Genomic DNA, 57671 nt, shown 5'->3' on the forward strand with positions numbered 1-57671 from the left:
CATTCAAAAAACTGGCCCTCTGGTATAATGAAGTGGAAGATTCCGGATTAAAAGTATTTCGAACGGTGGCCAGATCCATTGAAACCCATCATCAAAGTATCCTTAATTATTTTAATAATCGAAGCACCAATGCAGCGGCAGAATCTTTTAACGCTAAAATTAAGGCCTTCAGAGCCGCTGCAAGAGGGGTAAGAGATATTAACTTTTTCCTATTCAGACTCGCTAATATTTATGCCTGATCCCCCAATTTTTCAACCTGATCCATAATTATCCGGAAAGACAACAAAAGACGGAATTATTGTACCAAAGAAAAAGCAGCTACGAATTTTAAACGTAACTGCTTGACTTTTTGTGGTGTGGGCCGGGATCGAACCGGCGACACAAGGATTTTCAGTCCTTTGCTCTACCGACTGAGCTACCGCACCATCCTTTCCGCCTTTAGCGGGCTGCAAATATAGAGTATATGCAGTATATTGTCAAAAATATGTGGAAAAACTTATAAAAAGCTTCGGTTCCTTTCTGCCGGGGGACCAGCGAAAGACCCTTGGACTACATGCCGTATTCACTTAAAAATTTGATCCGCATAATTTTCAGCTGCTCCCAGTTAAAATCAAAATCTGCCAGTTCTTCCTGGGCCAGCTGCAGGGAGGAGGTTTCGCAGCTTTTGAAATATTCGATGATCTCGTCCTGCTCGTCTTCATCCAGCATTTCGTCGATGGCATAGCCAAGGTTCAGCTTGGTACCACTGGCGGCAATGGTCTCCATCTCCTCCAGCATTTCATTCATTTGCCAGCCTTTATTTTTGGCGATGGTTTCCAGCGGTATTTTTTTATCGGTCTGCTGAATGATGTACACCTTATTCCCGCTTTTGTTCACCACGCTCTTCATTACAAAATCGTCCGGCTTCTGGATATTGTTGTCTTCCACATAACGTGCCACCAGCTCTACAAAAGGTTTACCATAGCGAATGGCCTTTCCTTTGCTCACGCCCTGGCATTTTTCCAGTTCTGCTATAGTTGTGGGGTACAGGGTTGCCATATCCAGCAATGAGTTCTCAAGAAAAATAACAAAAGGTGGCAGACTTTTCCGTTTGGCTTCTTTCTGACGCAATTCCTTCAGCATTTCAAAGAGCTGCTGATCGGTAGCAGCGCCGTCCCCGTCTTCTGTGCCCGGGGCCTCGTCATCATCCCAGGCTTCTTCAAATTTATTGTTGAGCACAATAGAGAGGGACCTTGGTTTCTTTAAAAAGGAATTACCTGCGGGAGTGATCTTCAGTACGCCGTACTCCTCTATATCCTTTTTCAGCAGCCCTTCCAGCAACATTTGGCGGATCAGGGAATTCCAGAACAGCGTATCCTGGCCTTTCCCGATGCCGAAAGAAGACAAACCTTCATGCCGGAACATTTTTACCTGGGGTGTCAGCTTCCCAATGAGGATATTGACGGTATAGTCGGTAGCAAAGCGTTCATCCAGTTCTTTAATAGTTTTCAGCACCTGTACTGCCTGGCCTTTTGCTTCGATTCGTTCTTTCGGGTGCTTGCAATTATCGCATTGTCCGCAGTTCTCCACTTCGTATTGTTCTCCAAAGTAGCTCAGGATCACCTTCCGGCGGCAAACACCGCTTTCCGCATAAGCAACGGTCTCATTGATAAGCTGTGCTCCAACTTCCCGTTCGCTGAGCGGTTTATCCCGCATTAAATGTTCCAGCTTGCTCACGTCTTTATGCGAGTAGTACAGCAGGCATTTCCCTTCCAGCCCGTCGCGCCCGGCGCGCCCGGTTTCCTGGTAATAGTTTTCGATGGATTTGGAAATATTATAATGAATGACAAAACGGATATCGGGCTTGTCGATCCCCATTCCAAAGGCAATGGTGGCCACGATCACCTGTACATCTTCATTCAGAAACTGGTCCTGCCGTTCTGCACGCAGCTTACTGTCAAGACCTGCATGATAGGCCACGGCCTTGATGCCATTGGCCATCAGGATCTCTGCCAGTTCTTCGGTGGTCTTTCGGTTCAGCGTATAAATGATCCCGCTTTTATTCTTCATGCTTTTGATAAAGCGGACGATACTTTCGTTGGTTTGCTTTTTATTGATCTTGGGTGCGATCTCATAATAGAGATTATCGCGATTAAAAGAAGAAATAAAAATATTGGCTTCTTTAAGCCCCAGGTTCTTGATGATGTCGCTCTGCACTTTTGGTGTAGCGGTTGCCGTAAGGGCGATCACCGCCGCATCCGGGTTGATCTGGTTCATCATTTCGCGAAGCCGCCGGTATTCCGGCCGGAAGTCGTGCCCCCATTCAGAGATACAATGCGCTTCGTCTACCGCAAAAAAAGAAATATCCAGATCGCTGAAAAAAGCCAGGTTCTCCTGTTTGGTAAGGGTTTCCGGTGCTACGTACAGGAGCTTTGTTTTACCAGACAGGAGGTCATCGTGTACCTCCTTGATCTCTTTCTTATTGAGTGTTGAATTTAAAAAGTGTGCAATTTCATCATTGCTGTTATAGCCCCGTACCAGGTCCACCTGGTTCTTCATCAGCGCAATCAGCGGAGAAACGATGATCGCCACACCCTCCATGATTACGGCCGGTAACTGGTAGCAGAGGCTTTTTCCACCTCCGGTAGGCATAATGACAAACGTATCTTTTCCTGCTAAAAGTGATCGGATAATGGCCTCTTGTTTCCCTTTAAATTTTTGAAAGCCAAAGTTCTTTAATAATTCTCCGTGTAGATCTGTCTTTGTTTCTGTCTTCCTGGTGCGGCTGACCGCGGGTTCCTTCTTCCTGGTGGCCTTCTTTTCGCTTTTCACTGCCATTTCTGTAATATAAAGATTTAATAGTCGTTCAATATCCTTAAAAGATACGCCGGATATTCAGAATAAAAAAATTTTCGGGTAGCGAATTTAGCTAAGGATTCCCTGCTTTTAAAATATTAATGGTTAAAGTTTTTTGTGCCCATATAAATAATACATTTGTGTTTTCTTAACGAGGCCGATATATAAATGAGTGACAATATTTTACAGCGCGCCAGAAAGACATTCCAATTAGAGGCCGATGCGCTTAATGAAGTACAGCAGTTATTGAATGAGGATTTTATGCAAGCCGTTTTGCTGATCCATAACTGTTTGGGACGCGTAGTTTTTAGCGGGATCGGCAAAAGTGCGCTGGTGGCGCAGAAAATTGTGGCTACCTTCAACTCTACCGGAACACCCTCTATTTTCATGCACGCAGCCGATGCCTTGCACGGCGATCTGGGAATGGTGCAGGAATCGGATGTAGTGATCATTCTTAGTAAAAGCGGATACAGCCCCGAAATAAAAGCGTTGGTGCCGCTGGTAAAGAACTTTGGGAACAAGCTGATCGCGATTGTGGGAAATACAAACTCCTACCTGGCTCAGCAGGCGGATCTTATATTAAATACAACGGTGCACCAGGAAGCCTGCCCCAATAACCTGGCGCCCACATCGAGCACAACGGCGCAAATGGTAATGGGCGATGCACTGGCCACCTGCCTGATGGATCTGAAGGGGTTTAAAGATGATGACTTTGCAAAATTTCACCCCGGGGGTACATTGGGAAAGAAATTGTACCTGAGCGTTGCAGATGTTTTTCCAGGCAATGACCGGCCCCTGGTTTATGAAAATCAGTCGCTGAAAGAAGTGATCGTTGAGATCACACAAAAAAGATTAGGCGTTACCGCTGTTGTAAATGAACAAAAAGAGCTGGAAGGAATTATTACAGATGGGGATCTCCGGCGGATGCTGGAAAAGAATACGGATATTGAGGGCACCGTGGCCCGTGATATCATGACGCGCAACCCCAAAACAATTGAACCGGGTGAACTGGCAGTTTCTGCCCTTGATATCATGCGGAAAAACTCCATAACCCAACTGGCGGTTGCGGAAGGAAAGAATTATTTAGGAATCATTCACATTCATGACCTGTTAAAGGAGGGGTTGATTTAAAAAAAGTAAGTATGAGTAACCGTTATGTGGTAATAATGGCGGGCGGCATCGGAAGCCGGTTCTGGCCCAAGAGCCGGACCAATTATCCGAAACAGTTCTTAGACATTCTGAATACAGGCAACACGCTGATCCAGTCTACATTTGTCCGGTATAACAAACTTGTTCCGGTAGAAAATATTTTTGTGGTCACTTCAGAAGAGTACCGGGAGATTGTAATGGAACAGCTTCCCGATCTGCCTGTAGCAAATATCGTAACCGAACCCTTCCGGAAGAATACGGCTCCCTGTATTGCATACATTGCCTTTAAAATTCAGAAAAAGGACCCCGAAGCGATCATGATCGCTGCTCCGGCGGATAATCTGATCCTGGAAGATGAAGCATTTAATGATACCGTGGAGAATGCCCTGCAATTTGTAGAGTCTGTGAACGCGCTGGTAACTCTGGGGATCAAGCCCCGGAATCCCAATACCGGGTATGGGTATATTCAGCATGACACCATTGAAGCCGCGCCGGGGATCTTTAAGGTAAAGACATTTACGGAAAAACCCAACCTGGAGCTGGCGAAAGTGTTTGTAAAAAGCGGGGATTTTTTATGGAATTCGGGGATTTTTACCTGGAAGATAAAGAATATCCTTATGGCCTTTGAAAAATACCTCCCGGAGATCCACGAAGTGTTTGCTGCATATCAGGACCAGTTCAACACGCCGGAAGAAGCTGCGGTGATCGAGGAGATTTATGCCCAATGCTCCAACATATCCATCGATTTCGGCATCATGGAAAAGGCGTCGAATGTATATGTGATCCCTGCCTCCTTTACCTGGAGCGACCTGGGCACCTGGAAGAGCGCGTATGATAATATGAGCAAGGATTATTTTGATAACGCTGTTGTGGGGCAGGATGTAATGGTGTATGATACGCACAATTGTATGGTGCATGTGCCGGAAGGAAAGCTGGTGGTATTACAGGGGCTTGAGAATTTTATTGTAGTGGATACCAATGATGTGCTGCTGATCTGTAAAAAAGACCAGGAGCAGGAGATTAAGAATTACGTTGCGGATGTAAAGAGGAATAAGGACGAAAAATATCTTTAAATATGCTTGCACAATATCCGGTTCATTCCATTCTTTTTTTAGACATCGAAACCGTGCCCCAGTATGCCTCTTTTAACGAGGTGCCGGATGCCTGGAAACATTTGTGGGAGCGGAAGGCCGGTACCCTGCTGCGCAACAGGGAAGAAGAAACCCCGGAAAGCATTTATGAACGTGCCGGCATTTATGCGGAGTTTGGAAAGATCGTTTGCATCAGTTGCGGCATTATCCAGGGAGGCCCCGGCCAGCGGAAGATAGTATTGAAGTCTTTTTACGGCAGTGATGAAAAGCAACTGCTCCTGGCATTTGCGGAGATGCTGCAAAAATTTTCTGCAAATGAGCAGAAATACCTGTGCGCGCACAATGGAAAGGAATTTGACTTTCCGTATTTGTGCAGAAGAATGCTGATCAACGGAGTACCCATTCCTCTGCTTTTGAATACCGCAGGCAAAAAGCCCTGGGAAGTGAACCATCTGGACACGATGGAACTTTGGAAATTTGGAGATTTTAAAAGCTATACCACACTGAACCTGCTGGCCCATGCGCTGGGGGTACCTACTCCAAAGGATGACATCGACGGGAGTATGGTTGCAGATGTTTTTTATAAAGAGCAACAGATCGAACGCATTGTTACCTATTGTCAGAAAGATGTGGTGACCGTTGCACAAATCTTCCTGAAAATGAATGGGGAGCCATTGATCGGCGAACAAAATATTGAATACAAATAGTTCTGTATGAATATCGAAGATCTCCGGGAATATTGTTTGCAGCTCCCGTTTGTGGAAGAGGGGTTTCCCTTTGGCCCGGACACCCTGGTGTTTAAAGTAAACGGAAAAATATTCCTGCTGGCGGGCCTCAATAATGACCCGCTGCAGTTCAATGTAAAGTGTAACCCCGAGAAAGCGGAAGAGCTGCGGGAGCAGTACAATTCCGTTCTGCCCGGGTATCATATGAACAAAAAGCACTGGAACACCGTTGTTGTGGACGGCTCTGTACCCAACCGGTTATTGAAAGAGTGGATCACGGATTCGTATAACCTGGTAGCAAAGACCAGGAAATAAGTTTACGGGGAACAACGGGCAGATCCCTTGGGCCATACCTGGTTTAAAAATACATTCCTGCGCCGAATATCGTTTGAAAAAAGCGCGTGAAACGTTATCTCCGAATCAGGCAAAAATTGTGAAGGAAATGGCTGCAGACAGCGGATCGCTTTTAAAAAGTTATCGAATCCTCAAATAAGCAAGATCAGTATTCATAGAAATGTAAGCATTCTATGTAAACAGCGTATCATCAAGCGCATAGGTCTTGCAAAGGGGGTTCGGGAAATCATAAAAAAGAAGAATGCACTAAAACACCATCTGTTGCTCTTTTTTGCTCCCGTAAAAACTAAGGATCTCTTCAAGAAGAGCCCGGTCATTGCTTAAACGCGGTACTTTATGCTGGCCACCCAGTTTCCCCTTGTGGTGCAGCCAGTCTATAAAAAGGCCTTTTGGCAATGCGTGTACCACGGGCATTTTTAAGGCAATATCTTTATGACGTTTGGCTTCGTAATCACTGTTGATGGCTTTCAGCGCGGCATCAAGGTGTTGTACAAACACTGCTAAACTTTCCGGTATTTTCTCAAACTCGATCAGCCATTCGTGTCCCCCGTTTGCTTCATCAGAAAAATAAACAGGAGCCGCGGTATAGTCATTGACCACCGCACCGGTTTGCTGGCAGGCCAGCTGTATGGCCTTGTCGGTATTATCAATGATCACTTCCTCTCCAAAGGCATTGATAAAATGCCGGACCCTTCCGGATACGACGATCCTAAAAGGGTTTTTCGAGATGAACCGGATCGTATCGCCCAGCAGGTAGCGCCACAGTCCCCCGTTGGTACTGATCACGGGGGCGTAATTCGTATACAGTTCCACATCCTTTAGCCCGATCGTTTGAGGCTGCGCGCTGCCATATTCGCTTACCGGCATGAATTCCATAAAAATACCGTGGTCTGTGAACAACAGCATGCCTTCTTCTCCCGGGACCTGCTGGGCCGCAAAAAAACCTTCGCTGGCGTTATAAGTTTCCAGGTAATGAATGTCCTTGCCTACGATCTTTTTAAACTGGTCCCGGTAGGGAGTAAAGGAAACGCCGCCATGCATATACAATTCAAGTCCCGGCCAAACATCCGCGATCAATGATTTTCCGGTGATCTCCAGGATCCGTTTAAATAATACCAGGGTCCAGGTAGGAACCCCGCTTACCGAAGTGACGTTTTCCCGGATGGCCTGCGCCGCTATCTTTTCCAGCTTCGTTTCCCAGTCGTCCATCAAAGCAATGCTGAGCTCCGGGGTCCGGAGCCAGTGGCCCCAGAACGGGCTGTTCTGCAGCAGAACCGCGCTCAGGTCGCCAAACTGCACTTCTTCATTCAGTGCATTGATGTTATGGCTGCCGCCCAGCACCAACCCTTTTCCCGTAAGCATGGTGCTGTCCGGTTTAAACTGGTAATACATGGTCAGCACATCCTTGGCTGCTTTATAATGACAGTCTACCAGGCTTTCTTCACTGATCGGGATAAATTTGCTCTTGTCCCCACTGGTACCGCTGCTTTTTGCGAACCAAAAAATAGGAGAGTTCCAGAGTACGTTCTGCTCCCCGTTCATGCAGCGCTCGATATAGGGTTTCAGGTCGTTGTATTCATGAATGGGGATGGCCTTTTTAAAGTCGCGGATATGGTACAGGCTGCTGAAATGATATTTTCTTCCAAACTCCGTGTATTGTGCGGAGGTAACCAGGTTCTGCAATACTTCCCGCTGCGCGTCCAGCGGGTGGCTGCGCCAGCCATCTATGCGCCATTGACGCATGCGGGCAAGAGATGATATCGCCGGACTTAACAGAGGCATTTGGAATCTGCAATATAATCACAAACGAATAAAATTAAATGGTTTTGTTGTTTATGCAGGGCGGAGGCGTAAATATCCGGAAGAAGATCGTTTGGGTATTTTTCCGGATCAAATTACCGGGTATTCACCGTTCCAGGCCGAAGGCGCCCATACATTTGAACCGGATTTCAGCGAGCCGATCTGCAACCGGGAGCTATAATGGATCCGGGTGCCGGATTGCTTGTAAAACAAAAGCGCAGCAAAAAGAATTGATATCCGGGTATATTTTTTTCAAATGAAGCAAACAGCCCTTAAATTTACTTCAATGAAAAAACGATTACTCCTTTGCGGGCTGGCTTTTTCGCTGAGCCTGGGGGCCATGGCCCAGGATCCGCTCATTCAATATGTGAACCCACTCGTTGGCACCCGTAAGATGGGACATACTTTTCCTGGGGCCACCGTTCCTTTTGGGGCCGTGCAGCTTAGTCCGGACACGGATACGCTGCCCTATGCGGTAAACGGACAGTACAATGCGGACGTTTATAAGTATTGTGCCGGCTACCAGTACGACGATCCCACGATCGTGGGGTTCAGCCATACGCATTTCAGCGGCACCGGTCATTCCGACCTGGGTGATCTCCTGATCATGCCCACAACAGGCACCCTGCAACTGAACCCCGGCGCGGCTGCCCAACCGGAAACCGGGTACCGCAGCCGCTTCCATCATGCAACCGAAACCGCCGAACCTGATTATTATAAGGTGAAGCTGGAAGATGATCAGATCCTGGCAGAGCTCACCACCACTACCCGCGTGGGCGTGCATCAATATACCTTTCCCCAATCGGACAGCGCGCATATCATCCTGGACCTGATGCATGGGATCTATAATTATGAAGACAAAAATGTATGGACCTTTGTGCGGGTGGAGAATGATACGCTGATCACCGGATTCAAGCAGACCAACGGATGGGCGCGTACCCGCACCGTTTATTTTGCGATGATCTTTTCAAAGCCCTTCCGTTCTTACGGGTTTGCAAACTTTAAGACCTATCCGTACAAAGGGTTTTACAAACGGTTCGACCAGACAAAGAACTTTCCGGAAATAGCGGGGGAGCAGATCCGGGCGCATTTTGATTTTAGCACAAATGCCGGTGAAAAGATCGGGATCCGGTTGGCGCTTTCGCCGGTGAGCACAAAAAATGCACTGGAGAACCTCCGGGAAGAAACCGCCGGGCTGGATTTTGAGACCATAAAAAAACAAGGGCAGGCACAGTGGAATAAAGAGCTGGGCCGCATTAAAATAGAGGCGCTGCACCGGGATGATCTTATCAATTTTTATACGGCCCTGTACCATGCGTTTTTAAGCCCAACGGTATATATGGACGGGAACGGGGAGTACAGGGGCCTGGATCAGAATGTTCATAAGGCAGACGGGTTTACAAATTATACCACGTTCTCCCTTTGGGACACATACCGGGCACTGCATCCCTTCTTTAACCTGGTGCAACCCAAACGGAACAGCGATATGATCCGGAGCATGCTGGCGCATCAGCGGCAAAGTGTGCATGGGATGCTGCCGGTGTGGAGCCATTATGCCAATGAGAACTGGTGTATGAGCGGCTATCACAGTGTGCCGGTGATTGCGGATGCCATTGTAAAAGGTGTGGGAGGGTTTGATGTAAATAAGGCGTTGGATGCCTGCATCCGGACCGCCGGTGTGCGCTATTATGACGGATTGGACGCGTACCTGCAAAAGGGCTATGTTCCGGATGATGTGCGCCCCAATTCGGTTTCTACCACCATGGAATATGCTTTTGACGACTGGAGCCTGGCGCAGGCGGCAAAAACGCTGGGCCGGATGGATGTGTACGAAACATTTATGAAGCGGTCGCAGAACTGGAAGCATGTGTATGATGCATCAACCGGATACATGCGACCGCGCCTGAGCGACGGAACATTTCGTAAGGAATTTGATGTGCTTTCCACGCACGGGCAGGGTTTTATTGAGGGCAATGCCTGGAACTTCAGTTTATTTGTGCCCCAGGATCCGGAGGGAATGATTGCGGCGATGGGTGGTGAGAAACGATTTGTTCCGCACCTGGATTCCCTGTTTACCATGCACCTGCCGGACAAGTTCTTCGAGGAAACGGAAGACATCACCCGGGAGGGCATCATCGGTAATTATGTGCACGGCAACGAGCCTTCGCATCATGTGGCCTACCTGTATAATTTTACCAGGCAGCCCTGGAAAACACAGGAGCGGGTACGCATGATCCTGAAAAAGCAGTACCAGCCGGCGGTTGACGGATTGGGTGGAAATGATGACTGCGGACAAATGAGCGCCTGGTATCTTTTTAGCGCCCTTGGCTTTTATCCTTTTGCACCGGGCGCAGAAGCGTATGAGCTGGGAAGCCCGGCGATAAAAAAGGCGGTCTTGACATTAGAGAACGGAAAAACGTTTACGATCGATGTAAAAAACCAAAGCGATCGGAATGTATATGTTTCAAAAGTGTTGTTGAACGGAAAGCCGCTTAAAGGACATTCCCTGAAGCACAGCGATATCTTAAAGGGCGGTATCCTGCAGTTTGTAATGGCTGCCCGGCCGGCAAAATAACCCATTTACCTCCGGACAGGCTTCCGTTGAAAAAAATAGTTTAAAGACCGGTGTTGTAAGTCCGCTCGATGAGCGCGGCCCGCACTAAAACCCAATGCGCACCGGTACGCCCGGTTGCCCGAAGACGGGGAAAGAACGTGGCGCATCTTTAATGTAAACGATCTGTCAGCGGTCATCAAACCGGCAATACGGTTACTTCTATTCCTCCCGCCCGCAGCTCATCCACTGTATGCGGGGAAATATTGCTGTCGGTGATGATCTGTTCAATATCGTCCAATCCGCAGATCTTGCCAAAGCCCCGTTTCCCGAATTTGCTGGAGTCTGCCAGCACAATTGTTTTGCGGGAGGCGGCGATCATTTTTCGGTTCAGCTGCGCTTCCATCATATTGGTGGTGGTGAGCCCAAATTCCAGGTCGATACCGTCCACACCCAGGAACAGTTTGCTGCAGGAGAAATCTTCAAGGATCTTTTCCGCATAGATGCCGGTAACGGATGAAGAGGTCTTCCGCATGATGCCGCCCAGTTGGATCACCTCAATGCCCGGGTGATGCGCAATTTCCATAGCCACATTCAGTGCCGCAGTAATAACGGTTACGTTTCCTTTCGGCTGGATGTTTTTTGCAAAGTAAAAGACCGTTGTTCCGGAAGCGATCAGAATGCAGTCATTGGGTTCAATAAGGCTGGCTGCATATTGGCCTATTTTTTCTTTTTCTGTCGATTGTATCCTGACTTTTTCAATAACCGGGCGATCTCCGATATAAGGGTTGCTCAGTGTAGCCCCTCCATGTGTCCGGAAAAGCTGGTTTTTATCTTCTAAAAACTGCAAATCCTTTCGAATTGTTACGGACGAAACATCTAACTCCTGGCAAAGATCCAGCACCTGTACCATCCCTTTTTTTTTCAGGGAATCCATGATATGCTGATGGCGCTCAACTAAACTGCTCATATAACCAAAATTAGCGATTCTCCTGTATTTCCAAAGGAAATAAAAAGAAAGTTATGGTTTGTGTATAAGATATTTTAAATTTTTTCATTTTACATGAAAAAAGATTATTATTGCTTTCGAAATCTTTTGTTTGCTTTTAAATCGAAGGTTTTTGACAACAAAGAGAAGGGAGAGCAAAAAATGAAAAGCGGAATCATTGACAGGGATCAATTGGTAAAAAGAGTTACGGATGCCGGCGGGCAGTGGGATGTACTGGTGATCGGAGGCGGGGCTTCTGGTTTAGGCATCGCGCTGGAAGCGGTTACGCGGGGATACAAAACCCTGCTGCTGGAGCAATATGATTTTGCAAAAGGAACTTCCAGCCGTAGCACCAAACTGGTACACGGCGGGGTACGTTACCTGGCCCAGGGAGATATTGCCCTGGTGCGGGAAGCGAGCATTGAGCGGGGGCTGCTGCAGAAGAATGCGCCCCACCTGGTAAAAAATCAAACATTTATCGTACCCGTTTATTCCTTCTGGGACCGGATCAAATACACCATCGGATTAAAGGCATACGACTGGATCGCAGGCCGTTTATCGCTTGGCTCTTCCGTTTTTATTTCAAGAAAAAAAACGTTGGCGGCCATCCCGGATGTAAGATCAAAAGGACTGGTTGGCGGCGTGCTGTATCATGACGGCCAGTTTGACGATTCGAGGCTGGCGTTGAACCTGGCGCAAACCATTATTGAGCAGGGAGGCGTGGCCGTAAATTATATGAAAGTGACCGCACTGGAAAAAGGCCCGGAGCAACAGCCCGCAGGGGTAATCGTGGAAGACACAGAACGGGGAGCCTCCTACAAGGTAAAAGCAAAAACGGTGATCAATGCCACGGGTGTGTTTGTAGATGATATTCTCCGGATGGACAATCCCGTTGCTGCAAAAAGTGTGGTGGCCAGCCAGGGGATCCATCTTGTTTTGGATAAGTCGTTCTTTTCTTCTGCGCATGCGCTGATGATCCCCAAAACCAACGACGGACGGGTATTGTTTGCCGTGCCCTGGCACAATGAAGTGGTTGTGGGCACCACCGATACGTTGGTGGGTGCACCATCAGTGGAGCCACGCCCGCTGGAAAAAGAAATAGAATTTATACTGGAAACGGCAGGCGCCTACCTGTTAAAAAAGCCGGCGCGCAAGGATGTACTGAGTGTCTTTGCCGGGCTGCGTCCGCTTGCAGCACCCAAAGAGGGCGCGCAGAAAACAAAAGAGATATCCCGCAGTCATAAGATCATGATCTCACCCAATGGCCTGTTTACCATTATTGGTGGAAAGTGGACCACCTACCGGAAGATGGGAGAGGACATGATGAACAGTGTGGAGAAGAAACAGGGATGGCCGGCAAAGGCCACGCAAACGCCGGACCTGCGGATCCACGGGTTTGCTATGGGAATGGATTGGAGCGATCCCTTTTATTTCTACGGCAGCGATGCGGCGGATATAAAAGCAAAGAGTAACGGGCACTGGATCAGTGAACGGCTGAAGATCAACAAGGCCCAGGTAGAGTGGGCGGTTACGCATGAAATGGCCCGCACGGTGGAAGATGTACTGGCGCGGAGGACCCGGGCACTGCTGCTGGATGCCCGGGAAAGCATCAGGATCAGTACCGAGGTGGCCACCATCATGGCCGGGATACTAAACCAGGATGAGCAATGGGTAAAAGATGAGGTAAAGCGATTTGACGGACTTGCACAACAATATATTTTACAGTAGCGGATAACCAATAAAAAAAGGCTATATGAATCGATGCTGCGATGCTGTAACCTGGGTGCTACATTATGTTTTCGTTAACAAAGGTATAGAGTGTCAGCCACCTGCGTGCCGCGCTCTATATTTGGGCCCCCGATGCGTTTTTTTAAGAACGCAGACCCTCAGGATAAAAAAAGAGAAGACCCTGTTTAAAAAAGCAGGGAGGGGAGATTTTGCAGATGGCCAGGTTTGGGCATCGGCACCATTGTTAAGCGGCGGGTCTACGGATATAGCTGATTCGTACTGCCGACCATTGGCTGCATTTATTTACATATCAGGGATTGCTGCATCTGTTTGCGCCGGACGCAACAGGACAGCGGATGCTATGATCAGCAGGGCTGATACAGGTATGTAATACCTATTGGGCAACAAGCCGGGTTTATCCCGAAAGAAAAATAAAAACTTAATACTTACAGGTATGATCGTTCAATCAACAATCCATCGGGCCCTGCGTTCAAAACCGCTGCTGCTGGGTTTGGCGCTGCTGCTGGCGCCGGTGCTCATGTTTGCACAAGGCAAAACAGTAAGAGGCATCGTTACATCAAAAGAAACCAGCGAGCCCATTGCCAATGCCACGGTATTGATCAGGGGAACCTCCAGGGGAACCACTACTAATGCCCAGGGGCACTATTCTATTTCGGTCAGCAGCAGTGAAACACTGGTCTTTTCAGCGGTGGGCTATAAAGAACTGCCGCGGAAAGTAGACCAGCAAACCGTTATTAATGCTCAGCTTGAAGGCGAAGAGAAACAGGAAGAAGAGGTGGTAGTAACGGCTTTGGGAATTAAAAAGCAGGACAAATCTTTGGGCTATGCTCTTACAAAAGTAGACAGCACCCAGCTTACGGATGCGGTAGCGTCTAACTGGACGGATGCGCTTTCCGGTAAGGTAGCCGGCCTGCATCTGATCCGTTCCGGATCTGGTCCGGCCGCTTCCAGTAAGATCATTCTTCGCGGAGAAAACAATCTTACCGGCGAGAATGAGGCCCTGATCGTAGTAGATGGCGTCGTGATCAATAACAGTAGCGGTAAACGGTCGGCTAACGGAAGCGACCTGGTATATGCCACCAACTCCGACAACCTGCCGGCGGATTACGGGAGCTCGATGAATGATATCAACCCGCAGGATATTGAAAGCGTATCCGTCCTGAAGGGCCCCGCCGCCGCCGCCCTGTATGGCCAGAGGGCAGCAAACGGAGCGATCATAATCACGACCAAGTCCGCGAACCAGAAAAAGAATGGACATTTTAACATCCGTTATACGATTAACGGAAGCCTGGAGCAGATAAACAGGTATCCCGACCTGCAGTATGAATATGGACTTGGTCTGGATGGGCAACTTGATTATGAGTATGGAAAAACAGTGAACAGCTCTTCCAGCTCTGCATACGGACCAAGGCTTGACGGGCAGCTGTTTTACCAGTATGACCCCATTACTCAAACACGCTCGCAAATAGCAACGCCCTGGGTGGCGTATAAGAATATCAACGACTTCTGGGATATCGGAAGAGACCTGCGGAACAACATCAGTGTCGATGGTAAAATAGGAACAACGGCTCTTCGTGTCAATCTGGGTACAGAAAACAACAAATGGATCATACCCAATACCGGATTCGAGCGCAGAAGTGCGGGATTCACCACCAATACGAATATTACCAAAAAATTAAAATTATCGACCAAGCTAAACTATGGCTTCAAAAGCAGTGATAACCTGCCTTCTGCCGGATACGGAAACCAGTCATTAATGTACTGGTATATTTTCTGGCAACCCAATGCAGATTATAACTGGCTGCGGAATTACTGGATGGGTGCGCCGGGTAGCATCTACAGCTCTGATAGCATGTACAGAAGGATCCGCTATCCCTACTCTTCTTATCCCGAAAATCCGTTTGCTGTGGTAAATGAGTTTTTAAACAAAACAAGACGGAATAGCGTAACCGGGAATGTAACCCTGAACTATCAGCTTACAAATGAGCTGAACCTTATGCTGCGCGGCAACCTCGACTGGATGAATGATAAGCGTGAGCAGGACCGGCCTTATGACGCTGGTTCGCGTTTGCCCAAAGGTTCTGTCAGGAAGCAGAACATCTATGGCCGCGAAATGAGCTATGATTTTCTTGCCCGTTATAACAAGAACCTGTCGGACGACCTGAAGCTTGGTGTTTCCATTGGAGGAAGCCAGCTGAAGAACGACTACAAAAAAAGCGACGTAAGAGCTGACGGATTAAGATTCCCAGACTCGTTGAATGGTTCTCCCTATCCCGGCATGTATAATCTGGACAGCAGTTTGTATGGATTGATATACATACCCGATACCAGCCAGTACCAGATCAACAGCATTTATGGCATTGTGAACATAAGTTATAAGGATTATTTATTTGCCGAGCTAACCGGAAGGCAGGACTGGAACAGCGTTTTAGCTACTGCTGACAGAACAGACAATGTAGGATTTTTTTATCCGTCGTTAAATACAAGCTTTGTCCTGTCTGACTTTACAAAGTTGCCGTCCTTTATCAGTTACGCCAAGTTGAGAGCATCGGTTGCACGGGTAGGTAGCGGCAGTACTATTCCGTACAGAACGGCATATACATATCCGCTGGCCAGCGCCGGTATTTATCCGGACAGCGCTCTTGTAAATCCGACCCTGCTGCCCAATAATAATTTGAAGCCGCTTCTTACCACCACTTTTGAGCTGGGCGCGGAAGCTCAGTTTTTCAGAAGGCGGTTAGGAATAGACGTGGCGGTGTATTTTGGGAATACCAAGGATCAGATCCTTACAAGAACCGTAGATGCCTCTTCGGGGTATACTTCGGCAACGATCAATGCCGGAACCGTAAGAAACAACGGAGTGGAGGTACAGCTGGACGGGAAGCCGATTGTGAACAGCAATGGATTTAACTGGAGCGTTTCCGGAACGTTCTCATACAATAAAAACAAGATCGTAGAGATGCCCGACAGCTCCGTATTGCTGAAAGCGGGCCAGATTGCCAGCGGCCAGATCGTGGCATCTATCGGGGGCAGTATGGGTGACCTGTACGGGATTGGATACAAGCGTGCTCCGGACGGCCAGGTCATTTATGATGAAACCACCGGGTTCCCTAAGCTTTCAGATGGAATCATTTACCTGGGCAATACGATACCCAAGTATAAATTCAGCCTTGGAAATACCTTCCGCTTCAGGCAGTTTAGCCTAAAAATGCTGTTTGATGCGCAGATGGGCGCCGTGGCGTACTCCCTTTCCCAGTACAAGATGGCGGAGCAGGGCAAACTTAAAGTAACATTGCCGGGAAGGTACAACGGCATTGTCGGCAACGGTGTGTTGGAAGTTAAAAATGATCAGGGCGAAGTAACCGGTTACAGGAAAAACGATGCGGTGGCATATGATATTGACCAGTACTACCGGTACTCCATTGGCACGGAAAACGCGGAGGGCAGCACCTTTAGTACGGACTTCTTAAAATTCCGGGAAGCGACCTTAAGCTATGCCTTTAAACCCAGGATGCTGAAAAAACTGGGTTTAACCGCAGCCAGCATCGGTATCTTCGGGCGCGACCTGTTCATATGGTCGCACTGGCCCATCTTCGATCCGGAGTTTGGCACGCTGGCGGGATCCGATATTGTAAGAGGGTTTGAAGTGGCGCAGTTCCCTTCCACCCGGACGATGGGCTTTAATTTATCCGTTGGATTTTAATAAATGAAGCAGCGGATTCTTTGTAAAAGAATAAAAAACACAAGATGAAAAAGCAATTATTGATAGCATGTATGGTTCTGGTGCTCATGCCAGCGCTCTTTTCATGCACAAAGGGGTTTAAGGAGATGAACGTGGATCCCATCAACGTGGTCAACACTTCTTCGGACAAACTGCTGGCGCCGGCCCTGGTAAGCTCTATCTGGCCAGGGATGAGCCGGAACAGAAGCTTCAACAATGAACTGATGCAGGTTACTGTTAGCCAGAGCGATGGTGATAATTCGACCTTCCGGTACGCATTCAGAACCAGCATGTCCGACTATTTGTGGAATGCATGGTATGTGCAGCTCACCAATTTCAAACAGGTAGACAGCCTGGCCCGTACTGCTGCAACCCCCAACGCATCTTACCAGGGTATTGGGAAGATCGGCAGAGCGTGGCTGTTTTCCAATCTCACGGACATTTATGGAGACATCCCGTATTTCCATGCGCTGGAAGGAGACCAGGGAAATGTAACACCGGCTTTCGACCGGCAAAAAGATATTTATCTTGACCTGTTTGACCAGCTGGAAAAAGCCAATGACCTGCTGGCGAAGGGCGACGCCATTATAGAATCCAGCGACCCGGTCTACAAAGGGGATATTTCAAAATGGCGGAAGTTTGGAAATTCCCTGTATTTGAGATTATTGCTTCGTATATCAGGAAAAGCGGAAGTGGCGCAGCTGTGCCAGGATAAGATAAGACAGATCATTGAAGACCCCGCGGCATATCCAATCATGACCGGAAATGCAGATTGCGCGCGCTTACTCTGGAGCGGGGGCACCAGCTCCACGGACCCTTACACATCGCCCTATGTCAATGGCATCCGCACACAGGATTTTCGTTCTCCTTCTATTTGCAGTTTCTTTTTAGATCCGCTTATACAATGGAGCGATCCCCGTGTCGTTTCGTCAACCCCTTATGGCTATGGATCCATCGGGCGGCTCGGTATTGCCCAGGCTTCCGGAGGCGGATGGTTTGGTGTGCGAAGCGGGTACCTGCCGGGGCAGGCAGATCCCAAAGGATGTTATTTTCAAAGCTATGACAACTCCAGCTCGGGAGGTACAAAAAGTCTGCAGCAAAGCTCTTTGACGGGTATTATTATGCAATATGCAGAAGTTCAGTTCATTCTTGCGGAGGCTGCGGCCAAGGGCTGGATCTCCGGAAATACGAAAGACTATTTTTATCAGGGGATGGCATCTGCTATTAACTACTGGGTACCGGATTTTCCGGAGGATACTGCGTCCGCTGATTTCGATGCGCATCTTGATCTTCTTTCTGATGGTGGATTTATGTGGGATGATAATGCTTCCCTGGATGATAAAATGGAAATGATCCATATACAGAAGTATTATGCGCTGTTTCTGACGGATCTGCAACAGTGGTTTGAATACCGGCGCACCGGTCATCCGGTTTTGCCAAAAGGAGGCGGATTGTCAAATGGTGGTGTAATGCCGGCACGGCTGGTGTACCCGGTGTATGTACAGGCAGCCAACCCGGTAAATTATAAAGCTGCGGTAGCTGCGCAGGGTCCTGATGAAATTAATACCAATGTATGGTGGCAGAAGCCTTAACGGTATCAACGGTAAAAATTTAAAAATATACAAATGAAAAATATATTGACTGTTTTTTTGGTAATCGGTACCATCGCTGCCATCAGCGGCTGTACCAAGGACCAATATGGCAATTACCCCGGCGGTGTACCTTACGATGTGGTATCCATACTGGATATAAGACCTCTGTACAAAGGCCAGGATGTTACCCTTACGATGGAAAATATGTATGGTGGTAAAAGAGTGCAGGCCGTAGTAGTATCTGAACATGCCGCGGGAAATCTTCCTCAAGGGTTGCTGATTGTACAGGATAAACGCCGTCAGACGGCCCTGAGAGGCATTTCTATCGATCTGGGTGCGGCGGCAGCGAACTACCATCAGGGAGACTCGGTTGAGATCAACGTGGAGGGAGGTACGCTCACCCGCCAGAACGGGGTCCTGACCCTCAAAGGGATTACAGAAGCAAAAATCACCAGGAAGGGGACCGGACACCTGGAGATAAACAGTGTGAATGCCGGCCAGCTGGCCACCAAAATTGATCAGTATGAAAGTACGTTATGCATGGTCACCAAAGTAAGCTTTAACCCGGTGCCGCAACCGGGAGACGTGATCAGCGGCGCTAAAACGATCAATGACGGGTTTGGAAATTTTACGTTATATACGGACCCGGGTGTAAGCTATGCCAACAGCGCTCCTATTGGAATGGCTGCTTATATCGGTATTCCTTTCCGTACAACCGACGACACTTCCTTTCAGTTCAGAACAAGAAAAGAGGAAGACATCATTTCGATGGGAAATGCTTCTTTAGCACAGGATCTTGTTATTACAGGGTGGCAGGGTGATCCGGAAGGCGGAGACGGAGATTATGAGTATGTGCAGTTACTGGCAACCAAGGACATCGATTTCTCGGTTACTCCGTACAGCATTGTATTTGCCAACAGTGCCGGTACATCCACCCCATCCGTACTGGACTCGGGCTGGGCAACCGGAGACCGGCGTACCATCAAATGGGACATTACATCGGGCAGTGTACAAAAAGGAAAATTCTTCTACTTCGGCGGAACAAAAAAAATGATCAATGGTTCCAAATCGACCCTATTGTCTGATGCCAACTGGTATGCTAAAAAATACGCCACCAGTGGCACAAACCCCGGGGATGGCGGATTGGCCAGGGTTTCCAATTTTGGAACCTCCGGGCCCTTTGCCAATAGTGGTAACGCGTCAGCCGTTGCTATATTTAAAGGAACATCCGTTACCGAGAAGTCTGTTCCGGTAGACCTGTTTTTTATCGGCTCCGGAGGAAATAATACGGTGTATGATGCCGAAAAAGGCCAGGGTTTCCGTATTTGCAATAACGACTGGTATGCGATGGTTTCTATTGATCCTGCTACCCTGCAGCCCCTGAGCCAGCCGTTTTTTAAGGCCGGCAGCAATACGCTTTTTGTAGGATATCACAGTCCTTCCGATAAGGGTTTTTATTATATGATGGGGGGCGTGTATAATCTTACTCTGGGAAGGTGGACAAAAGCGCGGGCAGACCATCTGGTGGATCTGACAAAGGAGTCAACACTGGCCGAAATAGAAAGCGGGCTCGGAGGGCCCAATGACGAGTTTATTACAAAACTTGAAGAATAGCAACCGGAACGGGGCCTGAGTGGTGCAGCGTTAAGGGTCGCACAGAGGAACGCATCCTGGCTGACCGGATGGAGATCTGGTTCTAAGTGGAACACATTGAAATATTTTATATGATAATGAAGTTTAAAAACAAGATAACCGCAGGTCTTGTGATGGCCTGCATGCTTGCAGTGGTTAACGGCAATGCCCAGTCGCCAACCTGGGACAGCACTTACCGCCCGGGCAGCTACCCGTTAAAAGTGGCTCAGTTTAAGGTGTTTCCCAATGCGGCCCGCGACATCATTTTTTTGGGGAACAGCATCACGGCCGGAGTAGACTGGGCGGAACTGTTACAAAACTCCAATGCCCGCAACCGGGGCATCAGTGGCGACATCACCTTTGGCGTGCTGGAGCGCCTGCATGAAGTAACGGAAGGCAAGCCCCGTAAGGTCTTTATCCTGATCGGGACCAACGACATCGCCCGAAACATACCGGATGCGGTGATCCTGGATAACTATAAACGCATCATCCGGCAGATCAAACGGGAGAGCCCGGCCACAAAGATCTATTTCCAGACGGTGCTGCCGGTGAACAGCGATGTTCCTCCAAAGAAAAGCCATTACGGAAAGGATGAGCACATCGCGGCTGTGAATGAAGGGTTAAAAAAGCTGGGGAGGGATGAAGGCATTACCGTAATTGACCTGCACCCGCTTTTTTTAAAGGGGGGAAAACTGGATAAGGACCTTACCTATGATGGGCTGCATCTGAATATAAACGGGTATAAACGCTGGGAAAAAATTTTAAAAGATGGAAAATACTTGTAAGGTGAAAATAAAACTATTCGGCACCGGGTTGCTGTTATCAGCTGTAATGTTGTCCAGCGCACAAACAAAGATCCAGCTTCCGGCAAAGTACCGGCATTTTGATATGGAGGCACACCGGGGAGGCAAAGGCCTGATGCCGGAAAACACCATTCCGGCAATGCTGCGTGCCATTGATATGGGCATTACCACCCTGGAGATGGATATGCAGGTAACAAAGGACGGGCAGATCGTTGTATCGCACGACGCCACCTTCAACTACGGGTTTACAACCACTCCTGAAGGGGATACGCTGACACCCGCAGAAGCGAAAAAGCGTATACTCTACACGATGACCTACGACTCCATAAAAAAATACGATGTGGGTCAAAAGTTTTATGCTGCCGTTCCGAGGCAGAAAAAGATGGCAGCAGTAAAGCCGTTGCTGAAAGACCTGCTGACGGCAACAGAAGCGTATGCAAAAAAGAAAGGGGTAGCCATCCGGTATAATATTGAAATAAAATCCAGTGTCAAAGGAGAAGGCGTTTATTGCCCGCCGGTGGCCGGGTTTACCAACCTGGCCATGCAGACCATACTGCCCTTTAACATCGGTAAACGCATGATCATTCAATGTTTTGACGAACGGGCATTAAAGATCATGCACGCGAAATATCCGCAGGTACAGACCTCTTTTTTGACCGGTGATAAAGAAAAACGCAGCCTGGATGAGCAGCTGAAAAGCCTGGGCTATGTCCCGGAATATTACAGCCCGCATTATTCCGTTGTGACCCCGGAGCTGGTTGAAGCATGTCATGAGCGCCATATGAAGATCGTTCCCTGGACGGCGGATGATATTGCGATCATCAAAAGCCTGGCAGATATGGGAGCGGATGGTGTCATTACGGATTACCCGGACTTGTTTTACCAGTTGAAATAATTTTATATTTTAGGGGCAGATATTCATCGGCCCGTATGGAAAATGGATGATGATTTTAATAAGACCGGATTTGTTGTGTTGCTGACGGGTGCGACGCAAGGTCGCTGACAGGAGTACAAAGCCGATATCACAATTACTAACAGCCTTTCCCGAAAGGCAAAAATTTATTGCATGCCAAAATATGTTCTCTCCCTGGACCAGGGTACAACCAGCTCCCGCGCCATTATTTTTGATAAGGCCGGTTCCATTGTTGCCGTAGCACAAAAAGAATTTACACAGATCTTTCCCCAGCCCGGTTGGGTGGAGCACGATGCCAATGAAATATGGTCGACCCAGTTAGGAGTAGCTACCGAAGCCATCGTAAAAGCCGGGCTGACCACACAGGATATTGCCTCCATTGGAATCACCAACCAGCGGGAAACAACGGTGGTATGGGACCGGAAAACCTCCCAGCCGGTATATAACGCCATTGTTTGGCAGGACCGCCGTACTTCCGGTTATTGCGATGCACTGAAGAACGACGGGTCTGCCGAAAAAATAAAAGAAAAAACCGGCCTGGTAACGGATGCCTATTTTTCTGCAACAAAGATCCGGTGGATCCTGGAAAATGTGGACGGTGCTAAAGCCCGGGCGCAAAATGGAGAACTGTGTTTTGGAACCGTAGATTCCTGGCTGTTGTGGAAGCTGACCAATGGGAAAGTGCATGCCACTGACGTCAGCAATGCTTCCCGTACGATGGCGTTCAATATCCATACCCTGCAATGGGATGAAGAGCTGCTGCAATTGTTCGGCATTCCGCAAAGCATGATGCCGGAAGTGCGCTCCAGCAGCGAGGTGTACGGGCATACCCAGCAGCTCATCACTGCCGCAGAGATCCCCGTGAGCGGCATCGCCGGTGACCAGCAGTCTGCATTGTTCGGACAGATGTGCACCCAATCCGGGATGGTAAAAAACACGTATGGCACCGGCTGTTTTATGCTGATGCATACCGGCAATAAACCCGTTCCATCAAAAAATAATTTGCTGACAACGATCGCCTGGAAGATCAATAATGAAGTAAGCTATGCGCTGGAGGGCAGCGTGTTCATTGCAGGGGCTGTAGTGCAATGGCTGCGCGACGGGCTGAAGCTGATCCAAAAGTCGGGGGACATTGAGGCGCTGACCGCAACAGAAGCGGATAATGGCGGTGTGTATATGGTACCGGCCTTCACCGGCCTGGGTGCTCCTTACTGGAACCAGCACGCCCGGGGCATCATTACCGGGCTTACCCGGGGCAGCTCCGACGGGCATATTGCGCGCGCCGCAGTAGAAAGCATTGCCTACCAAACGATGGATGTGTTGAAGGCGATGGAAGCAGATGCCGGGCTGCAGATCAAAGAAGTGCGGGTGGATGGCGGTGCAACGGTAAATAATTACCTGATGCAGTTCCAGGCCAACCTGCTGGATACCGCAGTGGTGCGGCCGAAAATTACAGAGACCACGGCGCTGGGCGCAGCCTACCTCAGCGGACTGGCCGTTGGCTTCTGGAGTGATTTAAAGGAAGTGGAAACCTACTGGCAGGTAGACCAGAAATTTGAACCCTATATGAAGGCCGGTGTGCGGGAGGAGCTGGCAAAAGGCTGGAAGCGCGCTGTCCGTGCAGCCCAGGTTTGGGCCGGGGATGTTTAAATTTTCAGGGTTCCATATTTTCTGAATCCGGAACGAAATTTTAAAAACAACAGAAGCTAATTTACACGTTCTTTGCTTCCAATTGAAATGAAAACGATAAACAAAACCATATGAGTATTTTTACTGGAGAATTAATCGGAACTTTTTTTCTGATCATCCTGGGTAACGGCGTTGTGGCCAATGTTGTTTTGAACAAGACCAAGGGCAATAACAGCGGCTGGATCGTGATCACATTTGGCTGGGCCATGGCCGTTTTTGTAGGGGTGTTTGTTGCATCCAAAGCAAGCGGGGCCCATCTGAATCCGGCGGTGACCGCTGCGCTGGCCTGGCTTGGGAAAATTGAGCCCTCAACCATTCCGGAATATATCGGGGGACAGCTTTTAGGCGCGATGCTGGGTCAGCTGGGTGTTTGGGTGGCCTACCGGCAACATTACCTGGAAACAGATGATACGGGCCTGAAGCTGGCTACTTTTTGTACGGCTCCCGCCATCCGCAGTGCATTACATAACCTGCTCACCGAGGCAATAGGAACCTTCCTGCTGATCCTTTCCGTGTTGTTTATCATTGCTCCTTCCAATAGTTTAGGTGCCCTGGATGCCCTGCCGGTAGCCTTCATCGTGCTGGCCATCGGTTTAAGCCTGGGAGGTCCTACCGGTTATGCCATCAATCCGGTGCGCGATTTTGCCCCCCGGATCATGCATGCCATCCTGCCCATTGGCAAAAAAGGCAGCAGTGATTGGCGCTACAGCTGGGTCCCCATTGTAGGGCCCTTGCTTGGTGCGTGGCTGGCTGCAATTGTTTTTGAGCAGCTGATGTAGGGGGGTGAATTTGCGCAGATCCAAAGGCGTAGCGCGGCGGTCATATCACACACCGGCCTGTATAAATCGGGCACGATGACCGATGCGTTGCCCATCGGGGCGGGCACTTTCATGGCTTGTTCGGGGATGTTTACTACAAGGATCAACGCTGCAGCTTTTTAATAGTAAAAGGACCTTGACGCGCATGCGATGACTATGGGAACAGCAAGACAAAACAGGCGTTTGAAACAACCCCGGATAAAAGTATTATCATTTAAAACAAAAAGACCATCCCTGAACGTCTAAGTCGGTTAGTTTTATTACATCCTTTTGAAGAGCCGGCTGCGGCCCGCTGCGAAGCGGGCAATAAATGGTGCTACCGGAAAGGGTATAATTGCGCGCCGGGTTTAAAAAAAGATCCTTTCGCCTTTCGCCGTTGGGCTCTTGACGCCATGACCAGACCGCTTCAATGATGCGCTCAGGTAAAAAGCAAAAGAATCGTAATAACAGAAGGAGCCGGCAAGCTGGAATAAAAAGACGTATTGTATGTGCTACAAAAAAATTGCTTTTGCCATCCTGTGCATGCTGGCCGGTACCGCAGCACGGCCTCAGATCGTTTTAAAACAACAACGCGAGCTGTTTGCGGACAATTACCTGGTAGACAAAATGGCTGGTGTCGAAAACCGGTTGGGTGTACCGGTTGCGGCAGAAACCGCCATTAAATTTGACGCGGGCTGGGAGGGGGTCTTCAGCGGTGCGTATGTATCTGTTACGCATGACGGAAGTCTTTACCGGATGTATTACCGGGGCGTTGGAGAAACAGAGGATATAAAAAAGCAGGTGACCTGCTGTGCAGAAAGCCGGGATGGCGTCCATTGGCAAAAGCCGGCATACAGGCAATTCAAAATAAATGGTTCTTTAGAGAACAATGTGGTGCTTTTGGGTGATCGGCTGCAGGCAAGCCATAATTTTTCAGTTATCTATGATCAGAACCCCGCTGCAGCTCCGGGCGAACGATATAAGGCCGTTGGCGGGGTAGCGTCTTCCAAAAGGCGCAGTATGCGGGGGCTGTACCGGTACGTGTCGGCCGACGGTATTCACTGGAAGATAAAAGATTCCATACCATTGTTTCCGGATGGGTATGGAATGGATTCGCAGAATGTACTGGCCTGGCTGCCTTCAGAGCAGCAGTACGCAATTTACCTGCGGGTATGGACGGGTGATCATCCGGGGGATAGTACTCTCCTCAAAGGGGTACGCACCATTGCCCGGTCCGTATCCGAAGATTTTATTCATTGGTCCGAACCGCAGCGCATGCAGTTTGATAACGGCATCATCGAAGATCTGTACACCAATGCAACCCAGCCCTACTTCCGTGCACCGCAGCTCCTGGTATCCCTGCCCTTTCGTTTCAGCCCCCATGCGGTGGCGCTTACGGAAAGCGAAATGAATGAGAACGGCATAGCCAGATCAATGCGCAAGGGGATCTCGGATGCGGTGCTGCTGACCAGCCGCGGCGGCAATAACTATTCGCGGCCGTTTATGGAGTCGTTCATCCGGCCGGGCCTGGATGTGCACAATTGGGCAGCAAGAAGCAATATCCCCGCTTTGGGCGTGGTACCCACGGGGCAAAACGAGATGTCTGTTTATGTAACGCGTGCGTACGGAACAAAAGAATGCCATATTCAACGTATGACGTTAAGAACGGATGGGTTTGCCTCTTTACATGCAGGATATAAAGAGGGCTACGTACTCACCAGGCCGCTTCAACTGGACGGCAATAAATTTTTATTGAACTATTCAACGTCTTCCGTAGGGTATGTAAAAGTTGTTTTCCTGGATGAAAGCCTCCGCGAGATCGCAGGCTTTTCGGAAAGGGACGCAAAAAAGATGACCGGCGACCGGATTGATCAGGAAATAAGCTGGGGCTCCGCTTCGCTCGGCGAACTGAAGGGGAAAACGATCCGGATAAAGTTTATCATCCGGGATGCCGACATTTATTCTTTTGCGCTGTTCTGATCTAATGGTGCGTGCCTCCCGGAATGCATGAAAACAGCCTCCCTGAAAAGGTGTGACCCTCCAACAGGTCCGGATACCAACCCTGTTGTAATATTTCAAATCCTGATTGTATGTTTCCCCGGATCAAAACAGCAATAAATAGGACATGCTGTTTAACTCAGTAATCAATCAAAACATCTTGCGCGGGTCTGCGGTGCAGGAGCGGACCTGTGCAGTTCCGTTACTTGCCTGCTATGCTGCGGGTAAGCGATGGCTTCGCACGGCCCGGGAGGCCTGCGCGAGATGGTTGCTCCGCGTTTGTATCAGCCCCTAAATAAGGATCTGCGGAAAACGAAGCAAACGAATGTCCGAACCCATTTCCCGGGCGTCTCCTTCGGAAGACACCCGGGAAAAAATATTTTTCACGCGGGTGCACCAGGACATGCGCCTTTGTTTACAAAAGCTCAGGCCTGCGCAATAACGGTCTTGTCAACCTCAATTTTCCCGCGGACAACTTTAACCGCTGCCTTTTTATTTTTATAAGTTACCGTGCCATAGCCGGTAGCCGTACTTAAAAAGCAGGTAAAATCGCCAACCTTCGAGTCGATGTACAATGTTTTTTCCACGGCATCATACCGGAGGCCGGTGAGTCCTTGCAGCATTCCGTAGCTCGACATGGCGCGGGCATACCAATGCCCGCATTCGTATTCATTAAAAGGGTTCCGGATACGGCCGTCGTACCGGTCCCTGCAGGTTTTTACGATCTGGAGTCCTTGCTGCACCTGTCCCATCAGCATCAGGTGTGCCGCTACCTGGTACTCGATCCCCGTCCACACTTCGTTGCTGTAAATAAAAGGAAGGGATAGTTTGGCGCCTTTAGGCCAGCTGCAAAGAAGCAGTCCGCCCTCGTTGCCCATGGCATAAGTGGGCCGTTGGGGGTTTACGTGGTCTTCCAGGTTCTTTTTAAAATTGTATTGATGCACGGAGCGCAAATGACTCGTTACCTTTTCCGGGTCAAGAATGCCCTCCATGCCACACATCCGTGCGATCCAGTCGCCCAGTACACCGTCCGAAAGGCAGCCTTTTCCGTATTGGTATTTGGGCCCCTCTTTTTTCAGCAGTTCAAATGCTTCGGAAGAGTAGCTGCTTTTTGCAGCAGGGTCCTCCAGCGGGCTGCGGGCTTTCAGTCCGTTCCACTCTATTTGCTGGATGAAGTATTCCCCGTCGTACAGGGTGGTCTGCATATACTGCTGCCCTTTTTGCAAAAGCGCTTCATACCGGGAAACGTTTTCCCGCAGGTGTTTTCCCATCAGGATCATTGCCTGCAGGGCGCCCAGGTAAAAGCTGGTGCACATTCCGTCGGGTCCCCAGAACTCGATGTCATAGGTGTTGTGGTGTGGTTCTTCCACCACGCCCTTTTCTTTGGGGTCCCAGGTATCGATGCAGTAGTCAATGCTTTTTTTCACCAGCGGGTAAATTTTCCGTAGCCAGGCCCCGTCGTTACTGATGCGCCACTCGCGGTGCACTTTCATAATGCCGCCCAGCTGGCCATCTGCTGCCGCGTGAAAGGTATGCGTTGCATTGCTGATGGGTAAATTGGAGCGGAAGGTCTGGTGCCCTTTGTTATCCTGGCTTTCGCAGAACTCTGTGTTGCGCAGGCTTCTTTCCAGGCGGGGAAACAGATGGGGAATGGCCTGTGCGTAGTTCCACACATGCGTGCAACTGCCGTGGCAACAGCCATTGTCATCACTGCAGCCTTCCCAGGCCCAGAAACGGCCGTCATATTGCCGTTGTACGGTTGGGGTTTTAAGGATGGTTAAATTGGCAGCAACGGCCTCCATTACTTCCGGAGGCAGTGTGCTGGAATAAAAGCTGTCCCGGAAGAGCGCGCTGTCTTTGCGCAGTGCCGTATAATGGCTGCGCCAGTATTCGGTAACCTCCTCTATATTTTTAAAAAAGGAACTGTACCAGGGCTTATAATTCGGAAGCTCTTTTTTTTCTTTTTGCTCCAGACCAAAGTCGATGGCATTGCAGCAATTACCGGCATCACAGTCTTTGTCCGGTTCGGCTTGTTTGGCTCCAAAGTGCATGGCCGTGTCCGGCACATACCAGGCCATCAGTACCCGTATTGTCTTTGTAGCCCCGGGGGCCAGCTTAAGAGGAACAAGTAGGGAGGCCCCGGGAATATCGTCAGCGGCAGGGCCGGTATCGGCGGTATCGCCGCGTGCAATGGCGCCCCAGGCCATCGTAAGCGGGTCAAAGCCCCGGCCCCGGAACCAGCCGCGTTCTGTCGTTGCTGAAGGGTCGTCTGTATAAATGGCAAAATCCGCCCGGAGCTCAGGCTGCTGGTTCTTTCCTGCTGCGCTAAGGATAAAACCGCCTGCTGTTTTTTTGATCGTCCCCTGCTGTTCATTCCTTGCTACAAAATTCCTGCTGTTAAAAGAAAAGACCGCTTCTACCGTCTTTGTGGCGGTGTTCTTAAAGGTATATTCCAGGGCTCCCACCGGCATCGAAGAATGATCTTCATCATTGGGTATGAAGGGGCTCCAGCCGGTGAGCGTGGTTTTTAAGGGGATTTCTTTATCGGCAAGATCAATGGTTGCGAAGGGAAACCGGGCCAGGAAGCGAGCCGATCGAAAGCGGGGCAGTCCGTATGTGGATCCGGATGCTCCGTTGGCCGCGCCGCGCTGACCAAAGATCTTCCATTCGGGAACGGGCCCCTCAATGACTTTGGCAACCGGATTTGTACCCTTTACTGCAATGGCGGCAAAAATAGCCGGAGCGTTGAATACCTCCGGACGATGATAGATCGACATATGCGAGAGGGCCCCGGTGCCTTCCAGGCAAAACATGCCGGCACCGATGCCACCTATAGGGAAGGCTACCCGGCTCAAATGATCTTTTTGATAAAAACCATTATAGGTATGGGCATCGCTCCCGGGTATCATTTTTCCGGTTTCCTGGCCAGGCATATAGGCATCTCTGCCCGAAAGGGATACCGGACAGGCAGCAGCGAGCCCACCTGCTCCGATCTGTTTAATAAATGAACGTCTGCTCTTTTGGAGGGTTTTTGTCATGGCAATCGTGTTGTTATTGGAAGAACTAAGGTAGGAAAACATCCAATTTAATCGTATAAGCAATAAAAAAGTATGAGGATGCCATAAGAAAGTACAAGAAAATCATGAAGAAAAAGGATCGGGAAAAACGCGCGGATCCAGGCGATATCAATGATGCGGAAGGTCGCTTCCCTGCCGGAACCGAGATTTCATGAAAGAAAAAAAGTTCATTTTTTTATTATTACTTTTGTATCTCCCCGTGTTTACATTAATGATAATTTTTTGTTTATAACATGAAAGAAACTTCTTTATCACAAAAAGTTTATAGTGCCTTAAGAGACAAGATCTTATCAAACCAGCTCCTGCCCGGTACCCGTTTAAAGGAGGACCAGTGGGCAAAAAAGCTGGAGGTGAACCGTATTGCTGTACGGGAAGCGCTGAACCGGCTTTATGGCGAGAATCTGCTGAAGAAAGGGGAAAAAGGCGGGTATTATGTAAAATCCATGGAGGCCGGCGATATTCATGAGCTGCGTGAGTTGCGTGAGGTGCTGGAACTGGGTGCGCTCCGCCTGGCGATACAAAAGATCACGGCGGCACATATTGAGGAAATGAATAAGATCTGCGATGATTTTACGTCCATGTATAAGAACGGGTATTATGGCGGAGCCTGTGAAGCGGACGTACGGTTTCATGAAATGTTTTTTAATATTATCGGAAATGAAAAGCTGAAGAATGTTTACATCTCCAGTAACATACCGATCTTTCATTTGAAGCTGGGGCAGTCCAGCGCCTATATGAATGATTTTGAACTGACAGATAAGGAGCATCGTGCTATTTTGAATGCCCTTATCAAAAAAGACCTGCCGGAAGCCGAAACCCTGCTGGTAAAGCACCTGCTCAGGGGAGAAGTTTCTGCAACTGAAATCGAATAACACACCTTATTAACCGGCCGGGGCATCATCCGGCAAGGCCTCTTATTACAATAGCGCCCCAAAACTTGTTCATAGTTGGATTGTTCCCTGGGGTGCGGATCTGCATCCGTAGACGACCGGTTCCTTTTTCAGATACCGGGTACCCGGCCGGGTATGCAGTGTCACAGGGCTAAAAGCCCTGTTTCCATACCCTGTACGTTCTGCAAGGGCTGTCTGTGAATCATTAATGTTTACAATATTTGTTTAAAAATAACTACAATAAACAAACATTAACCGTCGACATATTCGCCAATAAAGATGCGCAGGGCGTTTCCCGGTTATTTTTTTTCAGATTCCGGAATACATTCGTTTTAAAAGAAAGTACGACCGTCCGGAAAGAAATTTTGGTGTAAAAGCAGTCATATAATATTAGTAATAAGCTAGTTGTATTTTTATAAGCTTCTGCTCACCCTGTCACCAGGAAACCGTTTTTGAGGCTCCGGTATTTCCGGATGATGTAAGATCGTATGCAAAAAATAAAAAATCATATCTATTTTTGTTTATAAAATAACCATATATTTGTAAATAAATAAGCGATTGCACACAGATAATTTAAGCATTTTGCCATCTTTTTAATCTTCATCATGGATAAAAAAAGAAACCAAACGATTGTTCTTTTTGCCAGAGTCATTCCGTTGCTGATGTGGATGCTGGTTGCCGGTAGCGCGTATGCGCAAAAAAAGGTTGAAGTGACGGGGATCGTAACAAGTGTGTCGAACAATCCGCTCCCAGGGGTAACGGTTCAGTTAAAATCGAACGGGAGTACGGGAACGATTACAGATATCAATGGCCGGTTTGTACTGGAGTTGCCGGATTCTTCGGTGCTTGTGTTCTCTCTGGTGGGGTATAAAACACAGGAGCTGGCTGCGGAAGAAAAACTGAAAGTGGTATTGGAGGAGGCATATCCAATATGGATGAAGTGGTGGTGGTTGCGTATGGCACGCAGAAAAAGCAGGAGGTGGTAGGGGCCGTTACCAGTATAAAGCCTTCGGAGTTTGATGTATATACCTACGACAAAAAGGGGAGCAGGTCGATCCGGGTAAGCTTATCGGGGGTTGTGTACGGAAGTGTATATGAGCAGTCATTGGTGAACCGCGGGATAAGATCCGCTGCAGTTTCGGGATCCGGTGCGCAGATCAACTGGTATGACGCGGGGGAAGATGCGGCTGCGGTAGAACTGACCTATACGGATAAGGATGGGGTACTGCATGTCATAACAGACCCGGCAACCACGGCGCAAACGGTACTGGAAAAAGATTTACAAGACTCCGAGATCACCTACCGGACCCTGTTTGTACCGGGCGGGAATGCCATTGATACCTTTTACACCAACCCGGATACGCTCATTCCATAGGCTTTTATAAAACGGATAAAAATTATTATCAGACGATTAAATCAACAGAATATGAAAAATGAAAATGACAAAAAAGAAAACGTGAATCTACCACCAGACAAGGCGTTCTCACGCCGGTCCTTCCTGCATGCAGCGGGTGCAGGCGCGGCCGCTTTCGGATTGCTCCAGATCGGCTGCACCGCAACCAAAAAGACACAGCAGAAGCCTGCAGCTGCTGACACCCCGAAGATCGCCGGTTTTGAGAAGGCCGCAACCGATGAAAGTGCTTCCAAAGACTGGGTGCCGGTATCCGACTGGAAGATCCGGGTAGGTCTGATCGGGTATGGCGTATGCAAATTTGCCGCCCAGTTTGGCTTCCAGGATCATCCAAATGTTGAAGTAGCTGCGGTGAGTGACCTGTTCCCGGATCGTTGTGCCGAACTGGCAAAGGTTACCCGGTGCAATAAAACGTATCCCTCCCTGGAAGAACTGATCAAAGACAACACGATAGAAGCTGTGTTTATTGCAACGGATGCGCCCAGCCACGCAAGACACGCCATTGCCGCGCTGGAGCACGGTAAGCATGTGGCCTGCGCGGTGCCCGCCGTATTTAATTCAGTGGAGGATGCCTATAAACTATATGATGCGGTAAAAAGGAGCGGTAAAAAATACATGATGTTTGAAACGTCTGCTTACCATGCTGATGTGCATGAGATGCGGGAACTGTATAAGCTGGGAGCTTTTGGCAAGCTCATCTATTCTGAGGGAGAATATTATCATTATTTTGGTACCCCGCTGGGCGGCTATAAAAACTGGAGGGAGGGAATGCCGCCGATGTTCTATCCTACCCATGCCACAGCCTATCATATCTGTGTTTCGGGGGCCAGCTTTACAGAAGTGTCCTGTTTGGGATTGCGCAGTACGGTGCCGCAATACCAGCCCTCCAACAATGTCTATAAAAGCGGCTTCGGAACCCAGGTAGCGTTGTTCCGGACCAGCGACAATGCGTCGTCGCGGATGACCATTAGCTGGGACACTCCGGGTTTTGGTGCGGAAGCCGGTCGTATAAGAGGCGAAAAAGGTTCTTATACCGGCAAATACCAGGGAATCGTTAAAGGGCTTCCGGCGGCTATTTCAAGGCCCCCCATTCCTCCCACCATGCAGCTGGGCGGGCACGGCGGCGCCCATGGCCCGCTTACCAATGAGTTTGTTACCGCCCTATTACAGAACCGGCATCCGCTTGTGGATGTAGCAACGGCGCTGAATTTGACCGTTCCCGGAGCAATTGCCCACGAGTCCTCACTGAAGGACGGTGAATGGATGAAGATCCCCCAGTTTAAAATGTGGTAAGGGGGGCGCCTCTTTTTATGCACTACTTAACGTAATAAATTTAGAAGAACAGAATGAGTAAAATAAGAAAAAGATCACAAACACTATTAGAAAAAAACCAACAATGGATCCCGGGTGGAGTGGTATCGCTGAACCGGAAATCGGATCCCAATATCTGCTTTAAAAGCGGCAGGGGCAGCCGGGTATGGGATGTGGACGGGAACGAATATATCGATTACCAGGCCGGTTTTGCGGCCACTTTTCTGGGGCATAATGACCCGGATGTGGATACGGCGGTTTTAAAGACGATTAAGGACCAGGCAGTGCTGATGGGTGCCGGACCTACGGAGCTCGAAGGCGAATTTGCGCAGCTTTTCTGTAAGAGTGTTCCTACAGTGGACAAGCTGCAAATCACCACTACGGGGTCAGAAGCAACCTATCACGCCATCCGTATAGCGCGGGCAGTTACCGGCCGGGATCATATCATCATCATGCAGGGCGGGTATAATGGCTGGCACAATGACGTAGCGGGAAATGTGATCAGCAACCTGCAGGACGTTGGCCCCCGGGTGAGCCCGGGAGCATATCCGTTCGACGCTTTATCCGCCGGCATTCCGGAACAGCACAAAAGCCTGGTGCACGTAATTAATTTCAACGACCTGGAATCCGTGCAATACATTACGAAGCGGTTTCCGGTTGCGTGTATCATTCTTGAACCGATCCTCCAGAATATCGGCATTGTAAAGCCCAAAAAAGGATATCTTGAAGGTCTGAGGAAAATGGCGGATGAAAAAGGATTTTTGTTGATTTTTGATGAGGTGAAGACGGGCTTCCGGCACGCCCTGGGAGGCTTCCAGAGTATTTGTGGGGTTGTTCCGGATTTGAGTACTTTTGGAAAAGCGGTGGCCAATGGGTATCCCATGGGCGTTATTGGCGGCAAAGCAGCATACATGGACTATTTCATTCATGAACAAAAGGAAAAGCGGGTGCTGATTGCAGGCACTTTTAATGCCCATCCGCTAACGACGGTTGCTGCAATCGCTACTTTAAAGAAGCTGTCGTCGCCGCAATTCAATGTTTATGCACATGTAGAGCGGCTTGGTAAAATGCTTGAAGAAGGATTGAACGCTATTTTTTCCGGTTATGACAAGTCCTTTTACGTAGCCCGCCAGGGATCTGCATATTGTGTGTATTTTATGGACCATGCTCCGGTAGACTTCCATGATATTGCTGTTCATAACGATTCGGCCTTTGATAAGGCGTATCGCTTAAAGCTGATCGACGAAGGAATTTTTAATTTCCCGTTGCCTTTTAAACAGGGCAGTATTTCGTTTGCGCATACAGAAAAAGACATACAGGAAACATTGGAAAAAACAGCTGCTGTTGTGGCCGCATTATTCAGCAAACGCCTCCAGCCCATTTAGGAAACCTGATTGAATCGTTCAACAATGAAAATAACGGCAATTGAAACTTACGTATGTAACGCCCGGATGCGTAACTGGATCTTTGTAAAGGTGGTGACGGATCAGCCGGGATTGTGGGGCTGGGGAGAGGCTACGCTGGAATGGCATACCCGTTCTGTGGTGGGAGCCATTGAAGATATTTCCCAGCTTTTAATTGGAGAAGATCCCAGGCGCATAGAATATTTGTGGCAAATGATGTACCGGCAGCATTTCTGGCATGGCAACGGTATTGTAAGAGGCACCGCCATCAGTGGGATCGACATCGCTTTATGGGATATACTGGGTAAGATACATGGAGTGCCCTGTCATGAGCTGATGGGCGGCCGTGTACGGGATTATATCCGCCTGTATTGCCACTTGGGCGGAGGAAAAATGGAAGATTTTTACGAAACCAGACCGGATGATGCAAAGCGATTTGGAGAACTGGCAGCCCGGGCGGTAGCAGACGGTTTTACGGCATTTAAGTCGATGGCTGTACCGGAAACCATGCCGCTGGAAGGGCTGGCACCGATACACTATGCCGAAGCCAATGTGAGCGCCATGCGTGAAGCCGTTGGCAGCAGCGTGGACATCATGGTGGATTGCCATGCGCGGCCCAGCCCCCGGATGGGGATGCAGTTTGCTAAGGCATTGGAACCTTACGGGCTTTACTTTTTTGAAGAGCCCTGCTGGCCCGAAACGCTGGAAGACATTGCCTTAATTCAACGGTCGGTTTCCACGCCCATTGCAAGCGGAGAGCGGTTGGTAACGATTCATGCCTTCCGCGAGCTTTTTGAAAGAAGAGCGGTTAGTGTGATCCAGCCGGATATTACGCATTGCGGTGGCTTGAGCGAAGCAAGGCGTATCGCTGCCATGGCAGAAGCCTATCGTATTGCAGTGGCTCCGCACAACCCGCAAGGCCCTGTGAGCACTGCCGCTTCAATTGAATTTGGTTTTGCCACGCCTTCTTATGTTATTTGTGAAAGCGTACATAATGATGTGCCCTGGCGGGCCGATGTGGTAAGCGAAGGATTTAGCGTACAGGAAAAAGGCCGGATCGTGCTGCCCAATACCCGGCCGGGTTTGGGAATTGAGATCAATGAAGCCGAAGTAAAAAAGCATCCTTTTCAGCAGGAAGTATTGCAGCGGACCTTTTATAAAGATGGCAGCGTAGGCGATTGGTAAAAACTGTGCAGCATATGGAAAAAATATTCAAAGACCAGGTAGCCATAATCAGTGGCGGCATGGGCGATATTGGTTTTGCCACGGCTCTTGCGCTGGCAGGCCGGGGCGCCCATATTGCCCTCTGTGATGTGTTGCCCCCGGCATCGGTGGTGGAAAAAATAAAAATAGTCGAGGATACCGGGGTAAGATGCACCTATGATGAAGTAGATATTGCAGACGCAGCGGCCGTACAGGCCTGGATGGATGCCGTTCATAATACCTTGGGCACAGCGCAGCTGATCATTGCGAACGCCGCGATCACCAGGGTAGGAGGCATTTATGACATTACACCGCAAGAATGGCGGCGGGATATAGACGTGAACCTGAATGGCGCTTTCTATCTCACTCAGGCAGCTACGGCGCTGCTTTTGAAGCACCGGCTCCCCGGACGCGTTGTGTTTGTGGGAAGCTGGGCGGGGGCACGTGCACATGCGTACATACCAGCCTATTCAGTGGCAAAGGCCGGTATGACCATGCTCTGCAAATGCATGGCGCTGGAGCTTGCGCCGCACCAGATCCTGGTCAATGAAATTGCACCGGGCTATGTGGCGGCAGGACTGACCGGGCAGATCTGGAAAGACAACCCCGAGAATGAAAAGGCGGCAAGAGCCCGAATTCCGGTGGGAACGGTGATCACAGCGGAGGAAGTGGCCGAACAGATCGTTTACCTCTGCGATCCTGCCAACCGGCAGATGACGGGAAGTACCTTATTAATGGACGGGGGCCTTTCTTTAACATAGAAGCAAATTTTTATGAAATTTAAAAACCGTTCTTCATACTATAACGCAGGTTTCAGCGGATGGATCGGAGCCGCGCAAAAAGACATTACCCCACCGGTGGGGATCTATTCCAAAAACTGGGGGGCGGGTAATGACAGCATAAAAACAGGCATTCATCACGGACTTTGTTTGACCTGTATCGTGTTTAAATCTGACGCTGCGGCAAAACCGCTGATCCTTATAGCGGCTGACCTGGGATGGTGGAGCGTTGCGGAGGACGAGCAACGCTTCCGGCAGGCGCTGCTAAAAGCGTTTGAGCTGGACGAGCCCGGGTTAATGATCTGCTTTTCCCATACGCATTCCGGTCCCAACCTGCTTACAGAAAACAGCGATAAGCCCGGCGGTGAATTGATTCCGGGATATCTTCAGCAGCTGCAGGCCCAGGCAATTGCAGCCATACAGGAAGCGATGGCAACCGCAGAGCCCGGCACCCTTTGCTGGAACTACGGCAAGTGTGGCCTCGCCCGTAACCGCGATCAGCCGGTTGAAGATTCTTCCAAAGTACTTGTAGGGTTTAGCCCCGGAAAAGATGCAGATGATACTTTGTTAGTAGGAAGAGCCACCAATGAGAAGGGGGCCATCATTGCAACCATTGTTAACTACGCCTGTCATCCCACCACATTGGCCTGGGAGAATAAGAAAATTTCTCCGGACTATATCGGCGCAATGCGCAGCCTGGTGCAGGAGCAGGCCGGGGGGCTTTGTCTTTTTCTGCAGGGCGCTTCCGGAGAATTGGCGCCGGCTGAGCAATATTCGGGAAACAACGAGCTGGCAGATCGTTACGGACGGTGGCTGGGATATGCTGTGTTGTCAATACTGGAATCTATGTTACCTCCGCAACAACAGCTCTGCTTTACAAAAACGATTGAATCCGGTGCCAGCCTGGCGATCTGGGAAAAACGTCACCGGGAAATTTCGGCAACGCTGGAGGCCCGGTTGCTTTATATAGAAATGGAGCTTAAGCCCCTGCCCTCCCTGCAGGAAATAGAAGCGCGCTGGAAAAATTGCGACGATCCTGTTTTAAAGGAGCGGCTTTGGAGGCAGCGTGCGATCAGGAGGAGCCTGGGTGAAAAAAATCCGGCCGCAATCCCTCTATGGATCTGGCGCATTGGTGAGTGTTGCTTCATTGGCCAGCCAAACGAGGCCTACTCGTGCTTTCAGCAGGATCTGAGACAGGCATTATCGCCTTTTCCCGTAGCAGTAATGAATGTAGTGAACGGTCATATTGGTTATCTGCCTCCGGCAGAAATGTATGATTTTGATATTTATTCGGTTTGGCAAACGCCCTTTGCCGCCGGCGCATTGGAAGCATTAACGGATGCTGCCGCCACAGAACTGAGGAACATAATGGATTTATAACAAAACTCAGATGATGAAAACGAATTTTGCACTGCTGGATATGATCATATTCGGCATATATATAGTCGCGGTTGTATTGATCGGGTTGTTTGTTTCAAAAAAGGGTGCTTCCACAAAAAGGGATTATTTTCTTGCCGGGGACAAACTGCCCTGGTGGATGATCGGGGGAAGCATTATGGCTGCTAATATCAGCAGCCATCAGCTGGTGGGCGTTATGGGCGTGGCCTATACCGAAGGCTTTGTAGCGGTAGCCATTGAATGGGGGGCCATTTTGATTGGTTACAACGCGCTGTTGTGGATCTTTCTGCCATACTACTTGCGTAATGGCTTTTATACAATGCCGGAGTTCTTACAAAAGCGGTTTGGAGGATCTGCACGCACCATTTATTCGATCCTTATTCTGTTAACGTATATCATCGTGGAAGTAGGTGCGGTGCTGTACCTGGGTGCTTTAACATTGCATTCATTATTGGGGATACCGGTCATCACCAGCGTGATCGTACTGGCTATAACAACCGGTGTTTATACCATTGCCGGAGGTTTAAGGGCTGTTATCTGGACAGAGATGATCCAATTGGTGGTACTTATGCTGGGGATGTTTGCCCTGTCCTATGTAACCATTGATGCGGCTGGTGGTTTTTCTGCAGTATTGGAAACAACCAAAGATTGGGACCTTCTGCGTCCCGCGAATGACCCTAATTTTCCATGGACGATGTATTTAGGCGGCGTTCTCTGCATCAGTATATTTTACAGCGCAACGAACCAGTTCATTGTTCAGCGGACGCTGGCGGCAAAGAATGAATGGCATGCAAGAATGGGTGTTGTTTTTGGCAACTACCTGAAATTTTTACTTCCCCTGGCAATTGTATTTCCCGCCCTCGTGGCTTCAAAACTATTTCCGGATCTGGAAAAACCGGATCTTCTTTTTGCAGTACTGGTAGAAAACCTTTTGCCTTCAGGTCTGGTGGGCCTGGTCATGGCTGGTCTTATTGCCGCAATTATGTCGCATATTTCAGGAGCCATCAATTCCTGTACTACCATATTAACAATGGATGTCTATTTGCCGTATGTAAAACCCAATGCTTCTGAAAAACAGTCGGTCTCTTTTGGGAAAATATCCGGTATGGCGGTCATTATTTTAGGAATTATCTGCAGTGGATTATTGCTGATGTATTCAGAGAAGCCGATCTTTATTTACCTGTTGAATGCATATGGATATTTTACACCGGGCATTGCCACCATGTTTTTAATGGGGATTTTATGGAAACGGGCCACCCACGCGGGTGCAATTGCTGCGGGCATTTTAACGATACCGCTTTCGCTTGCGCTGGAGTTTTTGTTTCCATCCATGCCGTTTTTCAACCGTACGGGAATTGTATTCTGGATTTGCATGATCGTTTGTGCCCTGGTGAGTTTGGCAACCAAACCCAAACCTGCATCCGAGTTGACCGGGTTGATATGGACCCGCCGGCATTTAAGGCTTCCTTCGGACCAGGCGGCACTGTACAAAGGCGTGCGAAACCCGGTAATATGGTGGGCAATTGTTACCGCGGTGGTTCTTTTTTTCTATGTCAGGTACGCCTGATATTCTGCAACAGGAGAAACGATTGTATGCGTAATATTGTCAATATCGGAATTGTTGGAGCCGGCTTTGGCGCGTCCTTCTATTTTCATCTGCATCCGGCCTGCAGGGTTGAGGCGGTGAGCGCCTGCTTTGAAGAAGAAAGACATTACCTGGGCAACACCTATAAATGCCGCAAGCAATATGCTTCGCTGGAAGAATTATTGAAAGATCCGGCTATCGATGCGGTGGCATTATTTACGCCTGCTCCCCTCCATGCGGAGCATACCATTGCTGCGCTGAATGCAGGGAAGCATGTACTTTGTGCCGTTCCCCTTGGTATGAGCATTGAAGAATGCCAAATGGTAAAACAAACCGCTGAAAGAGGAGCCGATGATGGTGGCTTTATAACAGCGGCCACTGTTGCGGAACAATACGACCAGCCTGAATGGTGGCAGACAGCGCTGCTCCCCGAGCCGCTCAGGATCGATAGTGGCCATGGCGGCTCGCACACTTTTTTGACCCATGAGTTCATTGATGCCATCGTCAATAACCGGAAGCCCCGGATCGGGATCGAGGAAGCAATGGCCTACACGCTGCCGGGCATTCTGGCGCATGCATCCGCAATGCGAAACGGTGAAACACTTAAAATACCCGCATATGGAATGCTTTAATTTAAGAGTGCCGGCCTGTGAGCTGGGTGAGGGCCCCGTTTGGGACCCGGAAAGACAATGCCTTTGGTGGGTGGACATCAACCAGGGAGCGGTACATCAATACCATATAGCCAGCGAAATTCATAGGGAAATAAAAACGGAAAACCTGTGCAGTGCGGTTCTGTTATGTGACTCAGGAAAACTGATCGTGACTTTAAAAGATGGTTTTGCCTACATGGATGCGGCTACCGGATCCACGGCCTGCCTGGCAAAAATTGAAGAGGACCTGCCGGAAAACCGGTTTAACGATGCTAAATGTGATCCGGCGGGACGTGTCTGGGCCGGAACAATGAACTACTGTAGCGGACAACCCGGGGCGGGAAATTTGTATGCATTAGAGGCAGAGCATACCGTTGTTAAAAAGCTAACGGATATTACCTGTTCCAATGGAATGGCCTGGAGCCCGGACCATCAGCTATTTTATTACATTGACAGTCCTACCCGGGAGGTGACCGCATTCAGTTATGACAAAGCAATGGGTACCATCAGTAACAAACGTACAATCATACAGATCCCCGAAACGCAGGGGATGCCGGATGGAATGACGATTGATGATGAGGGGATGCTATGGGTGGCTGTTTGGGGCGGCAGCTCGGTGATCCGCTATGATCCGTTTTCGGGGAAATGCCTTTCAAAAATACAGCTGCCGGTAGTGAATGTTACTTCCTGTACTTTTGGAGGTGAAAACCTGGAAGATCTATATATCACCACTGCAATGACCGGGCAAAGCGATGAAGCTTTAAAAGAACAGCCGCTCGCCGGTCAGGTATTTGTTTGTAAAAATACAGGGTGTAAAGGCCTGCCGCCTCATAAATTCCGGGACTAAGCAAGCCGCCCCCGGGGAATCAGGATGACATCTTCAGGGTGACCTTACATTGATTTGAAGGGCGGCAATTTGGAATGCACCCGTTGATCAGACACCCCCTGGTGTAATGAAAGTTTCCGTATATTAAGAAATTGTAAGCCGGAAATAAAAAGTGCTGTGCCGGGTGATTTTATTATTGAAAAGATCTTCCGGAAATGATCGTATAAAAACCTGTACAAATATGGAAAATAAAATTGCAATCATTACGGGTGCTGCAAGCGGTATCGGGTTTGAAATTGCCCGTGTGTTAGCTGCAGCTGATATAACCGTTGTACTGGCTGATTTAGACGGGGAGCAGGCTCAGAAAAAAGCGGGGATTTTATGTGAAAAAGGAGCAAAGGCTTTAGGTCTGGGTTGCGATGTTACCGATGAAAAAAGCCTGGAGAGCAGCATTCAATATGTGGCTGACAGGTTTGGCCGGTTGGATATATTTATAAGTAACGCCGGCCTGCAGCACATCTCCAGGATAGAAGCATTTCCTTCAGAGAAATTTGAGCAGCTGATAAAAGTAATGCTAACCGGCCCTTTCTATGCCATCAAGCATGTATTTCCCATTATGAAGCGGCAGCGGTTCGGCCGCATTATCAATATGTCTTCCATCAACGGGTTGATCGGTTTTCCGGGAAAAGCGGCGTATAACAGTGCCAAACATGGCGTCATTGGCCTCACCAAAGTGGCTGCACTGGAGGGTGCTGCGTTTGGAATTACTGTAAACGCTGTATGCCCCGGTTATGTGGATACACCGCTGGTACAAAGTCAGCTGGCTGGCCTGGCTAAAAATCGTGGCATTTCAGTAGAAAAGGTTTTAGAAGAGGTCATTTATCCGTTGGTACCGCAAAAACGGTTATTAAACGTAGAGGAGGTTGCGGAAGCTGTTTTGTTTCTTACGGGGGAAAACGCAAAGGGGATAACAGGACAATCGCTTGTAATAGACGGCGGCTATACAGCACAGTAGCCCCCAACGGATTTTCTGAATTCCGGAATAAAGGAAAAGCGTACTTTTCAGCGGCCCTGGATGCCCCGGGCTTACTCCCTGGCCCAATCCTTAAGGCTACGGGCAACAGCATCGATGTCTGCCTCCGTGTTATAAAAATGAATGCTGAAGCGGACCGTGCCATTACGCCCGGTAGTGATCACGTTGTTTTTAGAGAGATGCGCGTGCAATCCGTTCCGGTCTTCCGCAACAAGGATCGGGCTCCTGTTTTGCATATCAGGAACACCAACAACCGGAACAGCATACCGCAGCAATTGCTGCAGCAATATTTCTGTAAGGGCCCTGTTGTGCGCTTCGATCTGTTCCATGCCTTTTGCGGTCTTCTCTTCGATCGCTTTATTCAGCAGAGAGAAACCAAACATGTTTACGCCCCCGGGCTCGTAATTGGTAATGCTGGTATTGAGGTCGAAAGACAGATCGGAGAACCGGAAGGCATTGCTGTTCGCCCCGGATATTTTTGGGGGGTACAGCGCTGCAAATTCAGGATCCATATACAGGATGCCGGTGCCAAACCCGCCGTTCATCCATTTGTAATTGCTGGCAATGAGCACGTCCGGCAATATTTCCGGGATCGAAGTGGCAATGGCGCCCAGGCTTTGTGTGGCATCGATAAGGGTGCGGGCACCGTGTGCCCTGCAGACACTGCACAAGGCTTTCAGATCCAGCTTAAAGCCGGTATGCCATTGTACATGACTGATGGCTACGATGTCGATCTTTTCGGTTTTTATCAGCGACTCGATCTTGTTCAGATCAACCAAAAAGCCGTCCTCATCATCCAGCCAAACAATATTAAAATTATTGATCATGAACGGGATGTACACCGAAGGATAATCTTTCCGGTACAGCAGCACCTTTTCTTTGCCACTCAGGGCCTGCACCACAGCATTGAAACCGTATGAAAAATTAGGGATGAGCGCAATGTATTGCGGAGCGGTGTTCATAAACCCTGCGATATTGCCCTTAATGACCGGGCCTTCCAGGTCGCGCCAGTTTTCGCTGGCAATGGAGGCCCTGTTTTCAAAATGGTTATACAAACGCAGGCCTGCCTGCAGGGCATCATTGGCAATCAGGCCGCAGGCTGCAGTATTCAGATATACCGGTTTTTTATCTTCGGGCATTTTTTTAATAAAAGTACAAAGAAAGAGGGTTAGACCTAACAGGTCTTTAAGACCTGTTAGGTCTAACCCTCCTCAAAAATATAGGGGCCCCTTTTAACTAATCGATCTTCTCCGGCCGCATCTGCGGGAAGAACAGCACGTCCTGTATCGAGGGCTGATTGGTCAGCAGCATCACCAGGCGGTCCACACCAAAGCCGATCCCCGATGTGGGGGGCATGCCGTATTCCAGCGCCCGTAAAAAATCGTGGTCGATGTACATTGCTTCTTCATCCCCCCGTTCCAGCAGCTTGGTCTGCTCTTCAAACCGCTCGCGCTGCTCTACGGGATCATTGAGCTCCGAATAGGCGTTGGCGATTTCCTTTCCGTTGATCATCAACTCAAAGCGCTCTACCAGCCCCGGTTTGCTGCGGTGCTTCTTGGTAAGCGGGCTCATCTCCACCGGATAGTCAATAATAAACGTAGGCTGTACATAATGGGCTTCGCATTTAGCGCCAAAGATCTCATCGATCAGCTTGCCTTTGCCCATTGTTTTATCCACATGGATATTCAGTTCCCCGCAAACGGTACGCAGTCCTTCTTCATCCAGGGCGCTTACGTCGTGACCGGTATGCTCCTTAATGGCATCGTAAATGGATACGCGCTGAAAAGGCGCCTTAAAGGAAATGGTTTTGTCGCCCACCGGAACCTCTGTGGCGCCGCATACGTCCAGTGCCGCCTTTTCCAGGAGCTTTTCCGTGGTTTCCATCATCCAGTAATAATCTTTATAGGCCACATAGAATTCCAGAATGGTGAATTCCGGGTTGTGGGTTCGGTCCATCCCTTCATTGCGGAAGTTGCGGCTGAACTCATACACCCAGTCAAACCCGCCCACGATCAGTCTTTTTAAATAAAGCTCATTTGCGATGCGCAGGTAAAAAGGCACGTCCAGCGCATTGTGGTGTGTTTTAAACGGGCGTGCGGCGGCGCCTCCGGGAATGGATTGCAGCACCGGTGTTTCCACCTCCAATGCGCCCTCTTTATTCAGAAATTCCCGGATCGAATTTACCAGGCGGGTGCGTTTCAGGAAGGTCTCCCGCACGGCCGGGTTAATGATCAAGTCCGCATAACGCTGCCGGTATTTGAACTCGGGGTCGGTAACCTCATCAAATACATTGCCGTCTTCATCCCTTTTTACCACCGGCAGGGGTTTCAGCGATTTAGCCAGCAGGGTAAGGGTCTGTGTGTGAATGGAGGTCTCTCCCGTTTTTGTTATGAAAACATAGCCCGTCACGCCGATGAAATCACCCAGATCCAACCCGTGTTTTATCACGTTTTCCCAAAACGATTTATCTTCGCCAGGGCAAAGCTCATCCCGTTTTACATAGAGCTGGATAAGCCCTTGCTGGTCCTGGATCTTTATAAAGAACACTTTTCCTTTGTCGTTGATGCTCATGATCCGGCCGGCAAGGCTTACCTGGGCGAATGCTTCTTTTTTTTCTTCGGTAAAATTATTTTTGATGTCGGCGGAATAATGACTTACGGGAAACAAAGCCGCGGGGTAAGGGTCCACACCCGCCTCTTTTAATTTTTGTAATTTCTCCCTTCTTATTTTTTCCTGCTCGGAAAAGGATTGTATGCTCATGAACTGCTCCGGATTTTTATGAGCGGCAAAGATACTTTTTTAGAGAGATTTTCAGAGATTTCTCATTCCGGAGGCGGGTGCATGCCAAACAGGCTGTGGCGATGCAGTCCTTTATTGAAAAGATTGCCGGCCGTCCGGAGGGCGGATTTTGGAGAAAAGCACGTTATATTTATCTTTGTTCTAATATAAAAAGTATGTCCCAAAACCTGTACAAGACGGATAAGTTCTCAATCGAGTACATCCCTGCTGTCGATATTTTAAAGGGGAGCTTTTTGAAGTGCAGTACTTCTGATGAATATGTAAGCGCCATAAAGGCGTTTAAGGAGGTATATGAGCGGGTGCTTCCCCGCTACACGTTTTGGGACAATACCCGGTTCAAACACATCATCACGCCCGGGGAGCAGCAATGGACAGATGATTTTCTGAACTACCCGGGCGCGCAAAAAGGAGTTACCAAAAAGGTGGGGATCCTGGTGAGCCAGGATCTGCTGGCAATGCTTTCCGTTTATGAGATCTTTGAGGCCGGAAGGGCACCGCTGAGGCCTGGTTTCTTTGCGCATGAAGCGCAGGCGCTGGAATGGTTAACAAAAAAAGAGGAATCCACGGCCCCGCTTCCGGATAAAGACCCCGCCATTGCAGTAGGCTGGAATGCGGAAAAGGCCAAAGTGGTGATCCAGGTGGAGATGGAGGCCCAGGACCTTCCTTATTATATAAGCCGGTTCCGGCGGTTTTTAAATGATCATGATTTTTTAAAAAAGAACCTTCCGCTATTTCAGGAGCTGACCAGGCAGGAGCGCAAGATCCTGTCCATGATCATCGACGGGCAGCAGAACGGCAAAATAGCAGAACGGCTGTTTATTTCCTGCGAGACGGTGAAGACCCACCGGAAAAATATCATGCGCAAACTGGACTGCTCCAGCTTCCGTGAACTGGCCCGGTTTGGGCTGTTCCTTTAAGAAGGGCCGTTTAATCGCAGGATCCGGTCAAACAACGGTATACGTAAAAGACCGTTTAGAATTTTCCTGTGATCCCACGTGAACGGGCCACTGGTTATTCAGGTACACCCACCGGCCGGTCTTTCCTTGTTTATGTCCATACGAAGATTTGGAACAATACAACCGCGCAGAATCCGGCCCCGGAAAATACCTTTGCTTCCCCTTGCCGGAATCAACATCCCGGGTTTATCAAAACTACACATTTGCTATACGCACCATGCTCCTTCCTGCCGGATCGCTAAAATGAGATGCGTTTACACGACGCAGACCATTATGGAAATGATGATTTTGAATTCCCCGTCGTATCTTTAACGACCGCTATTTTCTTTGTAAACAAGGTTCTAAATAGCCATACAAATAAAAAGATAGAATGGAGTACACTGCCTTATTGCTGGATGTAGAGGAATATGTGCGGCAATACATTGCCGGTCATGCCAGGTCTGAGTTGTATTATCACAACCTGGAGCATATTGCCCATGCGGTTGCCGCGGCCAAACAGATTGCCGATCATTACCAGCTGCCGGAGAACGAATATGCCGTTGTGGTTACCGCTGCCTGGTTTCATGACCTCGGTTATTATGCAGGCGACCGGGTGGGACATGAGGAAACAGGCGCCGGTATAGCCGCCGGTTTCCTGGAGCAAAAAGGAGCAGATCGCTCCCTGATCGATGCGGTAACCGGCTGTATCCGGGCCACAAAAATGCCGCAGCGGCCGGCTAACCGCCTGGAGGCCATTGTATGTGATGCCGATCTTTTCCATCTGGGCACAGCAGGGTTTGACGCGTTCAATAAGCTGATGCGTAAGGAGGAAGAAGCGGCTTTTCAAAAGAAGATCTCAAAAGAAGACTGGCGCAACAGCACCATCCTGTTGTTGCAGCAGCATCGGTACCACACCGATTACTGCCGGTTGCTTTTAAATGATAAAAAACAGGAAAATCTGGAAAAACTACTCTCCAGGCAACAGGAAAAAGCAGCAGAAGCGGCAATGCCCGCCGGGGAAGGCGCCGGACAGGCTGTTACCGGCAAAAAGGGCATCAAAGAGCCCGGCCGGGGTATTGAAACGATGTTCCGGATCACTTCCACCAATAACCAGCGGTTGAGCGATATGGCAGACAACAAGGCGCAGATCCTCATTACTGTAAACTCGATCATCCTTTCGGCCATTATTACCTTATTGCTAAGAAAACTGGACGCCGATGACCCGCTGGTATATCCGACATTCCTGATCCTCGCAACAGCGGTGATCACCATGGTAGTGGGCATCCTGGCAACGCGGCCCAGCCTGCCCAACGGGGTTTTTACACAGGAGGAAGTCGACACAAAAAAGATAAACCTGTTGTTCTTTGGTAATTTTTACCGGATGCATCTCGACGAATATGCTTCCGGTATGCGAAAGATCATGGGCGATAAGGATTTCCTGTATGATACGCTGATCAAGGATGTATTTGCGCAGGGGGTGGTTTTGGGCCGGAAATATAAATTACTGCGCCTGGCATACAATATTTTTATGTTCGGGATCATTTTTTCCGTGATCGGGTTCCTGGTTGCCATGATCCTTAATGATTAACGGCCAACAATACGCAATGAAGAATTTGCAAAAATGGAACGACCGTGATATCAGCTGGCTACATTTCAACGGCCGGGTGCTGGAAGAAGCTGCAAAGCCGGATGTGCCGCTGCTGGAACGGCTCTTTTTCCTTTCCATCTACTCCTCTAACCTGGATGAATTTTACCGTGTCCGCATGCCGGTTCTGAAGGCGATCGGGCAACTGGAGGCCGGTGAAGAAAAGTCCGTTGCCGTCATTGATACCGTAAAAGCGCTGGTGAACCGGCAACAGCAGCAGTTTGGGAACATCTTACGGCAAGAGATCATTCCCGGGCTCGGGCGGGAAAAGATCCGGCTGGTATATAATGAGCCGGTTCCGGAACAGGTGGGTGCTATTGCGCGATCCTATTTTTTTGATGTGCTGACGGCCTATCTCACCCTCATACCGTTGGAGCATACAAAACCGGTCTTTCTTGAAAACAACAAACTGTATATGCTGGTGGACCTGGTGCAAAACAACCTGCAACGCCGCTGTATCGTAAACATCCCTTCCGACAAAGTATCCCGGTTTCTTCATACAGAGCACGATGGAACGACCTATGTGCTTTTCATCGATGACATCATCCGTCAGCAGCTGCCTTTTATTTTTAAGAATGCTAAAATAAACGGAGCCTATAATATTAAAATTACAAGAGATGCGGAGCTGAACCTCCAGGATGAATATGCCGGGGACATCGCAGTAAAAATAGAGGAGGAAATTCAGAAAAGGGATTTTGGCCTGGCTACGCGCCTTTTGTACCCGCCGGATCTGCCGCAACCCTTGCTGCGGACCTTCGTGAATGCGTATGGATTGCAGGGAGCCAATACCACTTCCGGCGGATATTATCACAATCTGAAAGATTTTCTTTCGTTTCCGGTAAGACCCGCGCACCTGCTTTACCCGCCGGAGCCACCATTTTCCATGGTTGCCGAAGTTTCGTCGCTCTTCGACCGTATTTCAGCGCGGGATTTCATTGTGCACACGCCTTACTGCTCCTACGACGCCGTACTGCGCTTCTTTAATGAGGCCGCCATTAACCCGGAGGTTGTGGAAGTGTACACGACCATGTACCGGGTGGCCCGCGATTCGAGGATCGCCAATGCATTGATCACTGCCGCAAAAAACGGGAAGAAAGTAACGGCATTTGTAGAGCTAAAGGCCCGCTTTGACGAAGCAAACAATATCCGGTGGGCCAAAACCATGAAAGCCGCAGGGGTAAAGATCATTTACAGCATTCCCAAGCTTAAGGTACATGCAAAAGTGGCCCTGGTTAAAGTGAACCGGGCCGGCCGCCTGAAGGATTATGGCCTTTTCTCCACGGGCAATTTCAATGAGTCCTCTGCCCGGATCTACACCGATCATATCCTGTTTACCGCAAAGCCGGGGCTGCTCCGGGAGCTGGAGCTGCTCTTTATCTTCCTGGCCAAACGGCGCAAGCCGCTTCCGGAGGAACGCTCCGTTTTCAGCACCCTGCTGGTGGCCCAGTTTAACCTGCAGGAAGAGTTCCTGCGGCGGATGGACACAGAGATCGCCCACGCCCGGAAAGGACTTCCCGCCGGCATTACCATAAAGCTGAACAATCTGGAAGAGGAGGTGATGATCTCCAAGCTGTACGAAGCCAGCTGTGCGGGGGTGCATGTGAACCTGATCGTAAGGAGTATTTGCCGGGTTGTGCCCGGTGTGGAAAACTTAAGCGAACGGATTAAAGTAAAACGGATCGTGGATCGTTATCTGGAACATGGGCGCATCTTTTTGTTTGAGAACAACGGCGACCCGCAGGTGTACCTGGGATCGGCCGATTGGATGAACCGGAACCTTTACCGGCGGATCGAGGTTTGTTTCCCGGTATCCGATCCGGAGCTTAAAAAAGAGTTAGTGACGATCCTGCAAATGCAGTGGGAAGACACAGCCGCCGCTGTTTGGGTCGGAGCAGAAGCACAGAACATACCGCAGCACGGGAACAAAAGCAGTTTCAGATCGCAAACGGGTGTTTACCTTTACTTAAAAGAAAAATACGGAAAATGAACAAACTTGGGATGCTGCTGTTTTGTCTTGCCACCATTGCCTGCAGGGGCCAGAAGGAATATACAAGCCCTGCGGGGTATGATCTTTCCCACCCCGAAACGCTGAAAATGCCGGCGGTACTGGATGAAATTTCCGGTATTAGCTTTGCTGACGGAAGCGATACGGTTTATGCCATACAGGATGAAAGCGGAACGGTATTTCATTTTAAACCCGGGGATAAGGATCTGGTGGCAACAAAATTTGGCAAGAAAGGAGATTATGAAGATCTTTCTGTATGGAATGACCGGCTGATTGTATTGCGCAGCGACGGGAGCCTGTACGGGTTTCCGGTGCAGGAAACCAGCCTGGCAAAGGCGGTAAATGTAAAGGAGTGGAAGAAGCCACTGCCCGAGGGAGAATATGAGGCGTTGTATGCCAATCCGGCGACCAATGAAATTGTGGTATTGTGTAAACAGTGTGCTGCAGACAAAAAGACGGGCAAGGTAAGCGGATATATTTTAGAACAGGTAAAGGATTCCCTCACTATTAAGAACCGGTTTGCCATCGATGCTTCGGCGCCTGGCAAAGGATCCTCTAAACATAAAGGAGCATTTAAACCAAGCGCGTTGACGCGGAACCCCCAAACGGGCCAGTGGTATATTTTATCGTCCGTAAACAAATTGCTGGTGCTGGCAGATCAGAACTGGCAGGTAACGGAAACGCATCGATTACGCCCCTCGCTGTTTTCGCAACCGGAGGGGATCGCATTTGATAAAGAGGGCAATCTGTTCATCAGCAATGAACGGGGACCAGATGGCAACGGAGCGATTTTGAAGTTTGAACGGAAATGACGTGAACCGCAAAGCACGCGGAAGATCGGCGATGATCGATGAAAGCGAGTTGCGTTGTACGTCGTTGTGAATCTTGCGAAACCCTTGTGTATTCCTTGCGGTTGAGAATAGACCGCGAAGCCGTTAAACCAGGAAAGAACAAACGTGTGCATGTTTAAAAGAATATTTATTTTTTGGATGCTGTCCCTGCCGCTGCAGGCGATACAGTCCCAGGATTCCATCGTCAGCCGTCTCATTTTTATCGGTGACGCAGGGGAGATCAATATGCATCAATCGGATGTGATCGGGACCGCCGCCGCACAGGTCATAAGAGATAAAACAACGGTCCTCTTCCTGGGAGATAATATTTATCCCAGCGGGATGCCGCTGGAAAATGAAGCAAAGATCCGGGATGCAGAAAAGATCCTCCGGACACAATACGAGCCGGTGATCCGCAGCGGGGCAAAAGTATTCTTTGTGCCGGGCAATCATGACTGGGATCGCATGGGGAAGCTGGGATATCAGAAGATTCGGGCACAGGCGGCATTTATCAACGGGCAAAACAATCCGGACCTGAAGCTGGTTCCCGGGGAAGGATGTCCCGGCCCGGTGGAGATCAGCATCTCCAATGAAATAACGGTTGTTGCCTTCGACAGTGAATGGTGGCTTTTTCAGCATGATAAGCCTTCCGGTGATTGCGAGTGCAGCACAAAGGAGGAGTTCCTGGAAAAACTTTCAGAGATCGTGAACCGCAACCGGGATAAGATGATCTTCCTTGTTTGCCATCACCCTTTTCAGAGCTATGGAGTGCATGGGGGGCATTACAATCTTAAAGATCATATTTTCCCCCTGACCAACCTGAACAGGGGACTTTATATTCCCCTGCCGGTGATCGGGTCGCTTTACCCGCTGCTCCGGAGCAGCATTCCCAATCCCGAAGACCAGGGCCACCCGGACTATAAAGAAATGGTAGCGCTTATCGACAGCGTGTTCAGCGGTCATCAGAACCTGGTGCATGTGGCCGGGCACGAGCATGGCCTGCAATTTATAAAAGGAGAACAGGTCCAGATCGTGAGCGGTGCCGGTGCAAAAAATGCCTACGTAAAAAAGGGACGGAACAGCCTTTTTGCTAAAAAGAACAGTGGATTTGTTACGGTGGATCTGGTTGCCGGCAACCGGTTGCATATTGTTTATTATGCCCTCGAAAACGGAGCGATGCAGCAGGCATTTACATACAACCTGCCGGTTATTTCGAAACGGCGGCAAGAGGCGCAGGTGTATAATGCTACGCTTACAAAAAAGGACAGCGTGGTGGTGCGCACCAACGCCGCACTGGATCGGCCGGGGCGCGGGCACCGCGCCTGGTTTGGTGAGAATTTCCGGAGAGAGTGGGCCGCTGAAACAAAACTGCCGGTACTGAAAATTTCGTCCATCGACGGCGGATTGACACCGGTGAAAGAAGGCGGAGGACTTCAGACAAAATCACTGCGACTGGTAAGCCCGTCCGGCAGGGAGTGGGTACTGCGCAATGTGAATAAAAATATGGAGATCCTCCTGCCGGAGGCTTTGAGAAATACGTTTGCCAAAGACGCCATTACCGATGCATTGAGCGGTCAACATCCTTACTCTGCCCTGATCGTACCGCCCATTGCCGATGCGGTAGGAGTACCTCATGCCAACCCGGTGATCGGTGTAGTGGCGCCGGACACCGCATTGCTGCCCTATGCAGAAAATTTTTTCAATAAGGTTTGCCTGCTGGAAGAGCGGGAGCCCATTGGTGAAACAGATAATACGGGGAAAATGTACAAGGCCCTGTTAAAGGATAACGACAATACGGTGGACACGACTACTTATTTCAATGCCCGGCTGCTGGACCTGCTTATCGGAGACTGGGACCGGCATGAAGATCAGTGGCGCTGGGCGTATGAAAAAAAGAAAAAAGACCGCCGGTATATACCGGTACCGCGCGATCGCGACCAGGTATTTCACGTGGTACAGGGCGTATTACCCACCCTGGCGTCCAGCCCTTCGCTTATGCCACGCCTGCACGATTTTTCCGGGAAGATCAAAAAAGTGAATGCCTATTTTATGGCCGGCCGGGGACTGAACGGGAATTTCTTTAACCAGTATGATTACGACCAGTGGATGCAAAAAGTACACGCATTTACTTCGGCCGTTACAGATTCTGTTCTGGAAGCGGCCCTGCAACGGCTTCCCGCCTCTTCTTACAACATCAGGCACGATAAATTGTTAAAGATCCTTAAAGAACGAAGGAATCGTCTTCCGGCGGCAATGACAACATACTATCGTTTTTATAACAGGGTGGTGGATATCCAGACATCGGATAAAAAGGAATTCGTACAGATAACGGATGCGGAGAACAATGGCCTGGAAGTGCTGATCCACAAAATAAACAAGGAAGGGGTGGTTACAGACCGGTTGTTTCAACGGATCTTTTCTCCTGATATTACCAAAGAGATCCGCCTGTATATCCATTCCGGAAACGACAGTGTGTTCATTAACAGTCATTCCGGCATACGGCTCCGCATCATTGGCAACAAAGATGAAAAGCAGTACCAGATTGCTCATGGAAGAAAAAATATACGGATATATGGAAAAAAAGGGCAGGTCTCCTTTACCGGGGCCGACGGGCAGATACGGAAACGGCTGTCCCGCGATAGCAGCAATACCGCCTATGCACCCACCGATCTTTATAACCGGTACTTCATCCATCCCAACCTGGGTTTCAACCGGGATGATGGCATCATGCTGGGGCTGGGTGTAAGATTCGTGAACCAGGGATTCCGGAAAACGCCCTATGCCAATGCGCACCAATTCTCCTACCTGCATTCGTTTTCATCCGGAGCCAACAGCTTCCGCTTTAAAAGCGACTGGCTGCAGGCTGTGGGCAAGGCGGACATCGTAGTTGCGGGAAGACTGCTGGCGCCCGACAATGTGCAGAATTTCTTCGGGCTCGGAAATGAGACGGGGTACGACAAATCAAAAGGAGTGGGGTACTACCGCGCACGGTTTACGCTTTTTGAAATAGTGCCCGGCCTGCGGTGGCGTTATGGAAAAACAAAAGCCGTTTCGGCGGCGCCTTTTTACCAGTTTTACCGGTATGACCGGGACGACAACCAGGGTAAGCTCATTGCGACCCCGTCGCTGGTGGGCACGTATGATAGTGCAACTGTTGACAGGAACAAAAGCTACACGGGGCTTATTCTAAATTATGAAGTGGATTCGAGGGATGATCAGATGTTGCCGGCGTCCGGCGGATTTTTCAACATAAAGCTCCAGGGCTTCAAGGCGCTCAACCGTGCTGCGCGCGACTTTGCCCAGGTGCTGGCAGAATTATCCGTATTTAAAAAACTGGGCGAAGGAGGAAATCTGGTATTGTCCGACAGGATCGGGGGCGGGGCCACCATCGGCAACGCACCCTTCTATCAATCCCTGTTTTTGGGTGGCCAGGAGAACCTGCTGGGATACCGGAAATTCCGGTTTGCAGGAGAACAGCTCCTCTATAATAACCTGCAATTAAGGATCAAAATAGCCGATATCGGAAGCTACATTCTGCCGGGACAATTGGGACTTTCCGGATTCTTCGACGCCGGCCGGGTATGGGCTTCAGGATACAGCAGCAAAAAGATTCACACGGGAGTAGGCGGTGGCCTTTACTTTGTGCCCGCGCAAATGGCTGTGGTGCAGCTGTTGGCGGGATATTCACGGGAAGGCTGGTATCCTCATTTTAGCATCGGATTCAGATTTTAATTACCATGCAAACTAAATTTCTTGATTTAACGAAGTGGCAGCCGGTCCGGATGGAAGGCATCGAAACGGCACTTTCATTCGGCCCGCTGATCCAGTACCTGAAGGAACGGATCGGCCGCGAAACGACCATAAAAAAGCACTTCTTTGAGTTTGTGCTGGAGAAATTACAGGCAAACCCGCATATAAAAGAAGAGCTGACGCCGGAAGAAATGGTGCACTTTAAGGATGAGCTGGAGCTTATATACTGTTTGGTGGAACCGGCCCTTGCCGAAGAGCAAAAATCGATCTGGGCCATCAGCATGCCGCTGGATCCGCTGGTGGTCTGCGGAACCGATGCCTTTTATGAAATGATGCAGGGCAACAGTGATCTGCTGCACCGGTCGATGATCCAATCGGTGCAGGACAAATCGATGGCGCAAAAACGGATGGAGTTTGTGTACTCCGTGATCTTTGAAAAGCTATACGGTCAGCAGATCCCCATCGGCAATGAGGTAAGCTATGCCCTGTCTTCCATGGAGAAAGGATTGCCGCGGTATTTCAAAATAAATATCGATACCCGTTTTATTGATGTGATTGCCAGGGGGCCGCTGCCTGCATTAAACCTGATCGAATGGGCAAAGGACCTTAAGGGGGATGACTACGACTGGAGCCGGGGGATCAAACAGTTACCGCTTTCGTTGTTCAAATTCCGGGGGCTGGCGATCATTACGGTAACGGATATTACACAGGAGCAGGCCGTAGAGAATATTAAGGAGATCGCGCTTAGCCGGCATGGGTTTGCCCTGAAGGAAGATACCCAACAGGTGATCCATTCCTTAAAAGTGCTGATGGGCAGCCCGGAAACCGAATTTGGACTGCTGCCCAATTTACGGGTGAATGATAAGCTCGTGTTTACGCTGGAAAGCGGTAATAACAGCATCCTGCTTCAGCCCAATCATTGCATTGACAATGGCAAGAGTTTTCAGAAGCTTGCCGAGGAGTACCTCAATCATCCCAAGCCGGTGCTGATAGATGAGACCACGCAGGGGGAGGACGCCCGGCAATTATTGCAATTTCTCAATATGGCGGGTATTGAAGCCTATGCCCTGTTCCCGATCTATCATAGCAATGAAGTGGCGGGTGTGCTGGAAATCTATTCTTATAAAAAAGGCGTATTGAACCTGCAGCGTCTTGCAAACCTTAAGGATGCTATACCGGTAATTGCGCAGTTGCTCAAAAACTCCATCGATGAGTTTAACAATCACCTGGACAATATCGTAAAGGATAAATTTACAGCGCTGCAACCGGCCGTACAATGGAAGTTCAATGAAGCGGCATGGAATTATCTGCGGGAGAACCGGCTGTCCGACCAAAAACGGCCGATAGAAAAGATCTCTTTTAAAAACGTTTTTCCTTTATATGGGGCGATCGATATACGCAACTCAACCATAGAGCGCAATAAAGCCATGGCCGCGGATGCCGCCTTCCGGCTGGAGCTCCTGATAAAGCTGCTGGAAAGCATCCGGAAAAAAACCGGACTGGTGCTGGTGGATGATATGATTGCGAAATGCAATAAATGGCGCTCGGGGATCCATCAGGATATCCGCGATTCTGACTATGGAAAGCTGAACGAATTCCTGGAAAATAAGATCACCCCGTTTTTGCAGGACCTGAATGAAAAAGACGGAGCGCTGCAGCCGCTCATCCAGCCCTACCTGGAGGAAGTGGAAGCAAGTACGGGAAATGCCCTGAAAAATATAAGGGTGTTTGACAGTGCATTGAAGACGATCAACAACGTGATCAATAATTCCCTGGAACAGTTTAACAGGGAGTTGCAGACCTTTTACCCGTATTATTTTGAAAAATTCAGGACCGATGGATTTGAGTTTGATATTTATGTGGGTCAGGACATTGCCCCGCAAAAACCCTTCAGCAGGTATTACCTGCAAAACCTCCGGCTGCGGCAGCTGCAGGTAATGGCGGAGATCGCCCGGGAAACGCATACCCTCCTGCCCCGGTTGGAGATACCGTTGGAGACCACCCAGCTGATCTATATCCGCTCGGCACCCATCGATATCGTTTTCCGGCAGGACGAGCACAAGTTTGATGTGGAGGGAAGCTACAATATCCGTTACCAGGTGATAAAAAAAAGGATCGACAAGGTCCGGATACTAAATACCGGGGAGCGGCTTACACAACCGGGTAAGATAGCGCTGGTATATCTGAATGAAAGTGAAACCCGGGAGTACCGCGATTATATTGCTTATCTGCAGGATCAGCAACTGCTGCTGGATGACCTTGAGGTGGTGGAGCTGGAGGAGCTGCAGGGCGTTACCGGGTTACGGGCCCTGCGGGTAGGCGTCAACATGGAGCAGGTCAATGAACCGGTACAGGATGAAATTGACAGCGAAGAACCGCAGCGGCTCTTATGATGCGAGGGATTGATGTAAAAGGAATCTCCGGAAAGTGAGCCATGAAGGCCGCGGCGGAAGCGAACGGTGTTATCTGTCTTAACGCGTTCCTTGCAGTTAAAATGAACCGCGAAGTGTGCAAAGGATCCGCAAAGATCCCTTGCGGTTAAAAGAGAACCCCACAATCGTATTCACGTTTAAAAATTAACCACCCCTGTGATGCTTCAGGTGTTCCACCAGCTTGGACGAGCGGTATCCGAACTCCGCACCAAAGCTATTGATCACGGTGCCTTTGACGTTATGCTTTTGAGATGAGATCGCAAAAACGATGCTTTCGTCGGCCGGGTCCGTCATCCCTTCAAAACGGTAGATCTCATCGATCTCAAAATCATCGGGTGAAAGTTCCAGGGAGTGTTTGTTGCAATAAAGGCAATCCTTGTTCTCCATAGCCAGGAAATCTTCCGTATATCCTCGGCGGATGAGGTCATCTACTGCTTCACTCAGCGTATCGTAACTGTAAAGGGGGGTCTGGGAATTCATAACAGGAATATTTTGATAGAGCAGATCAAAGGTACTCCTTTAAACCGGTATTTAGCAGATGATCTGCCACGATGGCCGGCACAGGGGCAATGACGGAGAAGAACCCATCAGCCGATCATTACCTGGTATTTTTTCCGGTTGTCCAGTATGATCCAGATAAGAACAACCAGTAGGGCGGCAGCAACCGGCAGCCCGGAAGGGTCCATCGTCGTATGATGCAGGAAGATGCCCGTCAGGATCGGGAAGAGGATCAGCGCCCCCAGGGCCCGTGTTTTGGGGAAGATGACCAGCAGCCCGCCGGTAATTTCCATGAGCCCCAGCAGCGGAATCAGCCACTTCAGCTTCATCATTGCACCAAAAGCTTCCATTTGCCCCTCCGTGGGCTTGGGCGCCGGCATATAATTAAAAAACTTGTTGAGGCCGGCATTGATGAACATCAATGCGAAAAGTGTAAAGAGGATCTGTTTAACAATTTTCATGTTGAGGGTTTTTAGCGGTGATCGTTCAATCATCAGCCGAGGCAACAACGTGATGTCTGGTTTTTCGGGCAGCCGCTAATAAAGCCTTTTTTCTTTTAAATAATTAAAGCTGGTCCGCACCCGGTCCATTCCGTCCGTTGCTGCAGAGGGCGTTTCTACAATTCCATACAAAAACCCCGCCTGTTTTTTCTGCAGATGCAGGGCCTGAAAGTCGATGATGCCGGCTCCCGCATTTACCGGTTGCCCGGTTGCATCCACATCCCGGAAATGCCACAGGGGAAAACGGCCGGGATATGCCGCAAACCAGGTCTCCGGCGCTTGGCCCGCCTGTACCATCCAGCCCAGGTCTGATTCGAAGACCAC

Annotated in this window: 42 protein-coding genes and 1 tRNA gene (1 of these 43 running past the window's edge); 33 read left to right on the forward strand and 10 right to left on the reverse strand. The window is 49.4% G+C overall.

Annotation, left to right across the window (positions count from 1 at the left end; translation table 11 throughout):
* Positions 1-239 (forward strand): transposase (locus B160_RS29085; RefSeq protein WP_018628393.1); only part of this gene is annotated, 239 nt, incomplete at its 5' end.
* 113 nt (positions 240-352) lie between these two features.
* On the opposite strand, the gene B160_RS0113180 is transcribed toward B160_RS29085, so the two are convergent.
* Positions 353-425 (reverse strand) — tRNA-Phe (locus B160_RS0113180).
* A 124-nt stretch (positions 426-549) separates the two neighbouring features.
* Positions 550-2817 carry a DNA helicase RecQ gene (recQ, locus tag B160_RS0113185; protein WP_018628394.1) on the reverse strand — a complete coding sequence of 756 codons (2268 nt, stop codon included), beginning with the start codon at positions 2815-2817 and terminating at the stop codon, positions 550-552.
* Positions 2818-3003: 186 nt separating this feature from the next.
* Here recQ and B160_RS0113190 point away from each other — a divergent pair, with 186 nt between their 5' ends.
* Genes B160_RS0113190 through B160_RS0113205 form a run of 4 tightly spaced genes read left to right on the forward strand, consistent with a single transcriptional unit; the run spans position 3004 to position 6115 of the window.
* Positions 3004-3966 (forward strand): KpsF/GutQ family sugar-phosphate isomerase, encoded by a 963-nt coding sequence (locus B160_RS0113190; RefSeq protein ID WP_018628395.1) that lies wholly within the window; start codon positions 3004-3006, stop codon positions 3964-3966.
* An 11-nt stretch (positions 3967-3977) separates the two neighbouring features.
* Positions 3978-5057, forward strand: coding sequence for a mannose-1-phosphate guanylyltransferase (locus B160_RS0113195; protein ID WP_018628396.1), 1080 nt, complete (start codon positions 3978-3980; stop codon positions 5055-5057).
* 2 nt (positions 5058-5059) lie between these two features.
* Complete coding sequence (locus B160_RS0113200) at positions 5060-5782, forward strand: 3'-5' exonuclease (protein ID WP_018628397.1); 723 nt, start codon at positions 5060-5062, stop codon at positions 5780-5782.
* A 6-nt stretch (positions 5783-5788) separates the two neighbouring features.
* On the forward strand, positions 5789-6115 hold the full coding sequence (locus tag B160_RS0113205; RefSeq protein ID WP_018628398.1) for an MmcQ/YjbR family DNA-binding protein: 327 nt from the start codon (positions 5789-5791) through the stop codon (positions 6113-6115).
* Between the two features lie 285 nt (positions 6116-6400).
* Here the strand turns inward: B160_RS0113205 and B160_RS0113210 are convergent, their stop codons facing one another.
* Positions 6401-7897: a GH3 auxin-responsive promoter family protein gene (locus B160_RS0113210; RefSeq protein ID WP_018628399.1), complete on the reverse strand. Its 1497-nt coding sequence runs from the start codon at positions 7895-7897 to the stop codon at positions 6401-6403.
* A gap of 343 nt (positions 7898-8240) precedes the next feature.
* On the opposite strand from B160_RS0113210, the gene B160_RS0113220 reads away from it, so the two are divergent.
* Entirely contained in the window at positions 8241-10529 is a 2289-nt protein-coding gene (locus tag B160_RS0113220; RefSeq protein ID WP_026309744.1) for a GH92 family glycosyl hydrolase, read from the forward strand.
* 175 nt (positions 10530-10704) lie between these two features.
* On the opposite strand, the gene B160_RS0113225 is transcribed toward B160_RS0113220, so the two are convergent.
* Positions 10705-11475, reverse strand: coding sequence for a DeoR/GlpR family DNA-binding transcription regulator (locus B160_RS0113225; RefSeq protein ID WP_018628402.1), 771 nt, complete (start codon positions 11473-11475; stop codon positions 10705-10707).
* Positions 11476-11655: 180 nt separating this feature from the next.
* Here B160_RS0113225 and B160_RS0113230 point away from each other — a divergent pair, with 180 nt between their 5' ends.
* The 9 genes from B160_RS0113230 (at position 11656) to B160_RS0113280 (ending at position 26369) form a co-directional block, all read left to right on the forward strand.
* Positions 11656-13221, forward strand: coding sequence for a glycerol-3-phosphate dehydrogenase/oxidase (locus tag B160_RS0113230; RefSeq protein ID WP_157558052.1), 1566 nt, complete (start codon positions 11656-11658; stop codon positions 13219-13221).
* 454 nt (positions 13222-13675) lie between these two features.
* Positions 13676-16945 (forward strand): SusC/RagA family TonB-linked outer membrane protein, encoded by a 3270-nt coding sequence (locus B160_RS0113240; RefSeq protein WP_018628405.1) that lies wholly within the window; start codon positions 13676-13678, stop codon positions 16943-16945.
* A gap of 44 nt (positions 16946-16989) precedes the next feature.
* Positions 16990-18555, forward strand: coding sequence for a SusD/RagB family nutrient-binding outer membrane lipoprotein (locus tag B160_RS0113245; RefSeq protein WP_018628406.1), 1566 nt, complete (start codon positions 16990-16992; stop codon positions 18553-18555).
* Between the two features lie 33 nt (positions 18556-18588).
* Positions 18589-20169, forward strand: a complete 1581-nt coding sequence (locus tag B160_RS29090) for a DUF5689 domain-containing protein (RefSeq protein WP_018628407.1) — start codon at positions 18589-18591, stop codon at positions 20167-20169.
* A gap of 110 nt (positions 20170-20279) precedes the next feature.
* The gene (locus tag B160_RS0113255) at positions 20280-20972 is read left to right on the forward strand and encodes a GDSL-type esterase/lipase family protein (protein WP_157558053.1); all 693 of its coding nucleotides are present in this window, start codon (positions 20280-20282) and stop codon (positions 20970-20972) included.
* A complete protein-coding gene (locus B160_RS0113260; RefSeq protein WP_018628409.1) occupies positions 20956-21885 on the forward strand; it encodes a glycerophosphodiester phosphodiesterase family protein in 930 nt (309 codons plus the stop codon). The genes B160_RS0113255 and B160_RS0113260 overlap by 17 nt, the downstream gene beginning before the upstream one ends.
* 171 nt (positions 21886-22056) lie before the next feature.
* Positions 22057-23553 carry a glycerol kinase GlpK gene (glpK, locus tag B160_RS0113265; protein ID WP_018628410.1) on the forward strand — a complete coding sequence of 499 codons (1497 nt, stop codon included), beginning with the start codon at positions 22057-22059 and terminating at the stop codon, positions 23551-23553.
* 110 nt (positions 23554-23663) lie between these two features.
* Positions 23664-24371 (forward strand): MIP/aquaporin family protein, encoded by a 708-nt coding sequence (locus B160_RS0113270; protein WP_018628411.1) that lies wholly within the window; start codon positions 23664-23666, stop codon positions 24369-24371.
* Positions 24372-24896: 525 nt separating this feature from the next.
* Positions 24897-26369, forward strand: coding sequence for a glycoside hydrolase family 32 protein (locus B160_RS0113280; protein ID WP_018628412.1), 1473 nt, complete (start codon positions 24897-24899; stop codon positions 26367-26369).
* 443 nt (positions 26370-26812) lie between these two features.
* Here the strand turns inward: B160_RS0113280 and B160_RS0113290 are convergent, their stop codons facing one another.
* The gene (locus B160_RS0113290) at positions 26813-29425 is read right to left on the reverse strand and encodes a GH116 family glycosyl hydrolase (protein WP_040679866.1); all 2613 of its coding nucleotides are present in this window, start codon (positions 29423-29425) and stop codon (positions 26813-26815) included.
* 272 nt (positions 29426-29697) lie between these two features.
* Between B160_RS0113290 and B160_RS0113300 the strand changes: the two genes are divergently transcribed.
* From B160_RS0113300 to B160_RS0113365, 12 genes are all read left to right on the forward strand, one after another.
* Entirely contained in the window at positions 29698-30336 is a 639-nt protein-coding gene (locus tag B160_RS0113300) for a GntR family transcriptional regulator (RefSeq protein WP_018628416.1), read from the forward strand.
* A 623-nt stretch (positions 30337-30959) separates the two neighbouring features.
* The gene (locus B160_RS0113315) at positions 30960-31340 is read left to right on the forward strand and encodes a carboxypeptidase-like regulatory domain-containing protein (protein WP_026309747.1); all 381 of its coding nucleotides are present in this window, start codon (positions 30960-30962) and stop codon (positions 31338-31340) included.
* Entirely contained in the window at positions 31286-31729 is a 444-nt protein-coding gene (locus B160_RS0113320; RefSeq protein ID WP_018628419.1) for a DUF4998 domain-containing protein, read from the forward strand. Before B160_RS0113315 ends, B160_RS0113320 begins: the two co-directional genes overlap by 55 nt.
* Before the next feature lie 51 nt (positions 31730-31780).
* Complete coding sequence (locus B160_RS0113325) at positions 31781-33058, forward strand: Gfo/Idh/MocA family protein (protein WP_018628420.1); 1278 nt, start codon at positions 31781-31783, stop codon at positions 33056-33058.
* Positions 33059-33111: 53 nt separating this feature from the next.
* Positions 33112-34461 carry an aspartate aminotransferase family protein gene (locus tag B160_RS0113330; RefSeq protein WP_018628421.1) on the forward strand — a complete coding sequence of 450 codons (1350 nt, stop codon included), beginning with the start codon at positions 33112-33114 and terminating at the stop codon, positions 34459-34461.
* 24 nt (positions 34462-34485) lie between these two features.
* Positions 34486-35664 (forward strand): galactonate dehydratase, encoded by a 1179-nt coding sequence (gene dgoD / locus B160_RS0113335; protein WP_018628422.1) that lies wholly within the window; start codon positions 34486-34488, stop codon positions 35662-35664.
* 14 nt (positions 35665-35678) lie between these two features.
* Entirely contained in the window at positions 35679-36443 is a 765-nt protein-coding gene (locus B160_RS0113340) for an SDR family NAD(P)-dependent oxidoreductase (RefSeq protein WP_040679868.1), read from the forward strand.
* Between the two features lie 12 nt (positions 36444-36455).
* Entirely contained in the window at positions 36456-37841 is a 1386-nt protein-coding gene (locus B160_RS0113345; RefSeq protein WP_018628424.1) for a hypothetical protein, read from the forward strand.
* 10 nt (positions 37842-37851) lie between these two features.
* On the forward strand, positions 37852-39426 hold the full coding sequence (locus tag B160_RS0113350; protein ID WP_245562204.1) for an SLC5 family protein: 1575 nt from the start codon (positions 37852-37854) through the stop codon (positions 39424-39426).
* Positions 39427-39452: 26 nt separating this feature from the next.
* Positions 39453-40076: a Gfo/Idh/MocA family protein gene (locus B160_RS0113355; RefSeq protein ID WP_018628426.1), complete on the forward strand. Its 624-nt coding sequence runs from the start codon at positions 39453-39455 to the stop codon at positions 40074-40076.
* Positions 40063-40941 (forward strand): SMP-30/gluconolactonase/LRE family protein, encoded by an 879-nt coding sequence (locus B160_RS0113360; protein ID WP_018628427.1) that lies wholly within the window; start codon positions 40063-40065, stop codon positions 40939-40941. Before B160_RS0113355 ends, B160_RS0113360 begins: the two co-directional genes overlap by 14 nt.
* Before the next feature lie 220 nt (positions 40942-41161).
* Positions 41162-41935 (forward strand): 3-hydroxybutyrate dehydrogenase, encoded by a 774-nt coding sequence (locus B160_RS0113365; RefSeq protein WP_018628428.1) that lies wholly within the window; start codon positions 41162-41164, stop codon positions 41933-41935.
* 71 nt (positions 41936-42006) lie between these two features.
* On the opposite strand, the gene B160_RS0113370 is transcribed toward B160_RS0113365, so the two are convergent.
* Together B160_RS0113370 and lysS are read right to left on the reverse strand one after the other, a co-directional pair.
* Positions 42007-43092, reverse strand: coding sequence for an aminotransferase class V-fold PLP-dependent enzyme (locus B160_RS0113370; RefSeq protein ID WP_018628429.1), 1086 nt, complete (start codon positions 43090-43092; stop codon positions 42007-42009).
* Positions 43093-43189: 97 nt separating this feature from the next.
* A complete protein-coding gene (gene lysS, locus B160_RS0113375; protein ID WP_018628430.1) occupies positions 43190-44713 on the reverse strand; it encodes a lysine--tRNA ligase in 1524 nt (507 codons plus the stop codon).
* Positions 44714-44907: 194 nt separating this feature from the next.
* On the opposite strand from lysS, the gene B160_RS0113380 reads away from it, so the two are divergent.
* The 6 genes from B160_RS0113380 to B160_RS0113405 all read left to right on the forward strand — a co-directional run bounded on the left by B160_RS0113380 (position 44908) and on the right by B160_RS0113405 (position 56310).
* Complete coding sequence (locus tag B160_RS0113380) at positions 44908-45669, forward strand: helix-turn-helix transcriptional regulator (RefSeq protein ID WP_169540063.1); 762 nt, start codon at positions 44908-44910, stop codon at positions 45667-45669.
* A gap of 409 nt (positions 45670-46078) precedes the next feature.
* The gene (locus B160_RS0113385; protein ID WP_018628432.1) at positions 46079-47275 is read left to right on the forward strand and encodes a Pycsar system effector family protein; all 1197 of its coding nucleotides are present in this window, start codon (positions 46079-46081) and stop codon (positions 47273-47275) included.
* 16 nt (positions 47276-47291) lie between these two features.
* On the forward strand, positions 47292-49319 hold the full coding sequence (gene ppk1, locus B160_RS0113390; protein ID WP_018628433.1) for a polyphosphate kinase 1: 2028 nt from the start codon (positions 47292-47294) through the stop codon (positions 49317-49319).
* Positions 49316-50149 (forward strand): SdiA-regulated domain-containing protein, encoded by an 834-nt coding sequence (locus B160_RS0113395; RefSeq protein WP_018628434.1) that lies wholly within the window; start codon positions 49316-49318, stop codon positions 50147-50149. The genes ppk1 and B160_RS0113395 overlap by 4 nt, the downstream gene beginning before the upstream one ends.
* A gap of 150 nt (positions 50150-50299) precedes the next feature.
* Positions 50300-53899, forward strand: a complete 3600-nt coding sequence (locus B160_RS0113400; protein WP_018628435.1) for a BamA/TamA family outer membrane protein — start codon at positions 50300-50302, stop codon at positions 53897-53899.
* A gap of 5 nt (positions 53900-53904) precedes the next feature.
* Positions 53905-56310 carry a GAF domain-containing protein gene (locus tag B160_RS0113405; protein ID WP_018628436.1) on the forward strand — a complete coding sequence of 802 codons (2406 nt, stop codon included), beginning with the start codon at positions 53905-53907 and terminating at the stop codon, positions 56308-56310.
* Between the two features lie 183 nt (positions 56311-56493).
* Here B160_RS0113405 and B160_RS0113410 read toward each other — a convergent pair whose 3' ends face one another.
* The 3 genes from B160_RS0113410 to B160_RS0113420 all read right to left on the reverse strand — a co-directional run.
* On the reverse strand, positions 56494-56829 hold the full coding sequence (locus B160_RS0113410; RefSeq protein WP_018628437.1) for a hypothetical protein: 336 nt from the start codon (positions 56827-56829) through the stop codon (positions 56494-56496).
* 107 nt (positions 56830-56936) lie between these two features.
* On the reverse strand, positions 56937-57308 hold the full coding sequence (locus B160_RS0113415; protein ID WP_018628438.1) for a DoxX family protein: 372 nt from the start codon (positions 57306-57308) through the stop codon (positions 56937-56939).
* Positions 57309-57383: 75 nt separating this feature from the next.
* Positions 57384-57671, reverse strand: the 3' end of a protein-coding gene (locus B160_RS0113420) for a sugar phosphate isomerase/epimerase family protein (RefSeq protein ID WP_018628439.1). 531 nt of this gene lie beyond the right edge of the window; only the last 288 of its 819 coding nucleotides appear in the window; its start codon lies off the right edge, out of view — the gene reads right to left on this strand; its stop codon occupies positions 57384-57386.

This window comes from Niabella aurantiaca DSM 17617, assembly GCF_000374125.1.
Classification (GTDB): domain Bacteria; phylum Bacteroidota; class Bacteroidia; order Chitinophagales; family Chitinophagaceae; genus Niabella; species Niabella aurantiaca.

What these genes read in the sequence shown, in the direction of transcription:
- B160_RS0113205 (WP_018628398.1), top strand. Translation starts at nt 5,789, where the DNA reads ATGAATATCGAAGATCTCCGGGAATATTGTTTGCAGCTCCCGTTTGTG.
- B160_RS0113320 (WP_018628419.1), top strand. Translation starts at nt 31,286, where the DNA reads ATGGATGAAGTGGTGGTGGTTGCGTATGGCACGCAGAAAAAGCAGGAG.
- lysS (WP_018628430.1), bottom strand. Translation starts at nt 44,713, where the DNA reads ATGAGCATACAATCCTTTTCCGAGCAGGAAAAAATAAGAAGGGAGAAA.
- B160_RS0113195 (WP_018628396.1), top strand. Translation starts at nt 3,978, where the DNA reads ATGAGTAACCGTTATGTGGTAATAATGGCGGGCGGCATCGGAAGCCGG.
- B160_RS0113190 (WP_018628395.1), top strand. Translation starts at nt 3,004, where the DNA reads ATGAGTGACAATATTTTACAGCGCGCCAGAAAGACATTCCAATTAGAG.
- B160_RS0113385 (WP_018628432.1), top strand. Translation starts at nt 46,079, where the DNA reads ATGGAGTACACTGCCTTATTGCTGGATGTAGAGGAATATGTGCGGCAA.
- B160_RS0113290 (WP_040679866.1), bottom strand. Translation starts at nt 29,425, where the DNA reads ATGACAAAAACCCTCCAAAAGAGCAGACGTTCATTTATTAAACAGATC.
- B160_RS0113395 (WP_018628434.1), top strand. Translation starts at nt 49,316, where the DNA reads ATGAACAAACTTGGGATGCTGCTGTTTTGTCTTGCCACCATTGCCTGC.
- B160_RS0113225 (WP_018628402.1), bottom strand. Translation starts at nt 11,475, where the DNA reads ATGAGCAGTTTAGTTGAGCGCCATCAGCATATCATGGATTCCCTGAAA.
- B160_RS29090 (WP_018628407.1), top strand. Translation starts at nt 18,589, where the DNA reads ATGAAAAATATATTGACTGTTTTTTTGGTAATCGGTACCATCGCTGCC.
- B160_RS0113200 (WP_018628397.1), top strand. Translation starts at nt 5,060, where the DNA reads ATGCTTGCACAATATCCGGTTCATTCCATTCTTTTTTTAGACATCGAA.
- B160_RS0113270 (WP_018628411.1), top strand. Translation starts at nt 23,664, where the DNA reads ATGAGTATTTTTACTGGAGAATTAATCGGAACTTTTTTTCTGATCATC.
- B160_RS0113415 (WP_018628438.1), bottom strand. Translation starts at nt 57,308, where the DNA reads ATGAAAATTGTTAAACAGATCCTCTTTACACTTTTCGCATTGATGTTC.
- B160_RS0113255 (WP_157558053.1), top strand. Translation starts at nt 20,280, where the DNA reads ATGATAATGAAGTTTAAAAACAAGATAACCGCAGGTCTTGTGATGGCC.
- B160_RS0113300 (WP_018628416.1), top strand. Translation starts at nt 29,698, where the DNA reads ATGAAAGAAACTTCTTTATCACAAAAAGTTTATAGTGCCTTAAGAGAC.
- B160_RS0113370 (WP_018628429.1), bottom strand. Translation starts at nt 43,092, where the DNA reads ATGCCCGAAGATAAAAAACCGGTATATCTGAATACTGCAGCCTGCGGC.
- B160_RS0113350 (WP_245562204.1), top strand. Translation starts at nt 37,852, where the DNA reads ATGATGAAAACGAATTTTGCACTGCTGGATATGATCATATTCGGCATA.
- B160_RS0113345 (WP_018628424.1), top strand. Translation starts at nt 36,456, where the DNA reads ATGAAATTTAAAAACCGTTCTTCATACTATAACGCAGGTTTCAGCGGA.
- B160_RS0113400 (WP_018628435.1), top strand. Translation starts at nt 50,300, where the DNA reads ATGTTTAAAAGAATATTTATTTTTTGGATGCTGTCCCTGCCGCTGCAG.
- B160_RS0113340 (WP_040679868.1), top strand. Translation starts at nt 35,679, where the DNA reads ATGGAAAAAATATTCAAAGACCAGGTAGCCATAATCAGTGGCGGCATG.
- B160_RS0113405 (WP_018628436.1), top strand. Translation starts at nt 53,905, where the DNA reads ATGCAAACTAAATTTCTTGATTTAACGAAGTGGCAGCCGGTCCGGATG.
- B160_RS0113220 (WP_026309744.1), top strand. Translation starts at nt 8,241, where the DNA reads ATGAAAAAACGATTACTCCTTTGCGGGCTGGCTTTTTCGCTGAGCCTG.
- recQ (WP_018628394.1), bottom strand. Translation starts at nt 2,817, where the DNA reads ATGGCAGTGAAAAGCGAAAAGAAGGCCACCAGGAAGAAGGAACCCGCG.
- glpK (WP_018628410.1), top strand. Translation starts at nt 22,057, where the DNA reads ATGCCAAAATATGTTCTCTCCCTGGACCAGGGTACAACCAGCTCCCGC.
- B160_RS0113330 (WP_018628421.1), top strand. Translation starts at nt 33,112, where the DNA reads ATGAGTAAAATAAGAAAAAGATCACAAACACTATTAGAAAAAAACCAA.
- dgoD (WP_018628422.1), top strand. Translation starts at nt 34,486, where the DNA reads ATGAAAATAACGGCAATTGAAACTTACGTATGTAACGCCCGGATGCGT.
- B160_RS0113360 (WP_018628427.1), top strand. Translation starts at nt 40,063, where the DNA reads ATGGAATGCTTTAATTTAAGAGTGCCGGCCTGTGAGCTGGGTGAGGGC.
- B160_RS0113325 (WP_018628420.1), top strand. Translation starts at nt 31,781, where the DNA reads ATGAAAAATGAAAATGACAAAAAAGAAAACGTGAATCTACCACCAGAC.
- B160_RS0113280 (WP_018628412.1), top strand. Translation starts at nt 24,897, where the DNA reads ATGTGCTACAAAAAAATTGCTTTTGCCATCCTGTGCATGCTGGCCGGT.
- B160_RS0113380 (WP_169540063.1), top strand. Translation starts at nt 44,908, where the DNA reads ATGTCCCAAAACCTGTACAAGACGGATAAGTTCTCAATCGAGTACATC.
- B160_RS0113355 (WP_018628426.1), top strand. Translation starts at nt 39,453, where the DNA reads ATGCGTAATATTGTCAATATCGGAATTGTTGGAGCCGGCTTTGGCGCG.
- B160_RS0113230 (WP_157558052.1), top strand. Translation starts at nt 11,656, where the DNA reads ATGAAAAGCGGAATCATTGACAGGGATCAATTGGTAAAAAGAGTTACG.
- B160_RS0113410 (WP_018628437.1), bottom strand. Translation starts at nt 56,829, where the DNA reads ATGAATTCCCAGACCCCCCTTTACAGTTACGATACGCTGAGTGAAGCA.
- B160_RS0113245 (WP_018628406.1), top strand. Translation starts at nt 16,990, where the DNA reads ATGAAAAAGCAATTATTGATAGCATGTATGGTTCTGGTGCTCATGCCA.
- B160_RS0113260 (WP_018628409.1), top strand. Translation starts at nt 20,956, where the DNA reads ATGGAAAATACTTGTAAGGTGAAAATAAAACTATTCGGCACCGGGTTG.
- B160_RS0113315 (WP_026309747.1), top strand. Translation starts at nt 30,960, where the DNA reads ATGGATAAAAAAAGAAACCAAACGATTGTTCTTTTTGCCAGAGTCATT.
- ppk1 (WP_018628433.1), top strand. Translation starts at nt 47,292, where the DNA reads ATGAAGAATTTGCAAAAATGGAACGACCGTGATATCAGCTGGCTACAT.
- B160_RS0113210 (WP_018628399.1), bottom strand. Translation starts at nt 7,897, where the DNA reads ATGCGTCAATGGCGCATAGATGGCTGGCGCAGCCACCCGCTGGACGCG.
- B160_RS0113365 (WP_018628428.1), top strand. Translation starts at nt 41,162, where the DNA reads ATGGAAAATAAAATTGCAATCATTACGGGTGCTGCAAGCGGTATCGGG.
- B160_RS0113240 (WP_018628405.1), top strand. Translation starts at nt 13,676, where the DNA reads ATGATCGTTCAATCAACAATCCATCGGGCCCTGCGTTCAAAACCGCTG.